Below are 57,671 nucleotides of genomic sequence, written 5' to 3'. Positions count from 1 at the left end.
ATGTCTTCGTTGTTTGACAACGTCACTTCAACATCGATGCCAGTTTCTTTTTCAAATGCCTCGATGACGTCATCGGGGGCATAGCCACCCCAAGTCAGAAGACGAAGTTCATCAGCCTGTGCAGCCGAAACAAGAGAAACCATTCCTGCAATTGCCGTAAGGCCGAGCAAGGAACCACGCAATGCGCCGTGTTTTTTAGACATTTTGAACCCTCTAAATGAACGTGATGGCATTTCCCTGAACCCGGAGCACACCCTTTTTAGGCTTGGCGACATCCAGGCGGGGGCATTATCGCAAACTCATTTGTTGATACGAAAGGAAAAATGAACTTTTTTCTTTCCTTTGAACACCTCGAATTCATTTTTGCGCCATGCGTCCATCAAGGGCAAGTTAAAGTTCTGCAACAGTTTTTCCGCCGCAACGCAACATTTCAGCCCACTCTAAGGCCCTTCCAAAAGCAAAGGGGTGCCGCATGCGACACCCCTTCTTGCTCTTACCACCAGAACGCGGTCGGTTATTCGTCCGCGCTATATTCCGCCGGGCAATCGACCTTGGCAAAGGCCTTGCCGTTACCATTAAACAGATGCGCAGCCCCTGCCGATGCGGATGCTGTGACGGTTTCACCGATCTTGACCCGGCTGTGGCCCGGTGCGCGTACCGTGACACGATCGCCATTGGCAAGTTTCAGATAAAGATAGGTCGAATCGCCCAGTTTTTCGACAACATCGACCTCGCCGTGGACTGTCAACTCACCCGTGTTGCCAAGAGAAAGATGTTCGGGACGAATGCCAAGCTCGACCTGATTACCAACCTCGTTCTGGTCAACATCAAACGGCAGAACGGACGGTGTGCCGCCCGGGATTGAAACGGTTACCTTGCCGGGTTCAACCTTGTCGATCCTGACATTGGTAAAGTTCATCGCCGGCGATCCAATGAAGCCTGCGACAAAGCGGGTCTGAGGATGATGATAAAGCTGCATCGGGGAGCCAACTTGCTCGACGTTACCACCATTCATCACAACGATCTTGTCAGCCAAGGTCATGGCTTCGACCTGATCGTGTGTGACATAGACAATGGTTGATTTCAGTTCCTGATGCAGCTTGGCGATTTCAAGGCGCGTCTGAACACGCAGGGCTGCATCAAGGTTTGAAAGCGGCTCGTCAAACAGGAACACCTTTGGCTGGCGCACAATGGCGCGGCCAATGGCAACGCGCTGACGCTGCCCACCCGAGAGTTCCGACGGACGACGGTCAAGCAACTGATCAAGTTGCAGGATACGGGCGGCTTCGCGCACGCGCGCATCAATTGCGGCCTTGTCCTGTTTGTCGAGTTTCAGGCCAAAGGCCATGTTCTTATACACCGTCATATGCGGATAGAGCGCATAGGACTGGAACACCATGGCAATGCCACGATCCCGCGGGCTTTTGGTATTTACCAGATCGCCGTCGATCATAAGATCGCCACTGGTGATATCTTCAAGCCCGGCAATGATGCGCAGCAAGGTTGATTTGCCGCAGCCGGACGGTCCGACAAAGACAACGAATTCACCATCTTTTACGTCCAGATCAATGCCGTGAAGCACATCAACAGCGCCATAGCTTTTGTGGATCTGGTCAAGTTTCAAGTCAGCCATTTATTCAAAGCTCCTGTCAGCCAACACTTATTTCACCGCGCCAGACGTAAGGCCGCGAATGAGTTGTCGGGAGAAAATCAGATAAAGGATCAGGATCGGAATGATCGCGAGGCTAAGTGACGCCAGAACTGCGTTCCAGTCCGTCACGTACTGCCCGATGAATTGCTGCACACCCAGCGTAATGGTCTGTTTGCCATCACCCGGTGCTAAGATCAGCGGGAACCAAAGATCGTTCCAGATCGGGATCATCGTAAACACAGCCACCGTCGCCACAGCCGGACGGATCAGCGGCAGGATAACCGCGAAGAAAATCTTGAATTCCCCGACCCCGTCACAGCGCGCGGCTTCTTTCAAATCCTTCGGAATTTGATGCATGAACTCAGTCAGGATAAAGATCGCCAAGGGCAATCCTTGGGCGACATACACCAGCACAAGTGCTGTCAGCGTATTTATCAATCCCAAATCAACAATCAGATTAAGGATCGATACCGAACCAAGGCGGATGGGCACCATGATCCCGATGGCAAGATACAGCGCAAGCACCGTATTGCCGGGAAACTTGTATTCCGACAACGCCCAGGCTGCCATCGCAGCAAGCAACAGGACAATCGCGATGGTGATAACCGTGACGGTGAAGCTGTTGTAGAAAAACACCTCGAAATTCGACTTGGCCAAAACCTTGGTAAAGCCTTCAAGGCTGAAGGTTTCCGCATTCGGAAATCCCATCGGATCGCGAAAAATGGCTTTGCGCGTTTTAAAAGCGTTAATCACCACCAGGAAAATCGGATACAGCGCGACCAGCGTGTAGGTCAGTAGAATACCATGCACGATGACAGCGCGGCTTGCGTCTTCTCTGCGTATGTTTTTGAAACTCATCATCGCCCCCGATTACAACTGATAGCGCGAAAGACGGCGCTGCACGGCGAACAAATAGAACAAAACACCCGCCAGAATGATCAGGAACATCAGTGATGCAACCGTCGCCCCAAGATGCGGATTGCCCAGCTGCAGCTGATAACCAAAGAACGTGCGATAGAACAACGTCCCCATGATATCGGTTGCAAAGTTTGGCCCCGCCAGCGCACCCTTTACGGCATAAATCAGGTCGAAAGCATTGAAATTACCAACAAATGTCAGGATCGAAACCATGGCAACCGTTGGGAAAACAAGCGGCAACTTGATGTGCCAGAACACTTCAAAATGGGTCGCGCCATCGACAACGGCGGCATCAACCAAATCATCGGGAATGGCAAGCAAGGCGGCATAAATCAGCATCAAGGGAATACCGACCCACTGCCAGACTGAAATGAATGACAGGGTAATCAGCGCACTTCCTTCTTTGCCAAGCCATGGGCCAAACAGCGATTTCAACCCGATGATATCAAGCAGGTCCGCACCCACCCCCCAAACGGGGCTTAGGATCAACTGCCAGATAAAACCGACAATCACCACGGACAACATTGTTGGCATGATCATCATCGTCCGATAGCTGTTGCGAAAACGCAGGCGCGGCAAACTTAAAATACCGGCAAGCGCAATCCCGATCGGGTTTTGGATCAACATGTGAACAGCAAAGAACTTCATATTGTTCCAGAAACTGTTCCAAAAGGTCGCCGCCCAGTCCGGGTCAGCCAGAACGGTGCGATAATTGTCTAGGCCGACAAAAGCCGCCTCGCCGCCACTTGGCGTCGCATAGAAGCTAAGACGGATGGAATCAAGTAGCGGATAGATCATAAACAATGTGTAGATGATCGTTGCTGGAGCCAGAAAGGCAATCACAGGCAATTTTGCCTTGCGCCAATCGGTCATGGGGCCGGAATGCGCCATACCCTGTCCTGTATTTCCAAGATTAAAAGGTTGAAGGCATTTTGCCTTCCAAATGTGCTGACCGCGCAATCATGCCCGGCGGTCAAAACAGTCTGGTCTAAGTGCGACCATGACTGAACGGGCAATAAAGCAAGGATGGCAGAAACCAGACGTTCCCGCCATCCTCTGAAGTCTTATTGATGCGGAGCGTACCACTTCGCCAGACCAGCTTCGGCTGCGCCAGCAGCTTCTTCTGGTGTAAGGGTGCCGTTGATCACCTGTGCAGAAAGGTTCCACAGATCATTTTCAAGATTCGGCGTGCCGCGCGACAGGATCTGATACGAGTTACGAATGGTCGACTCGCATTCTTGACGCCAGCTGACAAACTCGTTTGCAACCGGATCGGTAATTTCGACCTTGTGGTTGGACAACGAGAAGAAGCCCGGCAGTGCGTTAGAATAAAGTTCCGCGAACTCTGAGCCTGTCATCCACTCAAGGAAGATTTTGGCTTCTTCGGCATTTTTGGAATCCGCATTCAGACCCAGTGCAATGTCGGTATGGTCACTGATGTAACAGGTATCCTGACCCGCAGGTGCAGGCGGCGGGAATGCGCCGAATGCGAAATCAGCCTGATTGTTAAACAGCGAGATATCCCACGAACCTGCCGGATAAACGGCCGCACGACCCAGCGTGAAGAGGTTCTGCGCATCCGGATATGAAATGGCTTCATAGCCATCCGGAAGATAGTTCTTCCAGGTCGCAAGCTCGGTAAAGGTATCGACATATGGCTTGTCGGTGAATTTCGCGCTGCCGTCGATCAGGGCTTTACGGCCCGCTTCACCTTTCCAGTGGTTCGGACCAATGTTTTGGAAGCCCATGGTTGCAGCTTCCCACTGGTCGGCCGTTCCCATTGCCATTGGAATGTAGCTGCCCTCTTCCTTGATTTTATCAAGGGCGGCATAGAATTCTTCGCTGGTTTGCGGAACTTCAACGCCAACTTCTTCAAAGGCTTCTTTGTTATAGATAAAGCCATGAATAACCGATGCCATCGGCAAGCAGAAGGTCGCTGATCCGTCATCCGTCTGCCATGCCGATTTGGCAACGTCAGAGAAGTTGTCGATTCCCTTAAGGTCGTCAAGAGCAGTAAGGTTACCCTGCTTGTAAAGCTCAAGCGACGCATCAAATGGACGGCAGGTAATCAGATCACCCGCAGTACCACCGGCCAACTTGGCATTGACCGAAGCGTTGTATTCAGTCGGCGGGGTCGGTGTGAAGGACACTTTAATGTCCGGGTGTTGCTCATTGAATGCCGGAATGATCTTGTCGTTCCAGATATCAATATCATCGTTACGCCAGCTTTCGATAACAAGCTCGCCGGCCGATGCCACCATCGGAACCAGGGCGACACTTGCCGCCAGGGCCCCGGCCAGGCCTTTTGCTAAGACTTTATTCGACATTTATGCCTCCTCTGATCAATGTCGGCGGACCAGCACCCAAAAGATGTTAGTCCCGATACTCAAGTGCTGCCCGGAGATTTCCATTAGACAGTCCAAGAATTTCTTTTGCCCGTGCGATACTATGGCCCTTGGCCACCAGAACGGCGGTGCGAATATCAAAACCTGATTGTGTCAGCGCGTCTTTGGCGCGCGCACCATCACAAGATGCGATGTGCGCAACAATGCGGATGGCGCGCTCATGCAGTTTGATGTTTTCTGCGCGCATGCCAACCATCAGGTTATCAAACAATCGACCAAGCTTGTTCATGACAAGGGTCGAAAGGATATTAAGCGCGGCCTTTTGTGCCGTCCCTGCCCCCATGCGGGTTGAACCGGCAACAACTTCAGGCGCACTATCAAGGAAAATGCCACTGTCGGCGATGTCGATCAATTTGCCATCCGGATTATTGCAAATGGCAACGGTGAAGGCGCCGCGTTCACGCGCCAGCTCAACCGCACGCACGGTATAGGGCGTCGATCCACTGGCTGCGATGGCGATCACGGCATCGTTTTCGCCGATCTCATGTTGATGGATTTCGCGCGCAGCAAGATCAACGTCGTCTTCCGCACCGTTAAATTCATTCGGCGCGCTTTGCAACCCGCCTGCCAGCATGACAATGGTATGCTCTTCGGGCCAACCGAAGGTTCCGCCAAGTTCCTTGGCGTCCTGCCATGCAACAGTACCAGATGTGCCTGCCCCGACATAAACGAGACGCCCGCCGCCCCCCAGGCGACGCGCTATCCCGTTTGCGGCTGTCGCCAAATCCGTAAGGACTGGACCAACCGAGGCCACAGCACGCATCTGGCCTTCCCACAAGGCCATAAGGAAATCGGCGTCGGACCATTGATCCAACCCGGCAAATCGCAAATCAAATTCTTCGGTGCGTGATGCCATTTTTCCGTCTCCCTCTCCAAATTAAATACCATTGTGATACCAGCGACGCAAGATACTTCGTAAATATTTTATGCGACGACACTGCATAGAGGCATATATTTAATATAATTCAATTTTTTATGAGGATTTTTAAATCTCTCGCTACATATTCTACGTGTATCTACGGATTCCAAAGACAGACCATTCACATCTACAGTGGCGTTATATTGGTATTGATTTTTAAGATACCACTCTGGTATGGTTCGGACAGCAACAAGAAGACGGTTACACAAACAATGCAAAACGAACGGCTTTATCTTGGTATTGATGGCGGCGGCACCCGCTGTCGCGCGCGCATTGTAAATGCGTCCGGCGATATACTGGGAGAAGCTGTTTCTGGTGGAGCCAATACCCGACTTGGCATGGACCACGTCTTTGGTGAAATTGTCGCGGCCGCCTCCCTTGCGCTTGAAAAAGCAGGCATGGATGACTCTAGACTGGGCGATCTTCATGCTGGGTTAGGACTGGCCGGGCTTCCACTTGAACGTGAACGTAAACTTGCCCATGCCTATCCTCATCCTTTCGCCAGCATATGTTTTGCCACTGATGCCTATACGGCCTGCCTTGGCGCCCATGATGGTGCAGATGGCGCAATCCTGATTGTCGGAACAGGTACCTGTGGTCAGGCAATCGTCGGCAACCGGGAGCTGTCGGTCGCGGGCTGGGGGTTCGAGGTTTCCGATATCGGAAGTGGCGCACGCATTGGCCGTGCCGCGATCGAAACAGCCCTACTCGCCCATGATGGATTGACCAGTCAAACCGATCTGACAAAACAGGTTATGGGGAAATTTAACCACAACCCCGAAGATATCGTCGCCTTTGCCGAAACGGCACGTCCGGCCGACTATGGCAGTTTCTGTCCACTGGTGTTTGACGCCGAAGCAAAGGGTGACGCTGCGGCTGGCGCGATCATTGATATCGCGGTTCAGGCGAATTTGCAGATTTTGCGCAAACTGACGGCGTTTGGCGCTTCGCAGATCACTCTTATGGGCGGACTGGCCGATCAAATGGCCAGCCGCATGCCCCGCGACATTGCGGATCAACTGGTTTCGGCCAAGCACGATGCAATGCATGGCGCAATTCTGATGGCCAAACAACGTGAAAGAACGGCGGCATGATCACAACCCCGGACATTATTGAGAACCTGCGCACGCGCGACATCGAAAACACTGGAAATGGGCCGCTTTATCGCCGCCTTCAATCCGCACTTAAGGCCGTGATTGATGATGGGGTTTTGCAAGTTGATGATGCGCTGCCAAGCGAGCGTGACCTTGCCAACGAACTGGGCATTTCGCGTGTCACGGTACGTAACGCCATGCGTTCATTGGTCGATGAAGGCGTTCTGGTTCAGCGCCATGGCGCGGGCACGTTCGTAGCCCCGCGTGTTGAACAGGCGCTTTCACGTCTGACATCCTTTACCGAAGACATGATCACACGTGGCATGGATCCGGGGGCGATTTGGCTTGAAAAAACAATTGGTCACGCATCCCCGGAAGAAGCCATGGCTCTGAATTTGTCCCCTGGCACCGAAGTCACGCGCTTGCGCCGTCTGCGTACCGCCAACGACAAGCCAATGGCACTGGAATATGCGGTCATTCCGCGCGCATTTTTGCCAAGTCCTGATGAAGTGGACAAATCACTTTATGACGCGCTGGCAAAATACAACAAGAAACCCGAACGCGCCCTGCAGCGCCTTCGGGCTGAACTTTTTGATGGTGAAACCGCAAAAATTCTGGGTGTGCCGGACGGCAGTGCAGCACTTTATATCGAACGCCGCTCGTTCCTTGCCAATGGGACACCAGTCGAATTCACACGGTCCTACTACCGTGGTGATAGTTATGACTTTATCGCAGAAATGCAGGTAGATGCCCGCTGATCAAAAGATCGGGCACCTTGCAGAAAATGAGGGAACACTGGATATGACAACAAGCTGGCGCCCGAAAACCCAGATGGGCCGCGAATTGGCAGAATCCCCGGATGTTGTTGCCAAACAACTCGTCCACAACAAGGCAGCAATCGACACGCTTGCAACGGAACTTCGCGCCAATCCGCCGAAATTCGTTGTCACATGCGGTCGTGGTAGTTCAGATCACGCCACCCTTTACGCGAAATACCTGATTGAAAGCCAGCTTGGCATTCCGGTTGTTTCTGCGGCCCCGTCGATTGTGTCGATCTATAACCGTACCGTTGCCAGCAAGGACGCACTTTTCATTGCGGTCTCGCAATCTGGCAAGAGCCCGGATCTTGTCAAAAACGCCCAAGCTGCGCGGGATGCCGGTGCGCGGACTGTCGCCTTGGTAAATGTTGTCGATTCCCCACTGGCCGATACGGTTGATCACGTTATTCCGCTGCTTGCCGGACCGGAAACAAGTGTTGCCGCCACCAAGTCCTATATTGCGACCCTGTCGGCGATTGCTCAGATTGTTGGCGCATGGACCCAAGACACCAGCTTTAACGACGGTCTAAGCAAACTTCCGAACCTGCTAACGTCCGCACTTGATCAAGATTGGCTCGGTGCGTCTGATACCATTGCCAAGTCTGATGGTCTGTATGTCATCGGGCGTGGCCCGGCCTTTGCCATTGCGCAGGAGGCTGCCCTGAAATTCAAGGAAACCAGTAGCTTGCACGCCGAAGCGTTCAGCGCAGCTGAGGTAAAACATGGCCCAATGGCGCTGGTTACCAAAACGTTCCCGATGCTAGTGTTTTCACAGCAGGACGCATCGCGTGACAGTGTCGAAGATTTCCTGACTGAAATGCGCGGAAAAACAGATAACCTGTTTGCAGCCGAAACCGGCTATGCCGATATCAAGGGACACCTTCCGGTGGTCGAGGATATCCACCCGCTTCTCGCCCCGATTGCCATGATCCAGACGTTCTATACCCTGGCTGAAAACGTGGCACTCGCGCGCGGCTGCAATCCCGATGCGCCGCCGCATCTTTCGAAAGTAACGGAGACCCACTGATGTCTGCATTTGCCATTACCAATGCCCGTATCTTTGACGGCACAGATTTTCTGAACGGCAAGTCGGTCATCGTGCGCGATGGCAATATCGATACGATTGTCGACGCGGCCGCCCTGCCCGCTGACCTCACCGTTATTGACGGTAACGGACAGATGCTTGCGCCCGGTCTGATTGATGTTCAGGTCAATGGTGGTGGCGGCGTGTTGCTTAACGATCAGCCCACGGTCGATGGCGTGCGCGCCATCATGCAAGCGCATCGCAAATATGGCACAACCGCCATGCTGCCAACCTTGATCACCGACCATCGAGGCAAGATGGAAATCGCCATTGCTGCGGTAACAGATGCGATTTATGCAGGTGTTCCGGGCATTGTCGGTATTCACCTTGAAGGACCGTATCTCAATCCTGAACGTAAAGGTGTTCACAGTGCAGATATCATCCGGCCGATGGAAGATGACGCGATTGAGCTTCTAACCCGGCTGCCAAACGGTCGCATTCTGGTCACAATGGCCCCGGAAAAGGCCGCCAAAGGCACCATCAAGGCCCTTGCGGACAAAGGTGTTCTGGTCTGTGCCGGGCATACGGCCGGAAATTACGCTCATATTCAAAGTGCCATTGACGAAGGCCTGCGCGGTTTCACCCACCTGTTTAACGCCATGAGCCCGATGACCCACCGGGAACCGGGTGTTGCCGGGGCGGCAATGGCCGATGACACAACCTGGTGCGGCCTGATCGCAGACGGATATCATGTTCACCCCGCCGTGCTTAAGGTTGCCATTCACGCCAAGGCCACGGGCAAGATCATGCTGGTGACCGACGCCATGCCAACCGTGGGGGCCGATGACAAACGCTTTATCCTTGGCGGTGAAGAAATCATTGCAGCTGATGGTCGCTGTGCGTTGGCCGATGGAACATTGGCCGGGTCGGACCTTGATATGATCAGTGCCGTGAAAAACTGCGTTGAAATGGTCGGGCTTGATCTGGGCGAAGCGCTGCGTATGGCGTCCCTTTATCCGGCAGAATTTTTGAAACTCGATGACAAAATGGGCCGGATTGCACCGGGATATCAGGCCGATATGATCCTGTTTGATGACGCATTCAATGTGTCGCGCAGCTGGATTAACGGCGCAGAATAATCATAACAATCAATATATTATCAGGTTTTAAGGAGGCACAAAATGAAGCCCGTTCGTATTCTGGTTATCGGTCTTGGCAATATGGGCCTGTCGCACGCAAAGGCCTATCATGCGCTTGATGGATACGAAATTGTTGGCATTTGTGCCCGGTCAAACATTCCTGCGGAAAAACTCCCCGATGGGTTTGCTGATTACCCGCAGTTTACCGATTTTTATACCGCATTGGCGCAAACCAAACCCGATGCCGTGTCGATCAACACCTATACCGAAACCCATGCTAACTTTGCCGTTGCCGCCTTTGAGGCTGGTGCGCATGTGTTTATCGAAAAGCCACTTGCCGCCACAGTGGAGGACGCTGAACGGGTTGTTGCCGCAGCCAAGAAGCATGATCGCAAACTGGTAATTGGCTATATCCTGCGCCATCACCCGTCCTGGGAAAAGTTTGTTGAAATCGCCAAAACGCTGGGCAAACCACTTGTTATGCGCATGAACCTCAATCAGCAAAGCAGCGGTGCCTTTTGGGAGACCCATAAACGCCTGCTCAACAGCGTGTCACCGATTGTCGACTGTGGGGTGCATTACCTTGATATGATGTGCCTGATGACGGCGGCCAAACCGGTGTCGGTCAATGCCATGGGCGTGCGACTTTCCGAAGACGTCGCACCAGATATGTATAACTATGGCCAACTTCAGGTCCGCTTTGATGATGGGTCCATCGGCTGGTACGAAGCCGGATGGGGCCCGATGATCAGCGAAACCGCCTTTTTTGTGAAAGACGTCATCGGACCAAAGGGCAGCGTTTCCATCACCGATGTCGAAGAAAAAGGCGCTGGTTCAGCCGATATTGATACCCACACCAAGACAAATGCACTCAAACTTCACCATGCTGCCACAAACAGTGCCGGAGAATTTACACAATTGGACGAGATCATCAAAACTGATGACGAGCCCGATCATGACGGCCTGTGTCTGCGTGAACAGCAATTTTTCCTAAAGTCTATAACGGAAAATCTTGACCTTACGCAGCATATGGAAGATGCATTGGGCTCTTTGCGGATTGCCCTTGCTGCGGACCAGTCGGTTCGGACGGGGGCACCTGTTTTACTCTGACCCCCAGGAGGAGTACCCACATGCCTTCCGTTAAACCCGGTGTTGTTACCGGTGCTGCCTATCGTGACCTTGTCGCTGCTTGTAAGCAGGACGGTTACGCCTTACCCGCTGTCAATATCACATCGTCAAGCACGATGAATGCCGCCCTTGAGGCCGCTGCAAATGCCGGTTCTGACATTATCATTCAGCTTTCGAATGGCGGTGCACAGTTCTTTGCCGGCAAGGGCATCAAGGACGCCGCGGCTGCCCGCGTTGTGGGCGCCGTTTCAGCCGCACGCCATGCACAGCTTCTGGCTGAGTATTATGGTGTTGCAGTTGTCCTGCATACCGATCACGCGAACCGCAAGTTCGTGCCATGGGTCGATGAAATGCTGAAATGGAGCGAAAAGGCCTATGCCGAAGAAGGCAAAGCGCTTTACAGCTCGCACATGCTTGATCTTTCCGAAGAACCACTCGAAGACAATCTGTCGACCTGTGAAACCTTCCTCAAGCGTATGTCCGCCATCGAAATGAGCCTGGAAATCGAACTGGGTGTCACAGGTGGCGAAGAAGACGGGATCGGCCATGAACTCGATACCTCGATCGAGGAAATTGATCCGCGTCTTTACACCCGTCCCGAAGAAGTCGAAGAAGCCTATCGTCGCCTGTCACCGCTCGGCCATTTCTCGGTCGCAGCAGCGTTCGGTAACGTGCACGGCGTTTACAAGCCGGGCAACGTCAAACTGCGCCCTGAAATCCTTCTCGAAAGCCAGAAATTCGTCGCCGAGAAGCATGGTCTTGGCGACAGCCCGTTGGACTTCGTGTTCCACGGTGGTTCGGGTTCGGAAAAAGCGAAAATTGAAGAAGCTGTCGGCTATGGTGTTTTCAAAATGAACATCGATACCGACACCCAATTCGCCTATGCCCGCCCTGTTGGCGAATATGTCGAAGCAAACGACCGTGCCTTTAAGTATCAGGTCGATCCGGAAACCGACAAACCGTATAAAAAACAATATGATCCGCGTGTCTGGATCCGCGAAGCTGAACTTTCGATGGCCGCCCGCCTCGAAGAAGCCTTCAAGGATCTTGGTGCGACCGGTCGTTCGGTGACCAAAGGCTAATCCGCCTGAAACGGTCAAAAGATTTGTGAAGCCCGCCGGACTTGTTCGGCGGGCTTTTTCATGCATCCATGTGGACCTTGGTTGCGAAAAAGATCTCTCCTGACAAATACTGACAGGAACTGTCAGGGGCATGCTTGCGTATACAGGTTGCCTCCTCTATACACTTTCGAACAATTCAGGAACAAAAGGCCCGACATGCTGACGAAAATTTCGGTTCGCGGTGCGAAAGAACACAATCTGCAGAACATTGACGTTGAACTGCCCCGTGACGCCTTAGTTGTGATTACCGGCCTGTCAGGATCGGGTAAAAGTTCACTGGCATTCGATACAATCTATGCCGAAGGCCAGCGTCGCTATGTCGAAAGCCTGTCGGCCTATGCGCGGCAGTTTCTTGAATTGATGCAAAAGCCCGATGTCGAATACATCGATGGCCTGTCGCCTGCGATTTCGATTGAGCAGAAAACAACGTCGCGCAATCCGCGCTCGACCGTTGGTACTGTCACCGAGATTTATGACTATATGCGTCTTCTCTGGGCGCGTGTTGGCATCCCCTATTCACCGGCCACCGGATTGCCGATTGTCAGTCAGACCGTATCGCAGATGGTCGACCGCGTGCTGGAGATGGAAGAAGGCACACGCCTGTATCTTCTGGCCCCCATCGTGCGTGGCCGCAAAGGTGAATATAAAAAGGAACTACGTGATTTGCGGTCGCGCGGTTTCCAGCGCGTCAAGATCGATGGTGAAATGTATGACATCGACGATGCCCCTGACCTCAACAAGAAACTCAAACACGATATTTCGGTTGTTGTTGATCGCCTGATCGTCAAGGACAGCATCGGAACGCGCCTTGCGGATAGTTTTGAAACCGCCCTTGAACTGACCGACGGCATTGTTTTGGCCGAAGATGCCAAAACCGGCGAGACCACCGTATTTTCCGCCAAGTTCGCCTGCCCGGTTTCTGGCTTTACGATTGAAGAAATTGAACCACGTCTGTTCTCGTTTAATAACCCGTTTGGCGCCTGCCCGGCCTGTGATGGTCTTGGTACCCAGATGGAATTTGATCCGATGCTGGTTGTGCCTGACGAAAGCAAAACGCTTGACGATGGCGCGGTTGCCCCGTGGGCCAGCACAACATCGAAATATTATCTGCAAACCCTGAAATCTGTCGCCAAGCATTTTGGCTTTAAAACCAACGTTGCGTGGGAAAAACTGCCCAAAACCGCACAGGACACCATCCTGTTTGGCTCTGGCGACGAAGACGTCACCGTGACCTATGACGATGGATCGCGCAGTTATAAGGTTTCACGTCCGTTTGAAGGCGTTATTCCCAACATGTCGCGTCGTTGGCGCGAAACCGACAGCCAGTGGGCCCGTGACGAACTTTCCAAATACCAGATGGTGTCAAACTGCCCAACCTGTAACGGTCAGCGCCTCAAACCCGAAGCCTTGGCCGTTAAGGTCGATGGGGCTGAAATATCGCGTATTACCGACCTTTCAATCGCCAAGGCGGCCGATTGGTTCTTGGCCCTTGAAGACAAACTCAACCCCAAGGAAACCGAAATTGCGCGTCGAATATTGCGTGAAATCAATGATCGCCTGCGTTTCCTGCGTGATGTTGGTCTGGATTATCTGTCGATGTCGCGGACATCGGGCACCCTTTCGGGCGGTGAAAGCCAGCGTATCCGACTGGCATCGCAAATTGGTTCGGGGCTGACCGGAGTTCTTTACGTCCTTGATGAGCCTTCTATTGGGTTGCATCAACGCGACAATGACCGTTTGCTTGAGACGCTTAAACGCCTGCGGGACCTTGGCAATACGGTTCTGGTCGTCGAACATGACGAAGACGCCATTCGTGCCGCGGACTATGTGGTCGACATGGGTCCGGGCGCGGGTATTCACGGCGGACGCATCGTTGCCGAAGGTACGCCTGAGCAAATTCAACAGAACCCCGACAGCCTGACGGGCAAATACCTTGTCGGAACCGAACAGATTGCCGTGCCAAAGGAACGCCGCCAAGGCAATGGCAAATCGATTGCGATCAAAGGCGCCACAGCCAACAATCTGCAAGGTGTTGATGCTGAATTCCCACTGGGCAAATTCATCTGTGTTACCGGTGTTTCAGGTGGTGGCAAATCAAGCCTTGTGATCGAAACGCTCTATAAGGCGCTGGCAAAGCGGATGCACAATGCACGCAACCATCCCGGCGCCCATGACAGCATCACCGGTGTTGAGCATATCGATAAAATCATCGATATCGACCAAAGCCCGATTGGCCGAACACCGCGATCCAACCCGGTGACCTATACTGGCGCCTTCACACCGATCCGTGAATGGTTTGCCCAACTGCCCGAAGCCAAAACGCGCGGTTACAAACCGGGACGTTTTTCGTTTAACGTCAAAGGTGGTCGCTGTGAAGCCTGTCAGGGCGATGGTGTTATTAAGATTGAAATGCACTTCCTGCCCGACGTTTATGTCGAATGTGATCAGTGCAAAGGCAAACGATATAATCGTGAAACGCTCGATATATCGTTTAAAGGCAAGTCGATATCTGACGTTCTTGATATGACCGTTGAAGAAGGTGCGGATTTCTTTAAGGCCGTACCATCGATCCGCGACAAGATGGAAACCTTAAAACAGGTTGGTCTTTCCTATATCCATCTGGGTCAACAGGCCACCACCCTGTCGGGCGGTGAAGCACAGCGTGTCAAACTGGCCAAGGAACTGTCAAAGCGTGCGACGGGTCGTACGATTTACATTCTTGATGAACCCACAACCGGGCTTCATTTCCATGATATTCGCAAGCTTCTTGAAGTGCTCCATACCATTGTCGATCAAGGCAACACAGTTGTCGTGATTGAACACAATCTTGATGTCATCAAGACGGCCGACTGGATCATTGATATTGGGCCTGAGGGTGGTGACGGTGGCGGGAAGCTTGTCGGATGCGGGACGCCCGAAGACATCATGGCCAATAAGAAAAGCTATACCGGACATTACCTTAAGCGTCATCTGGGGCTTAAATAGAACCAAAATGGGGCAGAATATCACTGCCCCGTTTTGCTGTGATCAATCTGTACGGGCAACCCTGTCTTCAACGCGCTTGACCAGTGCTGTGCTGAGCCGTTCGCTGAATCCTGACAGGAATGCAAACACCAAAACAATCGAGATTTGCTGCCCTGCGGCGGCTGAATTACCAATCTGGTCAAGATCATCAAGATTGTGCAACTGATCAAGCGGGATTGGCAGGATTCCTGCGCGCAGTGCTAGCAGAACCAGAAGCGCAAAGCAGAACCCCATGCAGGGCCGGAACAGGAAATTAAAGAACACCGAGGCCGGTTCCATCTCGTTCCATTTCACATCCTTGCCAAGCCGCATCATCATGCTGGTCAAAGCCCCAATCGCGCCAAAACTGCCAACAAAGAACAACAGGTCATAACTAAAGCCAAATATCTTGCCCGAACTGCCGCTGATCAGGGTATCGACCTGAACAAACAGCAAAACGGCGAACACAAGAAAAATCGGCGACAGCGCCAATGCGATGGCGGCAATCCGAAGGCTGCGATAAAAAGCTGCTTCGACCGGATTAGGTTGCGATTTCGGTACGGGGCGACGGCTATCCCCCTGCAGGTCATGCAAATACCCTTGCACAAACCCTTCCCGTCCCTGATTAAGGGCCAGCAACATGATCATGGCGTCAGACAGTTTTCGTTCTTCGGGAATATCGGAAACCGCGTCATTTGCCCGCCACCAACGCAGGAACGACCGCATCACCAGCGACGCGCGCCATCCCTGACGGGTGGTGATGATATATTCAATCATGGCGTCGATATCTGCTGTTGCAAACACACCATCGCCGGAACTGGCAAAGGGAAATCCGATATGATGGCCGATGACCAATGGCTTGGGGCTGGCATCAGGTGACGTGCCCTTATCTGGGACGTCAGGACAGTCGAGGTCACGACGCCAACGGCGACTGGGCACCAGACCGATGACCGGACAATGGGTCGGTTCATATCCATAGGGATGATGCGGGTAGCTCATATGTCTGCCATTTTCGCCTGTTTCGGGATAGAACGGCTCTGTCCTGAATGACGCGCCTGATGTGGCATTGTGAAAAATTCATATCCACATGCATGAAACCGGCACCACAGTTACGTAATTGACTTGAAATCTGCCCCTTTGCACAGCTATGTGTGTGCCAGGTTTTAAAACACATTCTTCGCGAGGAGTTCGCACACGTGAGTACGGTCAAACCTGTTCATATTATTGGTGCCGGTCTGGCCGGTAGTGAAGCCGCCTGGCAACTGGCCGAGACTGGCCTGCCCGTCATCCTTCATGAAATGCGCCCGGTGCGACCAACCGATGCCCACCATACCGACAAATGCGCCGAACTGGTCTGTTCGAACTCGTTTCGGTCCGATGACAAGGAATACAATGCGGTTGGCCTGATCCATGATGAAATGCGCCGTGCTGGTTCCATCATCATGCGCTGTGCCGATGAACACAAGGTTCCCGCCGGTGGTGCGCTTGCCGTTGACCGTGAGGGTTTTTCTGCTGCTGTAACAACCGCACTGGAAAATCATCCTCTGATCACGATGGAACGTGGCGAGATTGATGGCCTACCGCCCGTGGAATGGGAACACACCATCATTGCTACCGGCCCGCTGACCTCTGGCCCGCTTGCAGAAGCCATTCGGACCGAAACCGGCGAAGAAAGCCTCGCCTTCTTTGATGCGATTGCGCCGATTGTCTATAAGGAAAGTATTGATTTCGACAAGGCATGGTTCCAGTCGCGCTATGACAAGGGCGACGGTAAGGATTACATCAACTGCCCGATGAATGAGGCCGAATATAACACCTTCATCGATGCCCTGATCGAAGGTGATAAAACCGAGTTTAAAGAATGGGAAAAAGACACACCCTATTTTGATGGCTGCCTTCCGATCGAGGTTATGGCTGAACGTGGCCGCGAAACCCTGCGTCATGGCCCGATGAAGCCGGTTGGCCTGACCAACCCGCATGATCCAACCAACAAGCCACGCGCTATTGTTCAACTGCGTCAGGATAATGCCCTTGGTACGCTTTACAATATGGTCGGCTTCCAAACCAAACTGAAATACGGGGCACAGGCCGATGTCCTGCGCACCATTCCGGGGCTGGAAAAGGCTGAATTTGCCCGTCTTGGCGGCATTCATCGCAATACGTTCCTGAATTCACCACGTCTTCTGGACGGCAACCTGCGCCTTAAATCACGTCCTGATGTGCGGTTTGCCGGTCAAATCACCGGCTGCGAAGGCTACGTTGAAAGTGCGGCTGTCGGGTTGATGGTTGGTCGCTTCACCGCCGCAGAAAAAAGCGGAAAAACACTTCCCACCCCGCCGCTTGCAACCGCGATGGGTGCATTGCTCAACCACATCACAGGCGGTGCGGATGAAAGTACGTTCCAGCCCATGAATGTCAATTTCGGCCTGTTCCCTGACCTTGAACTGACCAAGCGCGTTAAGGGCCGGGATCGTAAAAAGCTTTATTCAGATCGCGCAATCCCGCTGTTTGACGCATGGTTATCGGAAATCGCCGCTGCCTGATAAAACGACAAAAGCCGCTTCATCCGAAGCGGCTTTTTGATTGGGCAGCAGCCCTTTGATCAATAGCCCTTTTTTTCCTGACGCAGGAGCTTTCCGGTAACATCGCGGATCGGCTCCCCATTGCGGAACCGCTTGAAGATCAATTCCATATTGCCTTCATCATCGAGCTTGCGTTCATAGACCTGCATCTCATACCCACCGTCATCGGTGATATAAAGTGCATGGATCGTCAGTGTGCGATCAACAATCCGCGCCCAAAAGAACGGTTCCCCCTTAAGCGGATCATTGGGAACCCGTTTACCAAACAAACCGGACCGCATGGCGCTTCCGTAGATGTCTGGTCGATCCGTGCCATAGAATTCGATGTTCAGTGAAGCGGTCTTTTCGCGACCGTCAGATTTGTGAATTACTGTGGTCCAATCGACGATAAAACCGCGGTCTGCTTTGACGATTTTGACATCAAGATCACGGGCCTGCAATTCCCCTTCGGCGTGTTCAATGGTTTCACCATGATACTCACCCAAAAACGGTTCAATGCTTGCGGCCTGCGCCGAAATTGGCAAAAAAAGCCAGCTCAGCATCAACAAACTAACAAACCACTGATATCTTTTGCCGATGTTCTTATGTGCCATTCGGGTCCTCGCCTAATAAGATCAAGCCGCCTTTGCGCCCTGTTATCAAAGCGTTTTTAACGCTAGCACGGCCAGATCAGAACTGCCTTATTCTTTTGCTTAATTTAGATGACATTTTCGCAATATCCAGCAACACCGCGAAATTAATTCAGTATCTCTTGAACATCCCGTTCAATGTCAGGCGCAAACTTGCCGGACGGGCAAGCCCGAACTCTGCAGAAAATGGATCATAACCAGCCTTTGCCAACTTGCGAAGATACCCATCGGCCAGCACAACCGGCAGTCCTACGGCCAGGGCACTTTTGGGCAATGCTTTGCGGGCAGAACGGGCATCTTTGATCCGTTGACGTGCAAGCTCAGCCAGCGCACGGACAAAGGTTTTGACCTCATCTTTTTTGCGGAACTCAAAAATATCACCTTGGGCAACGTTATGGAGTTCCATCTGATCTTTGGGCAGATACAAGCGTTTTGCACGACCGTGAAAAACAATTGCGCGCATGATACCGACAAGACCATATGCATTTCCGGCCAGCCGGGCGGCATATTCAGCATCCTCACCCTTAGCACCGAGCAAACGGGCAGCAAGCACAGAAAGATGACCAGATGTCTGATCGATATAGCAATCAAGCTCGACCTGATTTTCCGGCTGACGATCTTCAAGATCAAATTCGCGTGCTGTCACCAGTGCGCCAAAGTCCTCAACAGACAGATCACCAGATTTGACCAGCTCCGCCAGTGGTTCGATCACCTCATGCTTGCGTACTGTGCCGTCTGCCAGATCAGACAAGGCATCATGCCACCATTGCACACGAATGTGCCCCAGCATCACTTCACTGACCATTTCGCGGGTTTTCGACACTTCCTGATTAAACGCATACAGGGTGAAAAGGTCGTCACGCTTGTCGGGACTTGCGAAAAGCGCACACAAGAAACGATCGCGGTCGTGGCGCCGAACATAGTCAGCGCAATAAGGCAATTTTGGCGTATCAGTCATCGTCATTGTCTTCATCCGATCTTACGCGTTTCGCGCTGATCGTCGCTGCTGCTTGAAGGATTTTCTGGCATGGTTTCGACATACAGCGACTGCGACGGGAATGCAAATCCGGCCCCCGCTTCTTCGACAATCCGCTTGAATGCAATGATATGACGGTTGCGAATTTCACGCCACGTCACCCAATCGGTCGTGGTGGTGAAATAGTACAGATCAATATTTATCGAACTTGCCCCAAAATCAGACAAATGCACCATCTGTGCGACTGCCGTTTGTGCAACGTCTTCATCATTTTTCAGAAAATCACGCAACTGGTCAACAATGGCTTCCATCTGCTTTGCAGTGGTCCGGTACTCTAGGCCAATCGACATTTTGATACGGCGATGCGTCATGCGTGACCAGTTAATCACCGGTGAATCGACGATTTGCGCATTTGGCATGGTGACAAGTGCCTTGGCAAAGGTCCGGACCTTTGTGGCACGTAGACCGACGACTTCGATGGTGCCTTCAAAATGCGGCGTTTCGACCCAGTCACCCCGTTTGTAAAGGTTATCGGCGAAAATCGTCAGGCCACCGAAAACGTTGGCAACAGAATCCTTTGCCGCCAATGCAACAGCCATCCCCGCAAGGCCAAGACCACCGAGGAACGCCGAAACATCGATGCCCCACCCTTCGAGCAAAATGACAATCCCGATTACGGCAATCAGGGTTTTAATGCCACGGATAAAGAACTGCCTTAAATCATCACCCAACCCCGCACCGAACCGGCCAATCAGGCGATTAAACGACAGTCCAAGCGGCTCGACCGCGCGAAACATCGCCCAGAACACGCTAAAGCCTGCCGCAAGGCTGGTGGCATCAAACAACACCGTTTCGATGTTCAGGGAAAGGTCAAGCAGCTCAATGGCAAAATAAATGCCGACAATCATCACGAGAGCCTGGAGCGGCAACGCAAAAGCATCAAGTACATTCGCAACCGTGCTTTGCTTGTTCTGATGCGCCAATCGGCGCATGCCCCCCAGAATAGCGGCGGCCAAAACCCGTTTGAGGATGAAAAACACAATCAGGACAACAAGCGCACCAATCCATCTTCCGATGTCACCACCACCAATCATATCGACCCAGTTATTCAGTTGGCCAATGACTTCGGTGTTCAGGCTGTCGAGTTCTGTCGAAATTTCATCCATGACTTCTAAAGCGTTCTACTGTTAATGTTTATTGACGATAGGCCTTGCGCGCAAAAGCAGCGACCTGCACCTAGAAGGCCTTTGTATAACAATTAAAATGGCACAGGCATATGGCATCATTGACATCTGGCCGACTACACGTGATTGGCGGCGGCTTAGCCGGTTCCGCCCTTGCAACACTGATGGCAGAAGATGGTGTCGACGTTACCCTTTACGATCAGGCAGAACCATTTGAAAGCCGTTGGACGCGCGGCATGCAAACATCTCCTGAAAGCCACAAGGTTTCTGAACCGGAAATATTTTACGATCCCGAAGGGCTCGTCGCAGATTTCTTTGCCCGCTTCCCTGAAATTCCGGGAAAACTTGTCAGACCGGCACATGGTGTCCTTGGCCTGAAACGCGGTCGACGCAAACCAGCTATCGTTACCCTTGACGAGGGCCTGGCACATGCCTTGGTCAACCGGCGCAGCGGCCCACTAATGCGTGCTATCACGGCTTTTGGTCTTTGGCAAAAGCGTTACGCCAGTGAAGACAGTCGCGTTGAATTACCCAAAGGCATGGGCAATGCTGGCATAGATCCCGACGATGACCGCCCGAACCCCGGCACTTACCACCGGGACGGCTTGGCGGTTTTGGCCGAAGTTCTGTTTTCAATGCCTGCACACCGGTGTTCGAACGCCCTGCTTGGCCGGGTTATGTTGCCACGGATAAAATCCCTGCTTTCCAAAAATCATAAACCGGTTTTTTCAGCCATTGACCCGATCATCTTAAATGACATTGCGCTACCAACCCTGCGCGACCGGTTTATCTGTGCAGGTGGTAGTGTCGCGGCGTGGGCGCCACTTGGCGACATCGACAGTACATCGGAATACGCAACGGATTTGCTGTTTGGCGAAGATACTCAGATCGTTCTCAAACCTGATGATGCGGTCGTGCTTGCGCTTCATCCAAAGCAACTATGTGACACGGTTCCCGACATCGGCTTTGCCCCGGCCCCGGCCCGTCGCCAGACAATGGCATTTGAAATGCGTCGGCCATTTGCCGAACCACGCTGCCTGTTTACGTCTGACGATCTTGTTCGGGCGATTTACTGCAACCGTCGCCATATTCAGGTCAGCCTAAGCAGCAATGTTCATCTGCCATCTGATGGCACGGCGGATCAATTTGCCCACCGTATTTGGCAAAAGTGCATCTGGCTTAGTGATCAGTACTTGAACCTTGACCTTAGTGCGCGGTCGGAAAACACCAATAATCAGGGCTGTCCTAAGTTCAGTTTTGTAGACGCGGAAGCCCCGTTTCCCGAACTCACACCCGGCTTGGCGGCTCTGCGTTTTCGGCTACAGCCCCCTTGGAAGAACCTGTTTCTATGTGGGGATTCGTTTCCCGCAGAATACGCACCCGGCCCCGCCGCCGTTTTTGCCAGCGTCAAACAAGTCCGAAGCCAGTTACAGACATTTTTCGCCGTTTAAACGGCGATAATTGCCGCAGCAACCCTACGTCCTTCAGACAGAAGAACATTATAGGTCCGGCACGCAGCACCGGTATCCATTGGTTCAATGACGATGCCATGTTCTTTAAGAGCGCGGCGCCATTCCATTGGAACGCGGGTTAAGCGGTTCCCCATGCCCAGCAGAAGGATTTCAACAGTATCGGCGGCATCAATAACGCGGGCAAACGAGTCTACCGTAATGTCATCAACGGATGTCACATTCCAAGAGTAGACCGCTTCAGGAAACATCAGGATTGATCCGGCAACAGAATCTTCGCCAAAACGAAACAGACCGTCACCATAACTGGTAACCATTTTACTGCCTTCGGCGACCATCGGATTTAGTTCAGTAGCCATACGGGCCCTCTTTTCGTCGTTCGCTAAATTTTCTCTGGATTTAGGTACATATCAGCGCGGGGCAACCGGTTGCGCCGTAACTTTTCCGCGCCACAGAATGAACAATCCCGATAGAACGACGATACCACATCCGATCATCATCATCATGTCGGGTTCTTCCCCAAACAGGGTCATCCCCAAAGCAATACCAAACAAAAGCCGCGTATATCTAAACGGCGTAACTGCGGACACATCGCCGCTGCGCATTGCCTTCATTAAGGCGCTATAGGCAAATGCCCCCATGAGCACCGCGCCCAGGAAGAAGAAAACACTTTTCCCATCAAACCAGGTGAACGCTTTCCCATCCCAAATCGAAAACAACACACCGGCCAGAATGATGGCAACGAATCCATAAAACCCTAAAAGCGATGTGCTGAGTGATACTGGCGCAGCACGGCTTGCCAGATCCCGTCCGGCAAAACCGATTGTTCCAATCACCGCCAGTAACGACAAAGCCGAAAAGCTGTCGGTGGTCGGACGCAGAATAATTAAAACACCGATCAAACCAATCAGGATTGCGCCCCATCTCCGCCAGCCAACCTTTTCGCCAAACAGAATAGCTGCACCAAGAACTACGATAATAGGTGTCGCCTGAAGAATGGCCGTGGTCGAGGAAAGCGGGGTCAGTGCCAATGCGAGCACGTAAAACAACCGGCCAATAACTTCAAACACGACCCGTATCCCCATGGCGCGGGACAGAACATCAGGGTTCAGCAGACTTTTCTTCTGGATCCGCGCGATAACCGCAAACAGAAGCGTTCCGCCAAGACCAAAGACAATAAGAACCTGCCCAACCGGATGCGTTTCCGAGACCGCTTTAACAAACGCATCTTCAAAGGAAAACGCCACCATGGCCGCCATCATCCAAAGGCTACCGATCAAATTGGCGCGATGAACGTTGCGCGCATCTGCGTGGGGCGTCATGTGCAGCAGCCTGTTTTTGAAGGATTTTTACCGAGCTTTAGAAGACACTCGTTAGGAACGGACCAAAAGGAAGGCCGGGTTTGTTGTCGCACAAACCCGGCCTTTCTGTAAACGTCTATCGATCAACTGTGGTTGATCAGGCGTTGGCTTCCTGCCCTTCTTCGCCTTCTGGAATTTTACGCTTAAGGCGCAAAACAACCAGCAATGGCGACGCGACGCAAATCGATGAATATGTGCCGACAACGATGCCAAAGATCAGCGCCATGGTGAAGCCACGTATCGCTTCCCCGCCAAATGCAAACAACGCAATCAAGGCCAGCAATGTGGTAAATGACGTCATTGTCGTACGCGACAGGGTCGAATTGATCGACAGATCCAAAAGATCCGTGAGTTCCATTTTGCGGAACTTGCGCAGATATTCACGAATGCGGTCAAACACAACAACCGTATCGTTAATCGAATACCCGGCGACCGTTAGAATGGCGGCCAAGGTCGCAAGGTCAAACTGAACACCGGTAATGACAAAGAAGCCAATGGTGATCAGAACGTCGTGCAAAAGTGCGACGACGGATGCCACTGCAAACTGCCATTCGAAACGGAACCAGATATAGACCATGATCAGCAAAAGAGAGATCACGACCGAATAAATCCCGGCTTCCTTAAGCTCGTCACCGACCTTCGGGCCGACAAGTTCGCTTCGGCGAATGGTGACACTGTCGCCAAGGGCGTCAGTCACCTGGGCCAAGGCGGTCATCTGGGCTTTTTCGTCCCCATCCTGACGCTGCAACTGAATCAGGACGTCATCGGGTTCGCCGAATTCCTGAATAGACACATCACCAAGACCAAGACTGCCAAGATTATCACGCAATGCGCCGATATTTGCCGGGCCGTCCGTTTTGATTTCCACAAGAATACCGCCGCGGAAATCAATGCCGAAGTTAAGCCCCTTGGTGAAGAACAGGCCAACAGAGACCAGCACCATCACCAAGGACACGATGTAAAAGATCTTCCGGAATTTGAGGAACGGGACGTTCACGTCATCCGGGATAAGATGCAAAGGTTTCATATCTTCCCTGTTCCCTTCCTCAAAGTACCAACTCGTTCGGACGACGACGCTTGATCCAGACTGCAATCAGCAGTCGAGTCAGCCAAATCGCCGAGAACATGGATGTGATGATGCCAATTGCCAGCGTCACGGCAAAGCCCTTGATCGGGCCAGAGCCAAAGCTAAACAACACCAATGCCGCAATCAGCGTGGTGATATTGGCATCCAAAATGGTCGACATCGCGCTGCGATACCCGGCATCAATCGCATTAATGATCGTCCGCCCGTTACGCCGTTCTTCACGGATACGCTCAAAAATCAGCACATTGGCGTCAACCGCCATACCAACCGTCAAGACGATCCCGGCAATCCCGGGCAACGTCAACGTCGCCTGAAGCACAGACATCACCGCCAGCACAAGGATCAGGTTCATCATAAGCGCGATATCGGCATAAATACCAAACCGGCCATAGCTGATGACCATAAACGCGATAACAAACACCAGACCGAGAACTGCAGCGATTTCACCTGCCTCAACAGAGTCCTGACCAAGCCCCGGACCAACCGAGCGTTCTTCAAGGATTTGCATCGGTGCAGGCAGTGCACCAGCGCGCAGCAGCAGTGCCAGATCATTTGCTTCCTGCACACTGAACTGGCCGGTAATGATGCCGCTGCCACCAAGGATCGGTTCATTGATCCGCGGGGCTGAAATCACTTCACCATCAAGCACAATCGCAAGGCTGCGTCCGGCACTTTTGCTGGTGACGTCACCAAACCGTGCGCCGCCTGCCGCATCAAAGCGGAACGAAACCACTGGGCGGCCGTCGCTAAAGGTTGGTTGGGAATCAACAAGGTTGTCCCCCGACACAACAATACGGCGATCAATCAGATATTCCCGAATGCCTGCGGCCTTGTCCCCTTCGTCCGCAGACGGAAGGATCATGGTCCCGGGCGGTAAGCCGCTGGACCGCGCATCAGCAGCCGTTTTCTGGCCATTGACCAGATGGAAGTTCATCTTTGCCGTACGACCAAGAATCGCACGCAAACGCGATGGGTCATCAAGGCCCGGAACCTGCACCACGATGCGGTTTGTACCCTGACGCTGAATGGACGGCTCGGTTGTGCCAAGTTCGTCGACACGACGGCGTACCACCTCAACCGATTGGCTAAGCGCCCGATCGATCAATTCCTTCATCGCAACTTCGTTATAGGAAACAATGATATTGTTCTCCTCGCCGCTCATGACGGTATTGGGTTCGATATTACGCACCAGCTCGCGGGCCTTCTCGGCATCCTCGGCTTTGAGAACGGTAACTTCCGCACCCTGCAAAGTCGCTTCACGCGGACGGTTACGGATCTGTGCCTGACGCAATTCTGATCGAATAGAATCTGCCAATGCATCATAGCGTTCACGCACAACGCTGTCGGTATCAACCTCCAGCAACATGTGCGACCCGCCGCGCAGATCGAGGCCAAGATTGACCTGTTTGCTCGGCAGAAGGCTCGATTCTGTCGGAAGAACGTCCTTAGGCAAGAAGTTCGGTGCGGCGTAAACCACACCCAAAGCACACACCAAAAGAACCAGTGCTGCTTTCCATTTTGTAAAATAAAGCATGTGTTCTTTGACCGGATTTGTCTGGATCAACCTTGGTCTGGTTCCAAGGTCCTTGGAACAACGGGTATTTTGTACCACTCAGGCCACCGGTAAAATGCAAGAAGGCGGAGCCAGATGCTCCGCCTTGCTTTGCTCGAAGAGATTAGTCTTTTTTGGTCTCTTCTTCGTCTTTTTCTTCTTTTTCTTCTTTGGCGTCGCCCTTGGCCGGTTCAGTTTTTGACAAAACCGTTGAAACCATGCCGCGTGCGACTTTGACTTTTACACCATCGGCAATCTCAACCGACAGCTCGTCGTCACCAATAACTTTTGCAACGGAGCCAATAAGACCACCTGCGGTAACGATTTTATCGCCACGGCGGATCGCCCCAAGCATTGCTTTATGTTCTTTCTGCTTTTTCTGCTGCGGACGAATAAGCAGGAAATAGAAAACAACAAAAATAAGGATCAGCGGTGCAAATTGCATAAGTGCGCCAGCACCATCAGAACCACCTGCGGTCTGCGCAAAAGCAGTCGAAATAAACATTAGTAACTCCTAATCCCTCAGGACAAAATATATCAACTGCCGGAATATAACGGTGTCAAACGTCAAAGCAAGGAAGAACCGGATTTTTCCGGGTTAAATCACCATTTATGTGGTCTTGTTCACCAGCTTTCTCGCCTTTCTGGCGTCAACATCCTATTCCTTTACGCCACGGGTATGCTAGCTTTCGCGCCATAAACCACCGTCACCAAGAACAAGAAACATCCAAGAGGCCTCAATGACCACAGATTTTGACAAATTATTGCCGACCCTCGAACGAATTGCGTCCGCACTTGAACGCATGGCCCCACCTGCACGCACGCAAAATGACTTAAGTGCCGCAGATGCCTTCGTCTGGCAGGCCGAAAACAGCTATCTTCAGCCGGTTCGCAACGTCAACCGCATTGATATCGATCTATTGCAAGGCATCGGCCAACAAAAAGAGATTCTTTATAATAACACCAAACGCTTTACCGATGGCCTGCCCGCCAACAACGCTCTTTTATGGGGCGCACGTGGAACCGGTAAAAGCTCCATCGTCAAAGCCATGCATGCAAAGATCAACGCTGAAACACCTGCTGCACTGGCACTGGTGGAAATTCACCGCGAAGACATCCCCAGCCTGCCCGACTTGCTGCATATCCTTCAGGAAAGCGGCCGAAAAACCGTGCTGTTCTGCGACGATCTGTCGTTTGACTTGCATGATGAAAGCTATAAATCGCTCAAGGCCGTACTTGAAGGCGGTGTTGAAGGGCGGCCAAAGAACGTCATCTTTTACGCGACATCAAACCGTCGCCATTTAATGGCCCGCGACATGATCGAAAATGAACGATCAACCGCAATCAACCCGTCAGAAGCCGTCGAAGAAAAGGTCTCCCTGTCCGACCGGTTTGGTCTGTGGCTTGGCTTCCACAATATTTCCCAGGATATCTATTTCGAAATCATCGAAGGATACGCCAAGGAATTCAACCTCGACATTACCACCGAAGAACTCCATGCCCGCGCAAAGGAATGGACCGTCACGCGCGGCAGCCGGTCGGGTCGTGTCGCATGGCAGTTCATTCAGGAAATTGCAGGCGAACTTGGAAAATCAATCGACTGATTTCAAACACTTATCAAATCATCATACAAAAACACCCGGTTTCGCACCGGGTGTTTTTTATCGTGATACCATAACGCTTGGTAGAAACTTCATCGGGTCCGATGATTCCCGTCCTCGCCGTATTTCAAAGTGTAATTGCGGGAAGGTCACAGCCCCGGTTGACCCGACACTTGAAATGTGTTGGCCACGGGTCACAACATCACCACGTGCCACCATGGGGTTTTCCGTATGGGCATAGGCCGTCACATAGTTATCGGCGTGCTTGATCAGGATCAGGTTACCAAACCCGCGCAACTCATTACCTACATAGGTCACAACACCGTTTTCCGCTGCTGTAATTGGTGTCCCGCGGTTGGCTTGAATATTGATGCCGTCGTTAAACAAGCCGCCATTGCCCGCACCGTATTTCAAAACAACCTTGCCCTGAACCGGCCAGATGAAGCCTTTTCGGCCTGTTGGTTCGGCCAGAACAACATCTTTGCGAACATTACTGCCCTGCCCGGCTTCGGGAGTCGACTGGCGATCTGATTGCCAACTGCGCGTTGTGGCGAATTCCTGCTCGGCGGCTGCGGCATAGTCCCGTGGCTTGATGCCGGGTGTGGGAATACTTCCACCCCCTGTTGGCGCAACACGTGCAACAACGGTTTCTGGCCGTGAAGGCGTACTTGAAGGCGGCGTACTTTTGGTCGGAACATTAACCACCTGTCGCTTACCACCAATGGTTACCGTTTTGGTTGGCGCACTGGGTGTGGACGACGCAACAGCGGTCGGCGGCATGCTGTTATAGTCCGATTGCCACGGCGGCAACACCAAGCGCTGCCCCGGGTAGATCACATAGGGCTCACGCAAATCATTGCGCGATGTAAACCGACGAAAGTCTGTGCTGTAACGTGCCGCGATCTGCGAAACCGTGTCACCGGGTTCAACGGTAACGACGCGTTCGCCGTTTTTGAGTTTCGGCATGCTATACGGGCTATAGCTTGCGCCATCGCCATACACGACCGGCACAGGAACAGAGTTCAGCAAACAGCCGCTCAGGGCCGCAGTTGTCATACAGACAAGCAGCAGACTTTTCCCACGTTGGACAGCCTGTGTGACACAATTTTCCATCATGGGGCCTAGTGTCCATGATCAGCGGTTAACAATCAGTAAGCACCGACCGCATTTGGAAAATTTTACTGTAAATTCGGGGTGCGTTTTGACAGAAAGCCTAGAATTCTTCCGTACCAGGCAACATCGGCACAAAACGGACTGGCATCAGTTCAGTAACCTCAACACCGCTTGGCGTCCTTAACACACGCAACAGCAACTGCGTATGCGATACCTCGCCAACCGGAACAACCATAATCCCGCCAACCGCAAGCTGATCAACCAGAACCGGCGGCACATCCTGCGCTGCTGCGGTCACAATGATCCGGTCAAACGGCGCTTGTGCTTTCCAGCCCAGCCCGCCATCGCCATGCAAAGTCGAAATCGTATGCAGGCCAAGCTCACGGAATTTTTCCTCCGCCTCGCGCAAAAGCGGCTTGTGCCGTTCAAGAGTGTAAACCCGGCGTGCAAGTTTGGCCAAAATCGCCGCCTGATACCCAGACCCTGTACCGACCTCAAGAACCTTCATCCGATCATTAAGCTCAAGTGCCTGCGTCATGAGTGCGACGATATAGGGCTGGGAAATGGTTTGCCCCTTACTGATGGGCAAGGCGACATTTTCCCACGCACGCTCAACAAAGGGGTCCGCAACAAATGTCTCGCGCGGGACATCGGCCAATGCCTGCAAGACAGTCTCGTCATGAATGCCATCATGACGAAGCGCCTCTAGCAGATTGGCTATTTCTGTTTCACGGGTAATGACCGGCTCGTTCACGGAAATGCTTTCGTCAATTTTTCGTGCGTTTCGTAGTGGGTAAAATCAAGACTGATCGGTGTTACCGAGATATCGCCTTGTTCGATCACCCGCAAGTCTGCATTTGGATCTTCGGGAAGTTCCGACAGGATTGCGCCAATCCAGTAATAAGGCTCCCCGCGCGGATCATGGCGTTCGGCAATGTGATCGCCGATTTTACGCTGCCCCTGCTTGGAAATCCGCACACGCGCGCCACCGTCCGCCTCGTGCTCGGGGAAGTTCACATTGATCAAAACACCCTTTGGCCAGGTTGTCTTCACCAATGTTTTTGTCACGTCATAAAGGTATTTTTCGGCAATTGTCCAATTGATCATGTCACCGGAAAAATACTGTGAAAACGCAATTGCTGGCACATTAAGAAGCGTTGCCTCCATCGCAGCAGCAACCGTCCCGGAATAGGTCACATCCTCGCCAAGGTTTCCACCCCGGTTAATGCCCGACAGAATAATGTCCGGCGGTGTATCGCGCATGATCTGCTGCAGCCCCAAAAGGATGCAGTCCGTTGGGGTGCCATCAACCGCGTAGTGGCGTTCATCACGCTTATGAATGCGAAGCGGGCGGCGCAGGGTCAATGAATGCCCTGCACCACTTTGTTCCGTCGACGGTGCAATAACCCACACATCATCGGAAAATTCACGCGCCAAGCGTTCAAGCAGCTTGATCCCCGGCGCGTCAATGCCGTCATCATTGCTGATCAGGATACGTGCGTTCGATAGATCAATCATACCGTGATGCCTTAACCGCGCGGTGAGATAACCTCAAGTCCGCCCATATAGGGTTTCAGCGCATCCGGAACACGGATGGAGCCATCTGCCTGCTGATAGTTTTCCATGACCGCGATCAGGCAGCGGCCAACAGCAAGTCCCGACCCGTTCAGGGTATGAACGAAATTGGTCTTTTTGTCGCCAGCCGCGCGATACCGCGCATTCATGCGACGGGCCTGGAAATCACGGGTGTTAGAACAAGACGAAATCTCACGGTATTTACCCTGGCCTGGCAACCAGACTTCAATGTCATAGGTCTTGCAGGCCGAGAACCCGATATCACCCGTGCACAGGATAACCGTACGATACGGCAGACCAAGACGTTCAAGAACCGTCTCGGCACAACGTGTTTTACGGGTAAGTTCCTCGTCGGACTTTTCCGCCTCAACCACCGACACCATTTCCACTTTGGAAAACTGGTGTTGCCGGATCATGCCACGGGTATCGCGCCCGGCCGAACCGGCTTCTGACCGGAAACACTGCGTCAATGCGGTAAAGCGCAACGGAAGCTTTGCCTGCTCAATGATGTCGCCAGCAACCTGATTGGTCAGGGTGACCTCGGACGTCGGGATCAGCCAGTAATCATTGGTGGTCTTAAACGAATCCTCGGCAAACTTCGGCAATTGCCCTGTGCCAAACATGGCATCATCACGCACTAGCATCGGGGTGATGGTTTCTTCATATCCATGTTCGGTGGTGTGCAGGTCAATCATGAACTGCGACAGCGCACGTTCAAGCTTGGCCAACCCGCCGCGCAGGATGACAAATCGCGAACCCGACAGCTTGGCTGCGGTTTCAAAGTCCATCATGCCAAGCTTTTCGCCGATTTCGAAATGTTCGATTGGCGTGAAATCGAACGTCGCAGGTTCCCCCCAACGGTTGACCTCGACATTATCGTCCTCGTCGTCACCGACTGGCACTTCAGGGTCAAGAATGTTAGCAAACGATGACAGCAGAAGATCAAGCTGCTCGTTCAGGCTGGCCTGACCGTCTTCCGCATCCTTGATCTTGTCCTTGAGCGTGCCCATTTCGGCCATCAACTCGTCAGCATCTTCGCCATTTTTACGAAGCTTGCCGATTTCACCGGAAATCGTTTTGCGGCGTGCCAGCATTTCCTGATGTTCTGTCATCAGTTTGCGACGCTCAACGTCGATATCCATCAGACGTTTCGCAGTAATTTCCTGCTTGCGCACGGCCATCGCCGCGTCGAAAGCCTCGGGGTTGTCCCGAATCCATTTAATGTCGTGCATCGAACAGCACCCTGTCAGTCAATTATTTGTGGCTTTATACGATGGGGTGGACACAAGGTCCACCCCATCAAATCAGACGTTTGAAGGCCGATGATTTCAATTAACGTGCGTTATTGAAATCGTCTTCCCCGTCATCATCGCGAGACGGTCCCGACAAGCGCGGAGAACCATCTTCAGAAGAAGATGAACGGGTCAGAGATGTCTGGCCATCATCATAGGATGCACCTGCCGCAGCCGCCCCTTGTTGATCAACCGTATCATCGGTTTTGGCAACAGAACTACCGCCAGAAGGATCATCTTCCGGATCATCACCATCTTCTTCGTCTTCTGCCTCGGCTTCCGCAGCACGCTTGGCGCGCTTGCGTTCAGACATCCGGGCCATGATGATGGAAATCTCATAGAGAATAATGATTGGAATCCCCAACCCAACCTGCGAAATCAGGTCGGGTGGCGTCAAAACGGCGGCAAAAACAAAGGCAATAACAACAGCATATCGGCGTTTCTTCGCCAAGCTATCGGCCGTCACGATCCCTGCGCGTGCCATCAGCGTAAGCAAAACCGGCAACTGGAAACAAAGACCAAACGCAAAGATAAGCTTCATTACCAAAGACAGATATTCATCGACTTTGGCTTCAAGCTGAATTGCTAGGTTGGATGCGTCACCGACCTGCTCAAAACTCAGGAAAAACTTCCACGCCAGCGGCATGATGAAGTAATAAACCAAAGCCCCGCCTGCCAAAAACAGAACAGGTGTTGCAAACAGGAACGGCATGAAGGCCGATCGTTCGTTTTTATACAGACCCGGAGCAACAAATGCCCAAAACTGCGACAAAAATACCGGGGTTGAAACGAAACAAGCAGCAAAGAACGATACTTTGACATAGGTGAAGAATACTTCGGTCAAAGCCGTATAGATCATGCGCCGATCCGGCCCCATGATTTCTGCCAGCGGTCGCACGAGGAAACCATAGATATCCTCGACGAAATAATAGCAGAGCCCAAAGGTCAGAAACAGCGCCAAGACAGCCCATGTCAGGCGATTTCTTAGCTCTATCAGATGCTCCATAATCGGCATCTGCTCGTCATGCGATTGCATGTTCACGCCTGGCTCTCCGGGTGGTCTTTCTTTTTGCTATTAGCAGCTGACGATTTGGTATTTGACGACTTGCTTTCGGCGGCAGCCGGTTTTTCGTCCGAGCCACCAGTGTCCGCCGACTTTGCCTCAGATGCCTTCGCATCTGTTGCTTTACCGTCGGCTTTGGGTGCGCCAATCGTCTTTTCCATAAAATCGGTGGGGTTGGTACTGGCACTGCTCACCTGCTTGCGCAGATCATCAAGTTCCGCTTCGCGGATGATGTCATCAATGCCACTTTGGAATTCGCGCGCCATTCCGCGCACTTTTTTCCAGTACCCCGCCAACTTGTACAGAAGATGCGGAAGCTCCTTGGGGCCGACGACAAATAATGCCACGACGGCCACAAGAGCCAATTCGGTCCAGCCGATATCAAACATATGACACGCCTATCTGAAGGAAACCCGACAGACGATCAGGATTTCACTGAATCCTTGTCTTTGCTCTCGGTCGAAACCGATGCAGAGGTCGTGTTTTCGATGGTCTTGGCCGAAGCGCCAGCATCGTCATCTTGTTCTTTTTCGTTAATGCCCGCTTTGAAGCTCTTGATGCCCTTACCCATGTCGCCCATCACTTTCGGCAGTTTACCTGCGCCAAAGATGATCAGGACAATCGCCAGAATAAGAACAATTTGCCAAACGCCAATACCCATAACTTCTTTCTCCAAAGATCCGTTCTGCCTTCCGGCGTTATGCACGGATAATGGCAGAAAGCCCCCCACTGTGCAATGCGACGGATGGGTTAATACCCGTGATTGCAATCCAATTGTAATTTAGCATTCTGTCCCGGTTAGATTTCAAGGGACAGTTGGCCGTATCAGGACATAGGAAACACGAAGGTCATCTCAGGATCAAGCGTAATAGCGACCGAATTCTGATTTAATGTTGAAAAGCGCCGTGGCACGCGTGCATGAATGTGCCCGCCCTTTTCCAGCGTCAAATGCATCAGGTTGACTTCACCCAATGCCCGCACGGCATCAACATTGGCCATGATATCGTGACCATTCACGGAATCACCGACATGAAGTCCTTCGGGACGCACCAATACGTCAACCTCGGTTCCATCGGCAAATTCATCGGTGGTGATCTGACCGACCGGTGTTTCAATAATGCCATTGCGCACGGTTGAGGAAAATTGGTTCACTTCGCCAAAGAATGACGCAACAAAACGGTTTTCCGGCTGAAAATAAAGCGATTCCGGCGTCCCGTCCTGCATGACCTGCCCTTCGTTCATCACGATAATACGGTCGCCCATATACATCGCTTCCTGAGGATCATGGGTCACCATGATGGTTGCAATACCGGCATTTTTCAAAACATGAAGGGTCGTATCGCGCAAATCTGCGCGCCGTGCGACATCCAGTCCGGAAAACGGTTCATCAAGCAACATGATTTGCGGGGTTGGTGCCAATGCGCGGGCCAATGCAATCCGTTGCTGCTGACCACCTGAAAGTTCGTGCGGATAGGCATCAAGGTATTCTGACATGCCAACCTGTGTCAGCGCACGTTCAACCGCCTCACGGCGCTGGGCGTCGCTAAAATGCTTCAGGCCAAAGCCAATATTCTTGGCAACCGTTAAATGCGGAAACAGTGCATAGTCCTGAAAAACCATACCAACGCCGCGTTTTTCCGGTTCAACATAGTCACCCGGGTGGGCCACGATCTGATCATCAATGGCAATTTGCCCGAACTGAAGTTTTTCAAGCCCCGCCGCCAGCCGCAGCGCAGTTGTTTTTCCGCAACCAGACGGGCCAAGCAAACAGACAATTTCTCCTGGGGCGACATCGAAACTAATGTCGTTCAGAACCCGGTTGGAACCGAATTCGTGACTGACATTCGACATCCTCAAACCGTCGGGCATCAACAAACTCTTTATCTGGACGTGGTCAACGCACGAAAGGTGCAAATGATTAGCGAAATCTTTCACAGAACTTAAGCGCCCGCCGCCCTTCTTGCAAGGCGCAGAATAACTTCGGTTACCGGGCCCTAAACGATCAGGTGTCCGATACCTCTTTTTCATCAAGAAGATTGGGATTGTCGGAATAAATCGTCTCGTCGAGTTCTTCGAGATTGCGCGTCGTCAGGGCTTCTTCGACAACAGAATCGGTCACTTCACCGTCGTCAACAAGGTCAGGCAATGCTTCGTCATCAGAATTCGCCCCATACCGGCCCATTCCCGGACGGCTATCAAGCAGGCCCGCGGCCTTAAGGTCCGCAAGACCAGGCAAATCATCACGGTCTTCAAGACCAAAGTGGTCAAGAAATTCATCCGTTGTCGCCCAAAGAACCGGTCGCCCCGGCACACGTTTACGCCCACGAGGCCGGATCCATTTGGCCTCCAGCAGAATATCAAGCGTGCCCTTGGACAGCGCCACACCACGGATTTCTTCAACCTCGGAACGGGTGACCGGCTCGTGATAAGCAATGATCGCAAGCGTCTCGAGCGTGGCACGCGTCATTTTCTTGGCTTTTTCGACCTCGATATGCAGATCACCGGCAAGATCAACAGCGGTACGAAACGCCCATTTATCGCCAACCCGGTTCAGATTAACGCCGCGTGATGCGTATGTGTCCTGCAAAACCGTCAGTACGTCTGAAATATTGGTTCCTTCGGGCAAACGTGCGGCAATGACACGTTCGCTGATCGGGTCTGCGGATGCAAACAACACAGCCTCGACAATGCGGACATGCTGAAAATCGACTTGCGGGCCGGTTTCGACCCCATCGATTTTAAGCTGCGCGTCACCGGTTACATCATTTGGCATTCACTTACCCCTGCCCCTTATTCTTCGATCAAATTATCATAGGGTCGATCATTGCGGGGCAAATCGCCCTCGCGCGGTTTTTGGGGCGACCGCAACATGATCGGACCAAACGTTTCTTCCTGCGAGATTTCCAGTTCCCCATCCCGACACATCTCAAGGCTGGCGACGAAATGGGCCGCCAAGGCCGACCGGGCTTTTAAAGGGGACCCAAGGCCATGGGGCATAAACTCAAGTAATTTGGTCCAGGTTGGTACAACACGCCGCCCAAACAGATCGCGTAACCGCCGGATTGCATCATCCATCGCATAAAGGTCAAACGCCTCAATCTCAAGCGTCTTGGCTTCTGACGTCAACATGATCTGGGCATAGGATTTCAAAAGATCATAAAGCGACGCATCATAGACCGATGCCGTTGTCACGCGGATGTCCTCAGGTGCGCCCCGGGCAAAGAAATCACGCCCCAGATTGGGCTGTGCCAGCAACTTTTCACCGGCCGCCTTCATCGCCTCAAGACGTTTTAGCTGGAAGGCCAGTAGCTCAGCCATTTCTTCGGCGCTGAGCTCGTCCTCGTCGTTGTCTTGCTTGGGCAACAGCAATCTGGATTTCAGATAGGCCAGCCACGCTGCCATCACCAGATAATCCGCCGCCAGTTCAAGCCGAAGCCCCTGCGCGTTATTGATAAATTCAAGATATTGTTCGGCAAGATCAAGGATCGAAATCTTGATGATATCGACCTTTTGGTCGCGTGCCAGTTCAAGCAGAACATCAAGCGGGCCTTCAAACCCGTCCAGATCAAGTATCAGGCGTTCGGCAAGGCTCGGTTCATCATCGTCGACCGGTTTCTTGTCGAACACCTCATCTGGAATTTCCAACTCGAACTGGTCTGCCATCTATCCCCCTGCCCAAACCCGCGCATTACGCCGAGCGTCAGGCAAATATCGCTGCCAGAAAATGGACCAACGCATTGGCCGGTTCAATCACCAACCACTGAAAGATCGGAAGGTAGATGCCAAGCTTTGATGTCACATATGGCAACAAGAATACCAGACCGATTAAAATGATCATGCCGGTTTTTTCCATACGCGCCAAGACCCGTGCAATCGGAAGCGGTGAAATCGCCGTAAGGACCCGCCCGCCATCAAGTGGCGGGATCGGCAGCATGTTAAACACCGCAAGAATACAGTTCAGCCAGATCGACTGGTTGAGCATCGTACCAAGCCAGTCATTGACCGCCGGGGAAAAGCTTGGCAACCACACCAAAAGCAGGATCGATACAATCGCCAACAAAACATTGGTCAACGGCCCGGCAACAGCAACGCCAATAACCCCAAGGCGTTGGGGATGCAGACGATGAAACGCCACGGGCACCGGCTTGGCATAGCCAAACAAAAACGGTGCCGCGGTGATCAACAACAACGCCGGGATCAAAACCGTACCAACCGGATCGATATGGCGAATAGGGTTCAGGCTTAACCGGCCAAGCCGCTGGGCGGTATCATCGCCAAACAATTTCGCGGCAAACCCGTGGGCTGCTTCATGCAATGTCACAGCAAACAGCACCGGCACAACCCACGTTGATGCCGAGATAATAAATTCAATCGCGTTACTCACGTGCCGGTATCCTCAGCCTGCCAAACAGGCGCAAGAAGATCGGCAAGACGCATCCGCCAATCTGTCAGTTGGCTTGATGATGGTTTATCGATTTTGAAACTGGAAATCTGATTGGTAAAGTTTTGTGATCGCAGAAGTGCCGCTCCGCTCAACAACGGCGTCATGGAAACAACTTCTTCCATCTCGGTGCGTTTGCCATTGCAATGAAGCGCAATGTCACAGCCCGCACTCAGGCATTCATGGGTGCGGCTTGCAATCGAACCACCCAGTGCCTCCATCGACAGATCATCACTGATCAAAAGGTTCTCAAAGCCGATATCACCCCGAATGACATCATTGATGATCGTCGCGGACACCGTGCCCGGCCGTTGATCATCAATCGCGGTAAACAGCAAATGGGCCGACATCGCCGCCATAACGTCTTTCATCTGACGAAACGGTGCGAAGTCAAACTCGGACAACTCAGCCCGCGTGGCACCAACAATCGGCAGGTCCTTGTGACTGTCGACCGCAGCACGGCCATGTCCGGGGATATGTTTAATGATCGGCGCAATCCCGCCGTCGAGCAACCCGGCGGCAACCGCACTGGCCAGAACCACAACGCGGGCCACATCCGCCCCATAAGAACGATCACCGACAACATCGCTCATGCCCGGAAAACGTAGATCAAGAACCGGCGCGCAGGTGGTGTTAAACCCGGCTTCGCGCAAATCCATCGCCATCAAACGGGCATTGATATAGGCCGCTTCACGGGCGTCTTCGGGGGATTTATCAACCAACTCGCCAAACACACCGGCCGCCGGGATTTTACGCCAATGGGGTGGCTTAAGCCGCATCACACGGCCACCTTCCTGATCGACAAGGATCGGGACGTTGTTTTTGCCAACAACATCGCGCAGCTGATCGGTCAGGGTGCGTATCTGATTGTGGTCTTCGACATTGCGCGCAAACAGGATAAAGCCATAAGGATCGGCTTCGCGAAAGAAGCCCTTTTCCCAATTACTCAGTTCCGTTCCGCCAATCCCGAGGATACAGGCGCGCGGCTTTTTAACTTCAAGGCCGGACAATCAGGCACCCCACTTTGCGTTGTTTCAAATCACCACACAGCTTTTCTGCCGCCGAGGCATCGGCAACCGGGCCTGCCTGCAGGCGATAGTAAACCCCCTTGCCTTCAATCTCGGTACGCTGCACGAACATCTGAAGGTTACCCAACAAGTCTTTGTTTTTCGACGATAATCTTTTCCATTCCGCCGATGCTTTGTCTTCCTCACGAAGTGACGCCAGTTGAATGCGAAAATCGCCGGTTGCCGTGGTTTTCGCTTGCGGCTTTTCCGGGGACGTTGCTTGCGGTGTTTCTTTGGCCCGCGCATCAACCGCGGCAATCGCCTTTTCGGCATCACTCAGCGTATCAGGCGCCTTAATTTCCGGCGCGGCCATGCCCGAAGACGTATCCGCCGCATCCGCTACATCAGCAGCTGGGTTTTCGGCTGCAGGGTCGACTTTCACGTCATCCGCATCGGCACCGCCATCATTCGATGCCACCGTATCGGAAGATTTCGGTGCTGTTGGCATCACATCCGGCGTGCGCGGCATATCTGGCAGTTCCTGAAGCACGACATCCGAGTCCGGATCAACATCGCTTAGCTGGTCATAGACCGTCGTATTTCGGTGTGGCACTTCCATACCGCCCGGATCTTCGGGCCGTAGCTTGATCGGCGCTGGATCAGGCAGAAGGATGGGTAATTTCCCATCATCCTGAATGGGTTGCCCCTGATTGTAAAACCAGTAACCTGCCCCGGCAAGGCCGCCGATCACAACAGCCGCCCCGAAGAACACGGTCATAATTCCCTTCAACTTGCTTTTGCCAGCACCCGGCTCGGCTGCATAGTGTGCTTCGCGCTCGGCATGAAGGTTGTTACCGTGTTCTTCGTTCATATTTTACATCTCCTCGACAGGCGTGACACCAATCACATCAAGACCCGATGCAATGACAGTGGCCACAGCACGGATCATCGCAAGACGCGCCAATGTCGTCGCCAAATCATCGGCGATGATAAAGCGAAGTTCGGTATTGTCGCGTCCCTTGTTCCACAATGCATGGAATTCAGCTGCAATTTCTGTCAGGAAAAAGGCAATGCGATGGGGCTCATGCGCGGTTGCGGCCTGCTCGACAATACGCGGCCATTCTGCCATCCGGCGCACAAGAAGCTTTTCCTCGTCTGAAGACAACAACGACAGGTCTGCCGTCTCAAGCGTTGCCACCGAAAAATCCTGCCCCGGGAAGGCTTCTTTGGCCTGACGGAACACAGAACTTACCCGCGCATGCGCGTACTGAACATAAAATACCGGGTTGTCTTTGGACTGTTCGGTCACTTTGGCAAAATCAAATTCAAGCGACGCATCGTTTTTGCGAGTCAGCATGATGAAACGGACAACGTCCTTACCAACACGTTCGACAACATCGCGCAGCGTGACAAACGTCCCGGCCCGCTTGGACATCTTAACCGGCTCGCCCTTATCAAACAGGCTGACAAGCTGACAAAGCTTTACGTCCAGATCGCCTTCGCCACCGGTAATCGCCTTAGTTGCCGCCTTCATGCGTTTGACGTAGCCACCGTGATCGGCGCCAAACACGTCGATCATCAGGTTAAATCCGCGCTCATACTTATCAAAGTGATACGCGATGTCGGATGCAAAATAGGTCCAGCTGCCGTCGGACTTCTTCAACGGCCGGTCAACATCGTCACCAAAATCGGTTGCCCGGAACAGGGTTTGCGGGCGCGGCTCCCAATCTTCGGGCGTTTTGCCCTTTGGCGGCTCAAGGACGCCGACATAGATATCGCCCTTTTTCTCAAGGTGCTCAAAGGCCGATTGAACCTTGCCCGCCTTGACCAGCCCGTCTTCGGACGTAAAGACATCATGTGCGACGCCCAGAAGACGCAAATCTTCCTTGATCAGCAACATCATCTCGACAATGGCAAAGGTCCGGAACTGCTCAAGCCACTCGGCTTCGGCGGCGTTGCCCCATTTATCACCTTCGCGCTCGGCCAGCTTTTTGCCCGGCGCCACCAGATAATCGCCCGGATAGAGGCCTTGTGGAATTTCGCCAATGTCTTCACCAAGTGCTTCGCGGTACCGCATATGAAGCGACCGTGCGAGAACATCAACCTGCGCGCCGGCATCGTTGGTGTAATATTCCTTGGTAACGGCATAGCCCGCCTTAGCCAGAAGATTGGCCAAAACGTCCCCGACCACAGCCCCCCGGCAATGACCAACATGCATCGGCCCCGTCGGGTTGGCTGAAACATACTCGACGTTGATTTTTTCGCCCTTGCCCAGATCGCTGCTGCCATATCCGGTGCCAACTTTTAGCACTTCGGACACCTGTGACAGCCAGAACTGATCGGCCATGCGCAGATTGATAAAGCCCGGACCGGCGATTTCGACCGTGTCGATGTGATCAAGCAATCGAAGTTTTTCAGCCAGTTTTTCGGCAAGGTCGCGTGGCTTCATGCCCGCAGCCTTTGACAGAAGCATGGCGGCATTGGTCGCGGCATCCCCATGAGACGCATCGCGCGGCGGCTCTACCGTCACGCGCGCGGTGTCACTTCCCCTCGGAAGAACACCATCATTCTCAAGGGCGAGAAGCTGTTTCTCGATGTCGCTTTTCAACAGGCTGAAAACATTCATAACTTTGGTCTTTGCATATTTTTGTTTGTGGTCAATCGGACCATGTGACTGCGGCTGTTTTGGGACATTTCCGACCAAAAGGCAAGCAACGGGTCTTTTGAATGCCTACAGGTTTTGACATTTCAGCCATGCACGCTAAATAGTGACTTAAATACTATGATCTGACCGTGCTATGATGTCGCCAAGGATCGTAACGACCCCCGCCATAAATCTGGCGGGTTGAAGATCAAGGAGTGTTGAATGACCGAAGCTTCACAGCAAGTCCAGATGACCGAAAGTGCTGCAAATCGTATTCAGGAACTGATCGTAAGCGAAGGTGCATCAAACACGATGCTCCGCTTGCAGGTTTCCGGCGGCGGTTGCAGCGGTTTTCAGTACGAATTTTCACTGGATGCTGACACCACTGACGAAGATTGCGTTTTCGAAAATCACGGTGCGAAAATGGTGATTGACGAAGTCTCGCTCGATCTTCTGGGCGGTGCAGAAATTGATTACGTCCGCGAGTTGGTTGGGTCCGCATTTCGTGTGAACAATCCAAACGCCACGTCATCATGTGGTTGCGGATCGAGTTTCTCGATTTGATCCGTACCGACAAAACGATTTATAAAACGGGGTTCGTTATTGCGAACCCCGTTTTGTTTGACCAAACTCATCTGATCCCATTGGAATCGAGGCCTGAATGAAAATCGCTACCTGGAACGTCAATTCAATCAAGGCCCGCCTGCCCAATGTTATTGAATGGCTGCAAGAAGCCAAACCCGATGTTGTCCTGTTACAGGAAACCAAGACGGTTGATGACGGTTTTCCGGCAATGGAAATCGAGGATCTTGGCTACAACATCGCGATTCACGGCCAAAAAACCTATAACGGGGTCGCCATCCTGTCGAAATATCCGATCGAGGATGTTGAGCGCGGCCTGCCTGGCAATGACGACGACGAACAAGCCCGCTACATCGAAGCGACGATCAGTTCCCCCCATCCGGTGCGGGTCGCGTCCATCTATGTCCCGATGGGAACGGCTGTTGGCGATGAAAAGTTCCACTACAAACTGAACTTCCTTGATCGCCTGATCACGCGGTTTGAAAAAATTCGCGCAGAAGGCGAAGCTGCGGTCATGGGGGGCGATTACAATATCGCGCCGGACGATTCGGATGTTTATGATCCGGCAAAACTGCATGAAGCGGTCTTATGTTCGACAACCGAGCGCAAACGTCTGCGCACCATGATGAACATGGGCTACACCGACGCGTTCAGAACCTTCAACCCAAAAGGCCATCAATACAGCTGGTGGGATTACCGCGCGGGTGCGTGGAACAAGGACAATGGTTTGCGCATTGATCACCTGCTTCTGACCCCGGCTGCCGCAGATCGCCTGAGTGCGTCGGACATTGACCGTGACCCACGTGGCAAGGAAAAGGCATCCGATCACACCCCGGTCTGGTGCATGATCGACGATTAACGTCTTTGGCTGGCACCATACCGCGCCAAAACCACTGTTAAACATCATAAAGGGCAGCACCGAAACCGGGCTGCCCTTTGTGTTTTGTCTTTATCTTCGCCAATCGCCAGACTGGCGTGCAGGTTCTATTCCGCTGCCTTTTGCATGGCGGTGCGATAGGCAACGATATCTTCGATGCTGATCACAACCATATCATGCTGTTTGGCGTAGGAAATCAGCTCCGGCAGGCGCGCCATCGTTCCGTCAGGGTTTGTGACCTCACACAACACGCCAGACGGCTTAAGCCCGGCCAAACGCATCAGGTCAACCGTACCTTCGGTGTGGCCACGACGTTCCAAAACACCACCTGCCCGCGCACGCAGCGGAAACACATGGCCCGGACGCGCAAGATCGGATGACTTTGCACCATCGGCAATTGCTGTTTTGACCGTGGTCACACGATCCGCCGCCGACACCCCGGTCGTCACACCGACCTTGGCCTCAATCGTGACGGTAAAGCCCGTCCCCATACTTGATGTGTTATCCGCAACCATCGGCGGCAAATCAAGTGCCGTGGCCTTTTCGTCTGTCAGACACAGGCACACAATGCCGCTGCAATCGCGGATCAGCATCGCCATCTGTTCGTTTGTCAGATTTTCTGCGGAAAAAATAAGATCGCCTTCGTTTTCGCGATCTTCGTCATCGACAACCAGAACACCTTTGCCTTGACGGATGTCAGCAAGTGCGCGTTCTAAACGCTCTTGCGGATCGCCAAAGGTCGAAAGACCTGATTCCTGATGAACACTCTGATTCATAACCGTCCTCCTCGGATGGCGGCTTACGAATCAGGGCACAAAAGAAAGGCCCGGCATATTGGCACACTGCACCAGATACCGGTCGTAGACAAAAAGCAATTAACACCCAACCGGGTGATCTTGCCTGTCACGCTTTATCCTCTCCCATCCGGACTATTACCGTCGGCTCCGGATTTACACCGGATCTGCTGACCCTGCTGACCCAGATGGATCAACAGGCGCTCGCGGGCTTTTCAGTTTCCTGAATTTACCGCCGGTAGGGACTTGCACCCTGCCCTGAGAATAAGCGCCGTGTTTCAACGACAAACCTGATCAAAATTGATCAGGTACGCGCGCACTTTAGAAAAGCTCTGCGCGCTTGTCAAACCTGTTAAAACACGACCAAACGCATGCTAAACGCACGGTTTAGATTTCTGAGAGAACCTTCCCCAGCCGGAAATGGAAATCGCATCCGTTTTTACGGGCCTCACGCGGTGCCCATTGGCAAACCGCGCAGCGTTTGTCTGATGATCGTTTTGGGGTTTTGCATTCCTGCTTAAGATACGGGCCAAGCACCGCATCGATGTAGGTTCCCTGAAACGCTTCAACGCCAAGACTGCGCCCCATACGAAGGGCCGTGCGGCTATCACACCGCGTCAGGATAAGACTCTGATCAACAAACAGATTGGCAAACTCCCGAAGCCGTTCGGTAACTTCTGTGCGGCGTGACCCGATAATGTTCTGATCCCAGATCACCTTGACGAAATCGACATTCATTTTTCTGGGCGACAAAAATTCAAGTGCCGGAAGTGTAATGCGATCTAGGCCAACACGAATCCCAACCGATTGAAGAAACGCACAGGCATCTTCAAATTCCCACCAATTGGCAATCGCATTTTCCATCGAAAACTCAATCGCCAAATTCTCAATCAGCTTGCCATTCCCCGACCCGATAAAATCACTGAATGTTTCACTCAAAACAGTTTGCACCTGCATATTCAAATGCAGCCGGTCGGGGAAAATCGATGACGCGATGGACTGCGTCACATCCATGACCTTTTCATCGAGAACTCGCGACAGGATTTCAAGCTCTCCGGGACCTTCAAGCAGAAAACTTGCAAGGTGATGCTGACGCAAATAATCAAGCGAACAATAAAGTTCATGGCCGAGAATTTCGCGACTGTTGTCGTGGACGCCAACGATGGCTTGGCGACGGCAGGAATCGAAAACCGCATCTACCGTCACGGCACCACGCAACATTTCTGCCATATCAAATCGTTGGGATGGCTCGTTTGAAAAATGCCCTACGGCAGGCAATCCCAGTAGTTCCAAGACCTGTTTCTCGTCAATTGGCCACTGGAACCGGTTCCAAAGCGTGTCGGGTATATGGCCAAGACCTTGCCGTTCAATGACATCGGAAAGAGTTTCACGAACATGGTCGACAAAGTTATCGTCACCTTCCGCCCATTTCCCGCCACGCACAAAGGCAACCATCCCGTTTTCAAGACGATGGACCTGCGTGTTTTCTGGCAGATGGTGAAATGCATCACGGGTAATCGCCCGATAATCTTCTGTGTCCAAGCGCAAATCCATCGGGATATTAAGAATCCCGAGATGCGGCTTTTTTCCATTTGCGGCATGCTTGCGCAGGCTATCGACAAAACGGCTTAGGGGGACGGCGGGTTTGGCAGCTTGGGCGGTCATCGGCAATCCTGATCTTAAGGCAAGGACGCGATACTGACAGCCGTTTATTAACTTACTCTAAACTCTTATACCATTGCATAGATTACCCTCCACCATTCGTGTCAGCATGGTAAAGATATCTTGGGGCTGTTTGGCATTCCCGATCGGTGCCCTATCCAGGGCCATGACCGGCCTCATTCCCTGCAACGCATTGGCCGTAAACAGCATATCCATCTCGGACAGCTCAAGTGGTGTTCTCGGGTCAAAACGGGTTTCAATACCGTTTGCCTTGGCACAATTGATCACAAAACTACGTGCCAGCCCGCACAGAATGCCAGTAGTACCGTCCGGGGTCCAAAGCGCCCCATCCTTGATCCCAAACAGGTTTGCAATCGTGGTTTCGGCCACAGAACCGTCCACCGACATGATCAATGCGTCATCTGCCCCGGCCTGTTGGGCCTCCTGTTTGGCAACGATGTTATCAAGATAATTCAGGCTCTTGATTGTTCCGGCAACCGACCACGGATTACGGCGGATTTTTTGCGCCGTTATCAACGTCAATCCGTCAGATGACGGGGCTGGCGTAAAGGGTGCTGTTGTTACCATGATGGTTGGCGTTGGGTTTTCCGGCGGCAACAGGCCGCGTTGACCACTTCCGCGCGACAAAGACAGGCGAACAACCGCACTTTGCAATCCATTGCCCTGACACAGCGTGGCAATAATTTCGGCAATATCATCACCAGATGGCAACATCTGTGACGACAGCCCGATCACAGCGGCATGTGCCGCCAGCCGCTCCATGTGCGCATGAAGCCAGGCAACCGTGCCACGATGGGCACGCATGGTTTCAAAAAAGCCATCCCCCAAGAGAAACCCGCGATCCGTTGCAGGAATAACCGCATCTTGCGCGTTTAAATATGTGCCGTTCAACCAGACTTGCATATGGCACTCCGCTTTGTGGCTCTGTGATCTGCCGCAAGTTTAAGGAAATTGGCCAGCAAGTCATGCCCCTGTTCGGTCAGGACCGCCTCTGGATGGAACTGAACACCATAAATTGGCAACGCCCTATGGGCAAACGCCATCACCTCACCGTCCGGCCCTGTCGCCGTTTGCGCCAGACTGCCATCAACAGGCAAATCGACAATCAGGGAATGATAGCGCGTTACGCGCAACGGCTGCTTTAAGCCGTTAAAAATGCCATCACCATCATGGTCAACATCCGATGTCATGCCATGTATTGGTCTTTTGGCGCGCGTGACCTTTCCACCAAAGGCCTGTGCAATCGACTGGTGCCCCAAACACACGCCCAGCATGGCAAACTCCCCGGCCAGATCCCGGATCAGCGCAAGGCTGTTACCAGCCTCATCTGGCCCACAAGGACCGGGCGAAAACACCAGCGCATCCGGACAGCGTTCGCGTACCATATCGGTGGTGATTTCATCGTTGCGGACGACCTCAACCTCCTGATCCAGCTCGCGCAGGTACCGGGCGAGATTGAAAACAAACGAGTCATAATTGTCGATCAAAAGGATCATCGGACGATCCCCAGCGCTTCGAACATTTTGGCGGCTTTGACCATGGTTTCGGCATATTCATGGTCCGGTTGGCTGTCCGCAACAATGCCGCCACCAACGTTAAATGCCATTCTGCCCTTGTTCATGCAAATGGTTCGAATGGCGATGTTGGTATCCATGCTGCCATCAAACCCGATATAGCCAATCGCCCCGCAGTATGCACCGCGTGTGGTTTGTTCAAGCTCTGTGATGATTTCCATCGCACGTATTTTCGGCGCACCAGTGATGGAGCCACCGGGAAAACAGGCAGCCAAAAGATCGATTGCTGTTGCATCATCAAGTTCGCCAGTCACTGTCGATACCAGATGATGCACATTGGCATAGCTTTCAAGCGCGCAAATCGTCGGCGTCTTGACCGAATGCGGCTTACAGACCTTGGAAATATCATTCCTTAAAAGATCAACAATCATAACGTTCTCTGCGCGATCTTTGGCAGATAACATTAATTCCTGTGCCAGTTCAGCATCTAAAATGGGGGTATCCCCGCGCGCGCGGGTTCCCTTGATCGGGCGTGTTTCAACAACGCCGCCCGTCACCTTTAAAAACCGTTCTGGCGAGTTCGACAGAACCGCAACATCACCAAAATTCAGGAAGGCCCCAAACGGTGCGGAACTAACAGTCGATAGCCTGCGATACAGTCCGAACCGTTCCGGAATGGAACCTTGGGCATATTCCGCCCGAAAACTTTGCGACAGATTTGCCTGAAAAATGTCCCCGGCAAAGATGTACTCAATCACTTTACCCACAGCATGCAGATATGCATCCTGATCAAAGTTGGACGCCCATGTAGTGATATCTGGTTGATGCGGCACATCTGGCACATCAAAAAGCGGGCGGGCCAACCGCAAATACTTGCGCAACATGGTCATGCGTTCAGCTGCACGTTGGTCTCGGGCTTGGTTTTCTTGTGCAGGCATCCCCGTTGAAATCAACCACATGCGGCGCTGGTGCAGATCAAATGAAATCACAAGATCATAAATACCAACGGCCATATCGGGCATTTCCAACCAATCGTCATCGGCAACGGGAAGCGTTTCGGTCTGATGGGCCAGTTCATAGCCAAAGTACCCAACCACGCCGCCCTGAAACGGTGGCAGGTCTTCCTGCTTTTCGTGGCGATACCGTGCAAGGAGATCGCCCAAAACATCAAACGGGTTGCCCGGCACAGCAAAACCATCAAGGGTCACCTGCCCGTTCTTGGCTGTCAGTTTATGAAACGGTGATACCGCGATATAGGCATAGCGGTCCCTGTCCCCGGAATCGAGAAAATGGCTATCGGCAAAGGGCGCAAAAGCCCCATAGGCATCAACCGGTTCAATAAAGGGACATTCTTCAATCAGCATGGCACGCGGCAGTCTTGCGGGAGTGATGGAACAACGATCCGCACCCAAAGCCAAAAATCAGCCAAGCCGCGGGACCGTTTGCATAACGTTGGCGACAATCTATGCGATTCGTCACCGCACAGGGGAAGATTTTTATCACAGCGCGCAAGGTGCCTATTCAAGCCAAGAAAAAAGGGCCAACCCCACGCGGCTGACCCTTTTTTCATCGCGTTATTTATGCCGCATTACATTGCTGCAATACGATCATATGCCTCGTTCAGCTTGGCAAGCGTGTCTTTTGCTTCTTCAAGCTTGGCTTTCTCTGTTGCCACAATATGATCCGGCGCGCGGCTGACGAAGTTTTCATTCGACAGTTTGCCTTCCTGACCCTTGATGTATCTGGCCTTGCCCTGGATTTCTTTTTCCAGACGGGACTTTTCAGCCGCCACATCAATGAAATCAGCAACCGAAACAAACACGGTCACACCGTCAACTACGGTCTGGATGGCCCCCTTGGCGATAGCTTCGATATCGCCCTGCCCCTTGAAGCCGATTTCGGCAACACGCGCCAGACGCTTAACCTGTGCTTCTTGCGCGCTCACCGCGGCCTTCATCGCATCGGTGGCATCAACCAGATAGATTGGCACCTCCGCCCCCGGGGGGACATTCATTTCAGAACGCACACCACGGATGTCACCGATCAGACGGATCGACAGATCAACTTCGGCCTCTGCCGCACGATCAATCAGGGTCTCGTCAAACTTCGGATAGCTTGCCGACATCAGCATGCTGCTGCGGTTATCAGAAATCTTGTCCCACAGTTCTTCGGTGATATAGGGCATGACCGGATGCAAAATCAGAAGGATCTGATCAAGAACCCATGCGGTGACCGCACGGATTTCGGCCTTGGCCTCTTCGTCATCGCCCATCAGAACCGGCTTGGCCAGTTCCAGATACCAGTCACAGAAAGAACCCCAGACGAACTGATAGGCACTGCTTGCCGCCTCGTTAAAGCGGTAGGCTTCAATACCCGCACCAACCGATTTGGATGCTTCAACCGTTTTACCAACGATCCAGCGACCAAGGGTCGATTTCACGTTCGCCGGATCAAAACCATCCACCGGTTTGCATTCATTCATCTCGGCAAAGCGTGCGGCATTCCAAAGCTTGGTCGCAAAGTTGCGGTATCCCTCAACCCGCGATGCCGCAAGCTTGATGTCACGCCCCTGTGCGGCCAAAGCCGTCAGGGTAAAGCGCAGCGCATCACAGCCATATTCGTCAATGAGTTCCAACGGGTCGATAACATTGCCCTTGGATTTGGACATCTTCTGGCCGTTTTCGTCGCGCACCAGCGCGTGGATATAAATATCCTTGAACGGGATTTTCCCATCCATGAAATGCATGCCCATCATGATCATCCGGGCAACCCAGAAAAAGATGATGTCAAACCCAGTCACCAGAACGTCACCCGGATAATATTTATCAAGCTCCGGGGTTTTGTCTGGCCAGCCAAGGGTCGAATATGGCCACAAGGCGGATGAGAACCACGTATCAAGAACGTCGGTTTCTTGTGTCAGTTCAACGTCTTTTCCGTAATGGGCCTTGGCTGCGGCAATCGCTTCTTCTTCGGTTTCTTCAACAAAGAATTCGCCGTCCGGGCCAAACCATGCCGGGATACGATGCCCCCACCACAATTGGCGTGAAATGCACCATGGCTGGATGTTGCGCATCCATTCGAAATAGGTGTTTTCCCAGTTTTTCGGTACAAACCGAATGCGCCCGTCTTCAACCGCCTCAGTCGCCGGCTTGGCCAGAACTTCGGCATTCACAAACCACTGGTCGGTCAGATATGGCTCAATGACAACGTTCGAACGGTCGCCATAGGGCACCATGTGAACGGTGTCTTCGATTTTCTCAAGCAGGCCCAGCTCATCCATCTTCGCGACAAGAAGCTTGCGCGCCTCGAAACGGTCAAGACCGCGATATTCCTCGGGTGCTTCGTCGTTGATGCGCGCATGGTCATCAAGGATGTTGATCTTTTCCAGACCACAGCGTTTACCAACTTCAAAGTCATTGAAATCGTGCGCCGGGGTGATTTTCACCGCACCGGATCCTTTTTCAGGGTCGGCATATTCGTCGGCAACGATTTTAATCCGGCGGCCAACGATTGGCAGAATGCAATACTGACCAATCAGGTCCTGATAACGTTCATCATCGGGATGAACCGCAACACCGGTATCGCCGAGCATGGTTTCCGGACGCGTGGTGGCAACAGTGATAAACTCACCGTCACGGCCTTCGATCGGGTATTTGAAGTGCCAGTAATGGCCTTTGACCTCTTTCTGTACGACTTCAAGATCGGAAATCGCCGTCAGAAGCTTCGGGTCCCAGTTCACCAGACGCTTGTCACGGTAAATCAGGTCCTGTTTGTGCAAAGTCACGAACACTTTGCGCACAGCCGCCGAAAGGCCCTCGTCCATGGTGAAACGTTCACGCTGCCAATCAGGCGACGCGCCAAGGCGGCGCAGCTGATTGGTGATGGTGCCACCCGACTGTTCTTTCCATTCCCAGACTTTTTCGATGAACTTTTCGCGACCAAGGTCATGGCGCGTCACGTTCTGTTCGCCAAGCTGGCGTTCAACAACCATCTGGGTTGCGATGCCCGCATGGTCGGTGCCGGGCTGCCACAGGGTGTCCTTACCGTTCATACGGTTATAACGCACAAGAATGTCCTGAAGCGTAAAGGTCAGCGCATGCCCCATATGGAGGCTGCCGGTCACGTTGGGCGGCGGCATCATGATGACATAGGGATCGGCTTTTGACGCCGAATCGCTGGCAAATGCCCCCGATTTTTCCCATTTATCGTAAAGTCTGCCTTCAACGTCGGCCGGGCTGTAGGTCTTCTCCAACATGGTCTTTTGTCCGCTGCGGGTTTTCATCAATCTTACAAAGAAAAAGCGGCGCACCTTGGGCGCGCCGCTTAAATTCGAATATCGGCTCGCCTACAAGTCTTCGGCGCGGTTCACAATCCGCTCGATTTCTTTTTTCACAAGGCGTTCGATCATATAGGGCAGGTTTTCGTCAAGCCATTCCTTAAGAAGCGGGCGCAGCATATCGCGCACCAAATCTTCAAGAGTGATGTGACCTGCGTTAAGTCCAAGAGCAACTGCGCGTTTCTTTGCAACAGCTTGCGCCAGTTCCGAAATGGTCCCGGTGGCCGTTGATTCCGTCAAATTGGAAATAAGCGGCTCGTCATCGTCTTCGTCATCATAGACAGCCGGGATCGATGGTTCTGGCTCTGGTTCTTCAAACTCGTCTTCGAAGGGATCAGGCTCCGGCTCGTCATCAAGCGGAGTCTCATCGAAATCAAGCATATCATCAAGTTCAAGCTCTTCTTCGGGCTCGTCAAGCTCAAGTTCTTCGGGTTCTTCGTCAAACTCAAGCTCTTCGGGCTCTTCATCAAGAACGAGCTCGTCAATTTCTTCTTCCGGCTCAGGTTCTGGCGCGGGTTCGGGCTCCGGTTCTGGTTCCGGCTCTGGCGTTGGTTCGGGTTCAGGAGCGGCTTCCTGTTTTTCTTCATCCCCCTCATCGGCAAGAATTTTGCGGATGGACTGGAGGATGTCCTCCATTGAAGGTTCTTGTTGCCCGTCACTCATAATTAAACTTCCGCACTAGTGTCATTACCCAGACCGATCCGTCCCCTGGTGCGGACGGGATACAGAAGAATCCCGTCCTGGCGCCCTAACAGGTCAGTCTGTTCCCCACCACTGGTCCTTGACTTTATTATAGTTGGACTCAGTGTCATAAACATCCACAGGCAGGCCAAGCACCTGCGCATTCAATGCGCCCATGGCAGCCTTAACCTGGAATTCGGCAACGGCTGCATCACGGCGCGATCCAACAAGATCAACACGTGCCTGCAAAAGTTCCTGTTCCTGATCAAGGACATCAAGAACCGTACGCGACCCGACAGAGGCTTCGCGCTGAACACCATCAAGAGCAACTTCAGCCGAAGAAACCTGCGCCTGCTGAGACTCGATCCGTGCACGCGCAGTTACAAGCGTTTCCCACGCACTGGTAGCATTTTCAATCACAGCCCGGCGGGCTTCGTCCACCTGCACACGCGCCTGACCAGCGGTCTGCTTGGCGGCACGTACAGAAGAATAAACAGCACCCTGCTGATACAGCGGAACCGAAACCGATGCGATGATGTCCGCACTGTCGACCGTCATATCCTCGTTAGATGCTTCATATGCACGTTCAACACCGGCCGAAAGACTGACTTCCGGATACAGCGAACCTTCGCTCAGACTGATATCTGATTTTGCCGCTTCTTCGGTATAAATGGCCTGCAACACATCAGGATGCTGATCCTGTGCGATTGCCAAAACATCGGCAACACTGGTCGGCAAGCCCGCAAGCGAGTTTGGAATTTCAAGATTGGACGGTGGATTACCCACCAGGCGCTCATACTGCGCGCGCGTATTTGCCAATGCACCCTGTGCCGAAATCAGATCGGCTTTGGACCCGGCAAGACGTGCCTCGGCCTGCGATACGTCCGTACGTGTCACTTCACCAACTTCAAAACGATCACGGGTCGCCTCAAGCTGACGATCAAGAACGCGCGTATTGTTCTGGTTCAGTTCAACAACAGCAGTATCTCGCAGCACATTGAAATATGCTGTTGAGACCTGCAACATCACATCCTGCTCGGTCGAGCGAAGCGAAGCACGTTGCGCTTGAATACGCGATTCTGCACGGTCTGTTTCAGCAGTCGTCCGCCCACCACGATACAGTGGCTGCGTCACATTCAGACCAACGGTATAAGGTGTGAGACTGTTATCCGTCTCCGTCCCGTTGACTTCCGTTTCGTTTTCACGAAGACCGGCATCACCATTCAGCGACACGCTGGGACGCCAGTTCGACAGCGCCTGCGAAATTTCTTCATCGGTCGAGCGCAATGCAGCACGACCGGATTCAAGTGTCGGGTTGCTCTGGTATGCCTTAATAAGAGCGTCCTCGAGGCTTTCTGCAGAAGCGCCATGCGCAACCAGTCCCCCGGTTGCTAAAATACTGCAGGTCAGCAAGAACCGTTTTATCATTTATCTACCCTTGTAAAATCCAACACCAAGTCCCGACCCCGGCGCAGTTTCACGTATGGTAACGACGGAACGAAAAATTTCCAACAAAAGAGGCGCTTGTACCCAAAAAAAGTATTGTGCCTCTTTTTCCGTCGTCACGACCATCAATCGTAGCGTGTCATATCCGGCTCTACTTCAAGCGCCCAGATATCTATACCGCCACTAACATTAAAAACATCTTTAAATCCGCATTCTTCAAGGAGCATCCCCGCATGGCGACTGCGAACGCCATGATGACAAATCACCGCCAGTGGCTTTTCTGGCGACAACTCCCCGACCCTGACCTGCAACTCCGATAACGGAATATGCCGGGCACGATCAATCATGCAAATTTCAACTTCCCAGTCTTCACGTACGTCCAACACGTCCAAAGGCTGTTCACCCGAAAGGCTGGCAGCAAGTTCACGACAACTTATGTCTCGGACCATTTAGGACAACCTGTTGTACATACTCAAAAAGAGATGCCCGACCAAAGCCGGGCATTCCGAACATCAAATTAGAACACAAAACTCTCGGTCGGCTCAAATCCCGGAAGATACGGGATGTTTGCATCAAACAGATCGCGATGACCAATAACACCGTTCTCGCGCTCATAAAGACGCGCAATCCCGACTTTTCCTTCGGCGCGCACAACTGCCAGAAGACGACCGCCTTCTGAAACCTGCTCAAGAACGCCTGCCGGAACTTCCGTTACCGCACCGTCAAACACGATCACGTTATAAGGTGCCTGCTTGGGATACCCTGCAGCCAAATCGCCTTCGACAACAATGACATTGTCATAGTTGGCACTCTGGAAGGTCGCCTCGGCCGAAGCGGTCATATCCTTGTCGCTTTCAACGGCAACAACCGTTTCTGCGACACGCGACAAAAGTGCCGCGCCATACCCGTAACCCGCACCAATAATAAGGGCGACGTCCGTCTCGGCAATTTCGGCACACTGCATCAGGCGCGCGATAACCATCGGCTCCATTGCATAGCGACCGCCGCCAACGGCAATATCTTCGTCGACATAGGCAACGCCGCGTTTTGCTTCGGGCAGGAACAGTTCGCGTGGAACTTCCTCCATCGCAGCAATGACCAAGGGATCGGTGACCTTGTTGGTCCGAACCTGATTTTCCACCATATTATGGCGCGCGATTTGGTAATCCATGTTTATCTGACCTGAAAATTCTCGCGAGAAAAACACCGCAACCGTCTTTATCGTCCCCAAAGCCGCTTGCGATCATTGCCCTGTTTATAGTCAGCACATAAGCACCTGACAACATCCGATCAATGGCAAAGCAGAGATTGGGCAATAAAAACCACAATATAAGCACGTCACGGCGCGCCTGACGCGCATTCAACCCCATCAAATTTCGAAAATTCAGCCGATGCTGAAATTTCGTACTTTTGGCAGCCTACATCCAACTTCAATCACTTCGATCTTGCTGCAAAATATAGGAATGTCAGACTTGTAAAGCGTTTTACGTGCAACAACATGACAAAGTGCAACTGATCTTATTCTTGATGAATTAACCATTAGTATAATATTCCTATACCAACAGCCGTGCCAATAAGGTTTGGTGACAGCAGCTAAACGACGACACAATCACGTTTCATGGGATGTGCCGTTGGGACGCTTGATGATTTTTGTAGGGGGCATCCACACCATGCGTGACAATGGTCAGGTGACGAACCGCGAAGTCCTGATGAAAGACAAGGATATCCTTGTTTCGGGAACAGATACTGGCGGTCGTATCCAATTCACGAATAAAACTTTTGTTGATATTAGCGGCTTTGCCGAAGATGAACTTGTTGGCGCCCCACATAACATTATCCGCCATCGTGACATGCCCAAAGAGGCATTCGCCAATCTGTGGGAAACCATCAAATCAGGACTTCCCTGGCAGGGTCTTGTCAAAAACCGGTCGAAAAACGGTGACCATTACTGGGTCCGCGCCAACGTTACCCCGGTGATCGAAAATGGTGCTGTCTCGGGCTACCTTTCCATCCGAACCAAACCATCCGAAGCCGACAAAAAGCGTGCTGAACAAGTCTATGCTGACTTGCGCAACGGCAAAGCCCAGAACATCGGCCTTGAACAAGGTGAAATTGTTCAAACCGGCCCAGCCGCGCGGTTTAAGACATTCTTTGCGGGCATCAAAGGAAGTCTGACCTTGGCGTTCGGCACCATGGTTTTACTCATTGCAGTGATTGGCGGATATGGCATCTGGGGTGAGTATAAAACTGAACAGTCACTGGAAAGCTTATACAGTGATCGTATTCGTCCGCTGAACATGCTCAAACAGATATCGGATGACTATGCTGTTTTTGTCGTCGATGCCTCTCATAAGGTTCGAAACGGAAACTTCACGTGGCAAGAAGGCATTGAAAGTCTTGATCTGGCTGAAGACCGTATCAAGGAAAACTTAGATAAATACCTTGCCCACGATCTTGGCCCTGCCGAAGCCCCGATCGTTAACGACATCAAACAGATGCTCCCCGTCGCAGATGAATTGATTGCCCGTCTGCGCGATATTTTTGAAGATAAGGACACAGCAGCTCTTGATGCGCTGGTGAAGGACGAACTCTATCAAAAAATTGATCCGCTAACGGAACTGATCGGTAACCTGTCAATTCTGCAAAACGATATTGCCTCAACCAACGTTGACGATGCTGGAGAACAGTTCGTCTTTACTGTGGTTCTGCAACTCGTATTGGTTTGTTTGGCAATTGCGCTGGCTTGCATCTATGGCGCTTGGTTAATCAGGAAGCTTCGCAAACCGCTCGAAGCGATGGAAGTACATTTCGATGCCATTGCGCGGACCGATACCTCTCATCTGATTGATCTTCCGACTGTGACCGATTTTAAACCTGTCACACAGCAGCTGCGCACGCTGCACGCCAAACTTTGCTATGCAAAACTTGAACGTGAAGAAAATGAAAGCAAAGCAGCCACCCAGCGGGTTGGCGCCTTGCGTGGCCTTGCTGAAACAGTTGAGAAAGAACTGCAAAAAGTCGTACAGGCCATTATCGACCAAACCCAGCGCCTGAATGAATCCGCAGGTCAGATGGCCGGATCGTCAGAAAAAGTATCGGCAAACTCTGAAAGTGTTGCCGCAGCAGCCCACGAAGCACTGGCAAACGCGGAAACTGTATCAGGCGCGTCCGAAGAACTCGCCGCATCCATCCGCGAAATTACCCGCCAGATCGAAGAGGCAACATCCCTTACCGCTGAGGCCAACGCGGCAGGTGAAAGTGCAGAGAAAACAGTAAGCTCACTCAAAGACAGTGTTGACCGCATTGGTGAGGTTGCCGAGCTTATCGGTGATATCGCGGCACAAACTAACCTGCTTGCGCTGAACGCAACGATCGAAGCGGCCCGCGCCGGTGACGCAGGCAAGGGATTTGCCGTGGTGGCCCAGGAGGTCAAAAACCTTGCCAATCAAACAGCTAAGTCAACCGATGAAATCACCCGTCAGCTGGGTGAAATTCAGAATGTCACCGGATCTGTTGTCTCAACAGTTCAGCAAATGACGGCAAGCATCCGCCGGGTTGATGAGGTTGCCTCAAGCGTCGCGATTAATGTGCGTCAGCAAGATGATGCAACCCAGGAAATTGCGCGCAACGTGGTCCAGACAGCCGAAGCCTCCAACGAGGTAACAGAAAAGATTGGTCATGTTGCAAGTGAAGCCCAGGAGAACCTCAAACGTGCGGCACAAATGAGCAAGATTGCCGAGGAAGTCGATGACAGCATTGCCGAACTTCGCGCAACGCTTGTTCGCATCGTACGTACGGCAACACCGGAAGTTAACCGTCGCCAAGATCCGCGGTTTGATGTTCAGCTTGCTGTGACAGTGACCATTGGTGGTAAATCCATTAAGGGTCAGACGATTGACCTTTCCAAGGGCGGGACAAAAGTCAGTCTGGCTGAAACTATCCCGCAAGGCGCGAAAGGTCAGATCAAAATCGACGGGCCTAACGTCACCCTTCCGTTCGAGGCTGAAAACGTTCTTGATACGATTGCCAACCTTGATTTCGCGCCAAACAAAGACCGCGAAGACAAACTTGCCCCATGGCTAAAGCAGCGTTTTGGCAGCAGCACGGAAAAATAAAAAAGTAATCGCCAACAACGATGGCAATGTCATTCAAGGCGCCCGGGATTGCTTTCCGGGCGCTTTTTTCTGTTTTGGGCATGAAATCAACACGCTGGTCGAAAAATCTGGAATTGGGTGCTTGACGGGTCGTATTCGATGGGGCTATACACCGGCCAGCCAACGCTAAGGCGCGATGGCGGAGTGGTTACGCAGAGGACTGCAAATCCTTGCACGCCGGTTCGATTCCGGCTCGCGCCTCCACTGATCCGGCATAGCTCAGTTGGTAGAGCAAATGACTGTTAATCATTGGGTCGCAGGTTCGAGTCCTGCTGCCGGAGCCAAAAAACCCTGGAACTTTGTTCCGGGGTTTTTTGCATTCTGGATCAAACCATCGCTTTGCTGTTACAAAAGACGCCCTACCCGACTTTGTTCGTGCGCATGTGTGTTGCATATCCCGTGAATTATACATTCAGGTTTGATCAAATTTAACTGCAATGGGCCGATGCCCGGCCTTTGGCACCGCATTCATAGGGTACTCGCTTAGCCGTACTTCCTTCAGACAAAAACAGCCTTACGTGCCATCGGCAATGTGTTGTCGCGCCATCGCCTCCTTAATTGGTTTCAACCATATTTCGACATATAAACGCCAACGGATTAACCCCGGCGCGCCATAGGGGTAAAAATTCGCAAAAAGACAAAGAATTGGCCCTTTTTTCGTAAAAAAGGTCTTGCGGGGTTTGGGTCGTTTGATTATACACCTGCCACGCGCTTCAAACGGGGTGCGCACCTGATCCGGCATAGCTCAGTTGGTAGAGCAAATGACTGTTAATCATTGGGTCGCAGGTTCGAGTCCTGCTGCCGGAGC

General features: G+C 52.5%; 51 protein-coding genes, 3 tRNA genes, 1 pseudogene and 1 riboswitch (1 of these 56 running past the window's edge). Of the genes and pseudogenes, 16 read left to right on the top strand and 39 right to left on the bottom strand.

The features are described 5' to 3' along the window. The 6 genes from AMM48_RS01765 to AMM48_RS01740 all read right to left on the bottom strand — a co-directional run. Nucleotides 1-203: the 5' portion of an extracellular solute-binding protein gene (locus AMM48_RS01765; RefSeq protein ID WP_102782695.1), read on the bottom strand. It extends 889 nt beyond the left edge of the window; the window shows 203 of its 1,092 coding nt (coding positions 1-203); it begins with the start codon at nt 201-203; the stop codon falls past the left edge of the window. A 311-nt stretch (nt 204-514) separates the two neighbouring features. Further along, nucleotides 515-1,633, bottom strand: a complete 1,119-nt coding sequence (ugpC, locus tag AMM48_RS01760) for a sn-glycerol-3-phosphate ABC transporter ATP-binding protein UgpC (RefSeq protein ID WP_102782694.1) — start codon at nt 1,631-1,633, stop codon at nt 515-517. Nucleotides 1,634-1,660: 27 nt separating this feature from the next. Beyond that, nucleotides 1,661-2,509, bottom strand: coding sequence for a carbohydrate ABC transporter permease (locus AMM48_RS01755; protein ID WP_022730794.1), 849 nt, complete (start codon nt 2,507-2,509; stop codon nt 1,661-1,663). A 12-nt stretch (nt 2,510-2,521) separates the two neighbouring features. Next, the gene (locus AMM48_RS01750; protein ID WP_102782693.1) at nt 2,522-3,460 is read right to left on the bottom strand and encodes a sugar ABC transporter permease; all 939 of its coding nucleotides are present in this window, start codon (nt 3,458-3,460) and stop codon (nt 2,522-2,524) included. Between the two features lie 173 nt (nt 3,461-3,633). Beyond that, a complete protein-coding gene (locus AMM48_RS01745; RefSeq protein ID WP_102782692.1) occupies nt 3,634-4,896 on the bottom strand; it encodes an ABC transporter substrate-binding protein in 1,263 nt (420 codons plus the stop codon). Between the two features lie 46 nt (nt 4,897-4,942). Beyond that, nucleotides 4,943-5,830 carry an N-acetylmuramic acid 6-phosphate etherase gene (locus tag AMM48_RS01740; protein ID WP_102782691.1) on the bottom strand — a complete coding sequence of 296 codons (888 nt, stop codon included), beginning with the start codon at nt 5,828-5,830 and terminating at the stop codon, nt 4,943-4,945. A gap of 275 nt (nt 5,831-6,105) precedes the next feature. On the opposite strand from AMM48_RS01740, the gene AMM48_RS01735 reads away from it, so the two are divergent. The 7 genes from AMM48_RS01735 to uvrA all read left to right on the top strand — a co-directional run bounded on the left by AMM48_RS01735 (nt 6,106) and on the right by uvrA (nt 15,202). Further along, nucleotides 6,106-6,987: a BadF/BadG/BcrA/BcrD ATPase family protein gene (locus AMM48_RS01735; protein ID WP_102782690.1), complete on the top strand. Its 882-nt coding sequence runs from the start codon at nt 6,106-6,108 to the stop codon at nt 6,985-6,987. Further along, entirely contained in the window at nt 6,984-7,745 is a 762-nt protein-coding gene (locus AMM48_RS01730; RefSeq protein WP_102782689.1) for a GntR family transcriptional regulator, read from the top strand. Before AMM48_RS01735 ends, AMM48_RS01730 begins: the two co-directional genes overlap by 4 nt. Before the next feature lie 43 nt (nt 7,746-7,788). Continuing rightward, nucleotides 7,789-8,832 (top strand): SIS domain-containing protein, encoded by a 1,044-nt coding sequence (locus AMM48_RS01725; RefSeq protein ID WP_102782963.1) that lies wholly within the window; start codon nt 7,789-7,791, stop codon nt 8,830-8,832. Continuing rightward, the gene (nagA, locus tag AMM48_RS01720) at nt 8,832-9,968 is read left to right on the top strand and encodes an N-acetylglucosamine-6-phosphate deacetylase (RefSeq protein ID WP_102782688.1); all 1,137 of its coding nucleotides are present in this window, start codon (nt 8,832-8,834) and stop codon (nt 9,966-9,968) included. Before AMM48_RS01725 ends, nagA begins: the two co-directional genes overlap by 1 nt. Before the next feature lie 42 nt (nt 9,969-10,010). Continuing rightward, nucleotides 10,011-11,078, top strand: coding sequence for a Gfo/Idh/MocA family oxidoreductase (locus AMM48_RS01715; protein ID WP_102782687.1), 1,068 nt, complete (start codon nt 10,011-10,013; stop codon nt 11,076-11,078). Between the two features lie 20 nt (nt 11,079-11,098). Next, nucleotides 11,099-12,178: a class II fructose-bisphosphate aldolase gene (gene fbaA, locus AMM48_RS01710; RefSeq protein ID WP_101300396.1), complete on the top strand. Its 1,080-nt coding sequence runs from the start codon at nt 11,099-11,101 to the stop codon at nt 12,176-12,178. Between the two features lie 195 nt (nt 12,179-12,373). Continuing rightward, on the top strand, nt 12,374-15,202 hold the full coding sequence (gene uvrA / locus AMM48_RS01705; RefSeq protein ID WP_102782686.1) for an excinuclease ABC subunit UvrA: 2,829 nt from the start codon (nt 12,374-12,376) through the stop codon (nt 15,200-15,202). 42 nt (nt 15,203-15,244) lie between these two features. On the opposite strand, the gene AMM48_RS01700 is transcribed toward uvrA, so the two are convergent. Beyond that, the gene (locus tag AMM48_RS01700) at nt 15,245-16,219 is read right to left on the bottom strand and encodes a hypothetical protein (protein WP_102782685.1); all 975 of its coding nucleotides are present in this window, start codon (nt 16,217-16,219) and stop codon (nt 15,245-15,247) included. Between the two features lie 197 nt (nt 16,220-16,416). Between AMM48_RS01700 and trmFO the strand changes: the two genes are divergently transcribed. After that, on the top strand, nt 16,417-17,763 hold the full coding sequence (gene trmFO, locus AMM48_RS01695) for a methylenetetrahydrofolate--tRNA-(uracil(54)-C(5))-methyltransferase (FADH(2)-oxidizing) TrmFO (RefSeq protein ID WP_102782684.1): 1,347 nt from the start codon (nt 16,417-16,419) through the stop codon (nt 17,761-17,763). A 59-nt stretch (nt 17,764-17,822) separates the two neighbouring features. Here trmFO and AMM48_RS01690 read toward each other — a convergent pair whose 3' ends face one another. The 3 genes from AMM48_RS01690 to AMM48_RS01680 all read right to left on the bottom strand — a co-directional run bounded on the left by AMM48_RS01690 (nt 17,823) and on the right by AMM48_RS01680 (nt 20,573). After that, a complete protein-coding gene (locus AMM48_RS01690; protein WP_102782683.1) occupies nt 17,823-18,395 on the bottom strand; it encodes a hypothetical protein in 573 nt (190 codons plus the stop codon). A 148-nt stretch (nt 18,396-18,543) separates the two neighbouring features. Next, the gene (locus AMM48_RS01685; RefSeq protein WP_244271087.1) at nt 18,544-19,395 is read right to left on the bottom strand and encodes a phytoene/squalene synthase family protein; all 852 of its coding nucleotides are present in this window, start codon (nt 19,393-19,395) and stop codon (nt 18,544-18,546) included. Nucleotides 19,396-19,400: 5 nt separating this feature from the next. Continuing rightward, nucleotides 19,401-20,573, bottom strand: a complete 1,173-nt coding sequence (locus AMM48_RS01680; RefSeq protein ID WP_102782682.1) for a mechanosensitive ion channel family protein — start codon at nt 20,571-20,573, stop codon at nt 19,401-19,403. 110 nt (nt 20,574-20,683) lie between these two features. Between AMM48_RS01680 and AMM48_RS01675 the strand changes: the two genes are divergently transcribed. Beyond that, entirely contained in the window at nt 20,684-22,042 is a 1,359-nt protein-coding gene (locus tag AMM48_RS01675) for an FAD/NAD(P)-binding protein (protein ID WP_102782681.1), read from the top strand. Here AMM48_RS01675 and AMM48_RS01670 read toward each other — a convergent pair. From AMM48_RS01670 to yajC, 5 genes are all read right to left on the bottom strand, one after another. Then, nucleotides 22,039-22,419 carry an Mth938-like domain-containing protein gene (locus tag AMM48_RS01670; protein ID WP_102782680.1) on the bottom strand — a complete coding sequence of 127 codons (381 nt, stop codon included), beginning with the start codon at nt 22,417-22,419 and terminating at the stop codon, nt 22,039-22,041. The genes AMM48_RS01675 and AMM48_RS01670 overlap by 4 nt on opposite strands. A 51-nt stretch (nt 22,420-22,470) precedes the next feature. Then, entirely contained in the window at nt 22,471-23,382 is a 912-nt protein-coding gene (locus AMM48_RS01665) for a DMT family transporter (RefSeq protein ID WP_244271086.1), read from the bottom strand. Between the two features lie 136 nt (nt 23,383-23,518). Then, complete coding sequence (gene secF, locus AMM48_RS01660; RefSeq protein ID WP_102782679.1) at nt 23,519-24,448, bottom strand: protein translocase subunit SecF; 930 nt, start codon at nt 24,446-24,448, stop codon at nt 23,519-23,521. Nucleotides 24,449-24,467: 19 nt separating this feature from the next. Continuing rightward, the gene (gene secD, locus AMM48_RS01655) at nt 24,468-26,042 is read right to left on the bottom strand and encodes a protein translocase subunit SecD (RefSeq protein WP_102782960.1); all 1,575 of its coding nucleotides are present in this window, start codon (nt 26,040-26,042) and stop codon (nt 24,468-24,470) included. A 142-nt stretch (nt 26,043-26,184) separates the two neighbouring features. Next, entirely contained in the window at nt 26,185-26,565 is a 381-nt protein-coding gene (gene yajC / locus AMM48_RS01650; protein ID WP_022730774.1) for a preprotein translocase subunit YajC, read from the bottom strand. 235 nt (nt 26,566-26,800) lie between these two features. On the opposite strand from yajC, the gene AMM48_RS01645 reads away from it, so the two are divergent. Beyond that, complete coding sequence (locus AMM48_RS01645) at nt 26,801-27,664, top strand: ATP-binding protein (RefSeq protein ID WP_102782678.1); 864 nt, start codon at nt 26,801-26,803, stop codon at nt 27,662-27,664. Between the two features lie 57 nt (nt 27,665-27,721). On the opposite strand, the gene AMM48_RS01640 is transcribed toward AMM48_RS01645, so the two are convergent. From AMM48_RS01640 to argS, 14 genes and pseudogenes are all read right to left on the bottom strand, one after another. Next, nucleotides 27,722-28,777, bottom strand: coding sequence for a M23 family metallopeptidase (locus AMM48_RS01640; RefSeq protein ID WP_244271085.1), 1,056 nt, complete (start codon nt 28,775-28,777; stop codon nt 27,722-27,724). Nucleotides 28,778-28,874: 97 nt separating this feature from the next. After that, nucleotides 28,875-29,528 (bottom strand): protein-L-isoaspartate(D-aspartate) O-methyltransferase, encoded by a 654-nt coding sequence (locus AMM48_RS01635; protein ID WP_022730771.1) that lies wholly within the window; start codon nt 29,526-29,528, stop codon nt 28,875-28,877. Further along, the gene (surE, locus tag AMM48_RS01630) at nt 29,525-30,292 is read right to left on the bottom strand and encodes a 5'/3'-nucleotidase SurE (protein ID WP_102782677.1); all 768 of its coding nucleotides are present in this window, start codon (nt 30,290-30,292) and stop codon (nt 29,525-29,527) included. The genes AMM48_RS01635 and surE overlap by 4 nt, the downstream gene beginning before the upstream one ends. Before the next feature lie 11 nt (nt 30,293-30,303). After that, complete coding sequence (serS, locus tag AMM48_RS01625) at nt 30,304-31,581, bottom strand: serine--tRNA ligase (RefSeq protein ID WP_101300375.1); 1,278 nt, start codon at nt 31,579-31,581, stop codon at nt 30,304-30,306. Nucleotides 31,582-31,912: 331 nt separating this feature from the next. After that, nucleotides 31,913-32,677 (bottom strand): annotated as a pseudogene (tatC, locus tag AMM48_RS01620) (twin-arginine translocase subunit TatC); the annotation flags it as partial. Between the two features lie 2 nt (nt 32,678-32,679). Further along, the gene (gene tatB / locus AMM48_RS01615) at nt 32,680-33,093 is read right to left on the bottom strand and encodes a Sec-independent protein translocase protein TatB (protein ID WP_102782675.1); all 414 of its coding nucleotides are present in this window, start codon (nt 33,091-33,093) and stop codon (nt 32,680-32,682) included. Nucleotides 33,094-33,128: 35 nt separating this feature from the next. Next, on the bottom strand, nt 33,129-33,365 hold the full coding sequence (gene tatA / locus AMM48_RS01610; RefSeq protein ID WP_022730766.1) for a twin-arginine translocase TatA/TatE family subunit: 237 nt from the start codon (nt 33,363-33,365) through the stop codon (nt 33,129-33,131). Between the two features lie 164 nt (nt 33,366-33,529). After that, nucleotides 33,530-34,573 (bottom strand): ABC transporter ATP-binding protein, encoded by a 1,044-nt coding sequence (locus tag AMM48_RS01605; RefSeq protein WP_102782674.1) that lies wholly within the window; start codon nt 34,571-34,573, stop codon nt 33,530-33,532. A gap of 133 nt (nt 34,574-34,706) precedes the next feature. Next, nucleotides 34,707-35,477, bottom strand: a complete 771-nt coding sequence (gene scpB, locus AMM48_RS01600; protein WP_028791288.1) for an SMC-Scp complex subunit ScpB — start codon at nt 35,475-35,477, stop codon at nt 34,707-34,709. 17 nt (nt 35,478-35,494) lie between these two features. Beyond that, nucleotides 35,495-36,367: a ScpA family protein gene (locus AMM48_RS01595; protein WP_102782673.1), complete on the bottom strand. Its 873-nt coding sequence runs from the start codon at nt 36,365-36,367 to the stop codon at nt 35,495-35,497. 37 nt (nt 36,368-36,404) lie between these two features. Further along, nucleotides 36,405-37,088 carry a site-2 protease family protein gene (locus AMM48_RS01590; RefSeq protein ID WP_102782672.1) on the bottom strand — a complete coding sequence of 228 codons (684 nt, stop codon included), beginning with the start codon at nt 37,086-37,088 and terminating at the stop codon, nt 36,405-36,407. Beyond that, complete coding sequence (gene nagZ, locus AMM48_RS01585) at nt 37,085-38,155, bottom strand: beta-N-acetylhexosaminidase (protein WP_102782671.1); 1,071 nt, start codon at nt 38,153-38,155, stop codon at nt 37,085-37,087. The genes AMM48_RS01590 and nagZ overlap by 4 nt, the downstream gene beginning before the upstream one ends. Beyond that, on the bottom strand, nt 38,142-39,023 hold the full coding sequence (locus AMM48_RS01580; protein WP_102782670.1) for an SPOR domain-containing protein: 882 nt from the start codon (nt 39,021-39,023) through the stop codon (nt 38,142-38,144). The genes nagZ and AMM48_RS01580 overlap by 14 nt, the downstream gene beginning before the upstream one ends. Before the next feature lie 3 nt (nt 39,024-39,026). Further along, complete coding sequence (gene argS, locus AMM48_RS01575; RefSeq protein ID WP_102782958.1) at nt 39,027-40,778, bottom strand: arginine--tRNA ligase; 1,752 nt, start codon at nt 40,776-40,778, stop codon at nt 39,027-39,029. Between the two features lie 240 nt (nt 40,779-41,018). Between argS and erpA the strand changes: the two genes are divergently transcribed. Together erpA and xth are read left to right on the top strand one after the other, a co-directional pair. Further along, the gene (gene erpA, locus AMM48_RS01570) at nt 41,019-41,360 is read left to right on the top strand and encodes an iron-sulfur cluster insertion protein ErpA (RefSeq protein WP_022730760.1); all 342 of its coding nucleotides are present in this window, start codon (nt 41,019-41,021) and stop codon (nt 41,358-41,360) included. 97 nt (nt 41,361-41,457) lie between these two features. Further along, nucleotides 41,458-42,237 (top strand): exodeoxyribonuclease III, encoded by a 780-nt coding sequence (gene xth, locus AMM48_RS01565; protein WP_022730759.1) that lies wholly within the window; start codon nt 41,458-41,460, stop codon nt 42,235-42,237. Nucleotides 42,238-42,362: 125 nt separating this feature from the next. Here xth and ribB read toward each other — a convergent pair whose 3' ends face one another. The 10 genes from ribB to AMM48_RS01515 form a co-directional block, all read right to left on the bottom strand. Continuing rightward, nucleotides 42,363-43,031, bottom strand: a complete 669-nt coding sequence (ribB, locus tag AMM48_RS01560; protein ID WP_022730758.1) for a 3,4-dihydroxy-2-butanone-4-phosphate synthase — start codon at nt 43,029-43,031, stop codon at nt 42,363-42,365. A gap of 132 nt (nt 43,032-43,163) precedes the next feature. Then, a riboswitch (FMN riboswitch) is annotated at nt 43,164-43,319 on the bottom strand. A 117-nt stretch (nt 43,320-43,436) separates the two neighbouring features. Continuing rightward, nucleotides 43,437-44,714 carry an EAL domain-containing protein gene (locus AMM48_RS01555; RefSeq protein WP_102782669.1) on the bottom strand — a complete coding sequence of 426 codons (1,278 nt, stop codon included), beginning with the start codon at nt 44,712-44,714 and terminating at the stop codon, nt 43,437-43,439. 57 nt (nt 44,715-44,771) lie between these two features. Next, nucleotides 44,772-45,635, bottom strand: coding sequence for an aminotransferase class IV (locus AMM48_RS01550; RefSeq protein WP_102782668.1), 864 nt, complete (start codon nt 45,633-45,635; stop codon nt 44,772-44,774). Further along, complete coding sequence (locus AMM48_RS01545; protein WP_102782667.1) at nt 45,620-46,228, bottom strand: aminodeoxychorismate/anthranilate synthase component II; 609 nt, start codon at nt 46,226-46,228, stop codon at nt 45,620-45,622. The genes AMM48_RS01550 and AMM48_RS01545 overlap by 16 nt, the downstream gene beginning before the upstream one ends. Further along, a complete protein-coding gene (gene pabB / locus AMM48_RS01540) occupies nt 46,225-47,610 on the bottom strand; it encodes an aminodeoxychorismate synthase component I (RefSeq protein ID WP_102782666.1) in 1,386 nt (461 codons plus the stop codon). Before pabB ends, AMM48_RS01545 begins: the two co-directional genes overlap by 4 nt. A 224-nt stretch (nt 47,611-47,834) precedes the next feature. Further along, nucleotides 47,835-50,501, bottom strand: a complete 2,667-nt coding sequence (locus AMM48_RS01535) for a valine--tRNA ligase (RefSeq protein ID WP_102782957.1) — start codon at nt 50,499-50,501, stop codon at nt 47,835-47,837. Nucleotides 50,502-50,591: 90 nt separating this feature from the next. Continuing rightward, nucleotides 50,592-51,218: a DUF2497 domain-containing protein gene (locus AMM48_RS01530; protein ID WP_101300925.1), complete on the bottom strand. Its 627-nt coding sequence runs from the start codon at nt 51,216-51,218 to the stop codon at nt 50,592-50,594. A 120-nt stretch (nt 51,219-51,338) separates the two neighbouring features. Beyond that, the gene (locus AMM48_RS01525; protein WP_102782665.1) at nt 51,339-52,691 is read right to left on the bottom strand and encodes a TolC family outer membrane protein; all 1,353 of its coding nucleotides are present in this window, start codon (nt 52,689-52,691) and stop codon (nt 51,339-51,341) included. 143 nt (nt 52,692-52,834) lie between these two features. Beyond that, complete coding sequence (locus AMM48_RS01520) at nt 52,835-53,158, bottom strand: rhodanese-like domain-containing protein (protein WP_102782664.1); 324 nt, start codon at nt 53,156-53,158, stop codon at nt 52,835-52,837. Between the two features lie 68 nt (nt 53,159-53,226). Next, nucleotides 53,227-53,880 carry a protein-L-isoaspartate O-methyltransferase gene (locus tag AMM48_RS01515; RefSeq protein WP_102782663.1) on the bottom strand — a complete coding sequence of 218 codons (654 nt, stop codon included), beginning with the start codon at nt 53,878-53,880 and terminating at the stop codon, nt 53,227-53,229. 472 nt (nt 53,881-54,352) lie between these two features. On the opposite strand from AMM48_RS01515, the gene AMM48_RS01510 reads away from it, so the two are divergent. The 4 genes from AMM48_RS01510 (at nt 54,353) to AMM48_RS01490 (ending at nt 57,670) form a co-directional block, all read left to right on the top strand. Continuing rightward, entirely contained in the window at nt 54,353-56,824 is a 2,472-nt protein-coding gene (locus AMM48_RS01510) for a methyl-accepting chemotaxis protein (protein ID WP_102782662.1), read from the top strand. A gap of 169 nt (nt 56,825-56,993) precedes the next feature. Then, nucleotides 56,994-57,067, top strand: a tRNA-Cys gene (locus AMM48_RS01505). A 4-nt stretch (nt 57,068-57,071) separates the two neighbouring features. Then, nucleotides 57,072-57,147 (top strand) — tRNA-Asn (locus tag AMM48_RS01500). Nucleotides 57,148-57,597: 450 nt separating this feature from the next. After that, nucleotides 57,598-57,670: transfer RNA gene (locus AMM48_RS01490), tRNA-Asn, on the top strand. The last annotated feature ends 1 nt before the right edge of the window (nt 57,671 follow it).

The sequence above is a fragment of the Thalassospira sp. GB04J01 genome (genome assembly GCF_000751115.1).
Taxonomy (GTDB): Bacteria; Pseudomonadota; Alphaproteobacteria; order Rhodospirillales; family Thalassospiraceae; genus Thalassospira; species Thalassospira lucentensis.
This window is presented reverse-complemented; position numbering and strand designations above follow the sequence as displayed.

Bases quoted from the DNA above. Each gene is read 5' to 3' on its own strand.
- ugpC (WP_102782694.1), bottom strand. From the start codon at position 1,633: ATGGCTGACTTGAAACTTGACCAGATCCACAAAAGCTATGGCGCTGTT.
- AMM48_RS01755 (WP_022730794.1), bottom strand. From the start codon at position 2,509: ATGAGTTTCAAAAACATACGCAGAGAAGACGCAAGCCGCGCTGTCATC.
- AMM48_RS01750 (WP_102782693.1), bottom strand. From the start codon at position 3,460: ATGGCGCATTCCGGCCCCATGACCGATTGGCGCAAGGCAAAATTGCCT.
- AMM48_RS01745 (WP_102782692.1), bottom strand. From the start codon at position 4,896: ATGTCGAATAAAGTCTTAGCAAAAGGCCTGGCCGGGGCCCTGGCGGCA.
- AMM48_RS01740 (WP_102782691.1), bottom strand. From the start codon at position 5,830: ATGGCATCACGCACCGAAGAATTTGATTTGCGATTTGCCGGGTTGGAT.
- AMM48_RS01735 (WP_102782690.1), top strand. From the start codon at position 6,106: ATGCAAAACGAACGGCTTTATCTTGGTATTGATGGCGGCGGCACCCGC.
- AMM48_RS01730 (WP_102782689.1), top strand. From the start codon at position 6,984: ATGATCACAACCCCGGACATTATTGAGAACCTGCGCACGCGCGACATC.
- AMM48_RS01725 (WP_102782963.1), top strand. From the start codon at position 7,789: ATGACAACAAGCTGGCGCCCGAAAACCCAGATGGGCCGCGAATTGGCA.
- nagA (WP_102782688.1), top strand. From the start codon at position 8,832: ATGTCTGCATTTGCCATTACCAATGCCCGTATCTTTGACGGCACAGAT.
- AMM48_RS01715 (WP_102782687.1), top strand. From the start codon at position 10,011: ATGAAGCCCGTTCGTATTCTGGTTATCGGTCTTGGCAATATGGGCCTG.
- fbaA (WP_101300396.1), top strand. From the start codon at position 11,099: ATGCCTTCCGTTAAACCCGGTGTTGTTACCGGTGCTGCCTATCGTGAC.
- uvrA (WP_102782686.1), top strand. From the start codon at position 12,374: ATGCTGACGAAAATTTCGGTTCGCGGTGCGAAAGAACACAATCTGCAG.
- AMM48_RS01700 (WP_102782685.1), bottom strand. From the start codon at position 16,219: ATGAGCTACCCGCATCATCCCTATGGATATGAACCGACCCATTGTCCG.
- AMM48_RS01690 (WP_102782683.1), bottom strand. From the start codon at position 18,395: ATGGCACATAAGAACATCGGCAAAAGATATCAGTGGTTTGTTAGTTTG.
- AMM48_RS01685 (WP_244271087.1), bottom strand. From the start codon at position 19,395: ATGACGATGACTGATACGCCAAAATTGCCTTATTGCGCTGACTATGTT.
- AMM48_RS01680 (WP_102782682.1), bottom strand. From the start codon at position 20,573: ATGGATGAAATTTCGACAGAACTCGACAGCCTGAACACCGAAGTCATT.
- AMM48_RS01675 (WP_102782681.1), top strand. From the start codon at position 20,684: ATGGCATCATTGACATCTGGCCGACTACACGTGATTGGCGGCGGCTTA.
- AMM48_RS01670 (WP_102782680.1), bottom strand. From the start codon at position 22,419: ATGGCTACTGAACTAAATCCGATGGTCGCCGAAGGCAGTAAAATGGTT.
- AMM48_RS01665 (WP_244271086.1), bottom strand. From the start codon at position 23,382: ATGACGCCCCACGCAGATGCGCGCAACGTTCATCGCGCCAATTTGATC.
- secF (WP_102782679.1), bottom strand. From the start codon at position 24,448: ATGAAACCTTTGCATCTTATCCCGGATGACGTGAACGTCCCGTTCCTC.
- secD (WP_102782960.1), bottom strand. From the start codon at position 26,042: ATGCTTTATTTTACAAAATGGAAAGCAGCACTGGTTCTTTTGGTGTGT.
- yajC (WP_022730774.1), bottom strand. From the start codon at position 26,565: ATGTTTATTTCGACTGCTTTTGCGCAGACCGCAGGTGGTTCTGATGGT.
- AMM48_RS01645 (WP_102782678.1), top strand. From the start codon at position 26,801: ATGACCACAGATTTTGACAAATTATTGCCGACCCTCGAACGAATTGCG.
- AMM48_RS01640 (WP_244271085.1), bottom strand. From the start codon at position 28,777: ATGATGGAAAATTGTGTCACACAGGCTGTCCAACGTGGGAAAAGTCTG.
- surE (WP_102782677.1), bottom strand. From the start codon at position 30,292: ATGATTGATCTATCGAACGCACGTATCCTGATCAGCAATGATGACGGC.
- serS (WP_101300375.1), bottom strand. From the start codon at position 31,581: ATGCACGACATTAAATGGATTCGGGACAACCCCGAGGCTTTCGACGCG.
- tatB (WP_102782675.1), bottom strand. From the start codon at position 33,093: ATGTTTGATATCGGCTGGACCGAATTGGCTCTTGTGGCCGTCGTGGCA.
- tatA (WP_022730766.1), bottom strand. From the start codon at position 33,365: ATGGGTATTGGCGTTTGGCAAATTGTTCTTATTCTGGCGATTGTCCTG.
- AMM48_RS01605 (WP_102782674.1), bottom strand. From the start codon at position 34,573: ATGCCCGACGGTTTGAGGATGTCGAATGTCAGTCACGAATTCGGTTCC.
- scpB (WP_028791288.1), bottom strand. From the start codon at position 35,477: ATGCCAAATGATGTAACCGGTGACGCGCAGCTTAAAATCGATGGGGTC.
- AMM48_RS01595 (WP_102782673.1), bottom strand. From the start codon at position 36,367: ATGGCAGACCAGTTCGAGTTGGAAATTCCAGATGAGGTGTTCGACAAG.
- AMM48_RS01580 (WP_102782670.1), bottom strand. From the start codon at position 39,023: ATGAACGAAGAACACGGTAACAACCTTCATGCCGAGCGCGAAGCACAC.
- argS (WP_102782958.1), bottom strand. From the start codon at position 40,778: ATGAATGTTTTCAGCCTGTTGAAAAGCGACATCGAGAAACAGCTTCTC.
- erpA (WP_022730760.1), top strand. From the start codon at position 41,019: ATGACCGAAGCTTCACAGCAAGTCCAGATGACCGAAAGTGCTGCAAAT.
- xth (WP_022730759.1), top strand. From the start codon at position 41,458: ATGAAAATCGCTACCTGGAACGTCAATTCAATCAAGGCCCGCCTGCCC.
- ribB (WP_022730758.1), bottom strand. From the start codon at position 43,031: ATGAATCAGAGTGTTCATCAGGAATCAGGTCTTTCGACCTTTGGCGAT.
- AMM48_RS01555 (WP_102782669.1), bottom strand. From the start codon at position 44,714: ATGACCGCCCAAGCTGCCAAACCCGCCGTCCCCCTAAGCCGTTTTGTC.
- AMM48_RS01550 (WP_102782668.1), bottom strand. From the start codon at position 45,635: ATGCAAGTCTGGTTGAACGGCACATATTTAAACGCGCAAGATGCGGTT.
- AMM48_RS01545 (WP_102782667.1), bottom strand. From the start codon at position 46,228: ATGATCCTTTTGATCGACAATTATGACTCGTTTGTTTTCAATCTCGCC.
- pabB (WP_102782666.1), bottom strand. From the start codon at position 47,610: ATGCTGATTGAAGAATGTCCCTTTATTGAACCGGTTGATGCCTATGGG.
- AMM48_RS01535 (WP_102782957.1), bottom strand. From the start codon at position 50,501: ATGTTGGAGAAGACCTACAGCCCGGCCGACGTTGAAGGCAGACTTTAC.
- AMM48_RS01530 (WP_101300925.1), bottom strand. From the start codon at position 51,218: ATGGAGGACATCCTCCAGTCCATCCGCAAAATTCTTGCCGATGAGGGG.
- AMM48_RS01525 (WP_102782665.1), bottom strand. From the start codon at position 52,691: ATGATAAAACGGTTCTTGCTGACCTGCAGTATTTTAGCAACCGGGGGA.
- AMM48_RS01520 (WP_102782664.1), bottom strand. From the start codon at position 53,158: ATGGTCCGAGACATAAGTTGTCGTGAACTTGCTGCCAGCCTTTCGGGT.
- AMM48_RS01515 (WP_102782663.1), bottom strand. From the start codon at position 53,880: ATGGATTACCAAATCGCGCGCCATAATATGGTGGAAAATCAGGTTCGG.
- AMM48_RS01510 (WP_102782662.1), top strand. From the start codon at position 54,353: ATGATTTTTGTAGGGGGCATCCACACCATGCGTGACAATGGTCAGGTG.